The 55278-nt window shown below is 69.6% G+C and carries 56 protein-coding genes, 3 tRNA genes and 1 other RNA gene (2 of these 60 cut by a window edge); 33 read left to right on the top strand and 27 right to left on the bottom strand.

Annotation, left to right across the window (positions count from 1 at the left end; translation table 11 throughout):
* Positions 1 to 442 carry the 5' portion of an NADPH-dependent FMN reductase gene (locus ACTH43_RS00250; RefSeq protein ID WP_441442925.1) on the bottom strand. It extends 101 nt beyond the left edge of the window, so 442 of the gene's 543 nt are visible here — the first part of the coding sequence; the start codon lies at positions 440 to 442; its stop codon lies off the left edge, out of view.
* A gap of 77 nt (positions 443 to 519) precedes the next feature.
* On the opposite strand from ACTH43_RS00250, the gene ACTH43_RS00255 reads away from it, so the two are divergent.
* The 6 genes from ACTH43_RS00255 to leuA all read left to right on the top strand — a co-directional run bounded on the left by ACTH43_RS00255 (position 520) and on the right by leuA (position 6798).
* Entirely contained in the window at positions 520 to 894 is a 375-nt protein-coding gene (locus tag ACTH43_RS00255) for a histidine triad nucleotide-binding protein (RefSeq protein ID WP_441442926.1), read from the top strand.
* Positions 891 to 1937 (top strand): PhoH family protein, encoded by a 1047-nt coding sequence (locus tag ACTH43_RS00260; protein WP_441442927.1) that lies wholly within the window; start codon positions 891 to 893, stop codon positions 1935 to 1937. Before ACTH43_RS00255 ends, ACTH43_RS00260 begins: the two co-directional genes overlap by 4 nt.
* Positions 1938 to 1939: 2 nt before the next feature.
* Positions 1940 to 2401: an rRNA maturation RNase YbeY gene (gene ybeY, locus ACTH43_RS00265; protein ID WP_441442928.1), complete on the top strand. Its 462-nt coding sequence runs from the start codon at positions 1940 to 1942 to the stop codon at positions 2399 to 2401.
* A 46-nt stretch (positions 2402 to 2447) separates the two neighbouring features.
* A complete protein-coding gene (locus ACTH43_RS00270; protein ID WP_441442929.1) occupies positions 2448 to 3782 on the top strand; it encodes a hemolysin family protein in 1335 nt (444 codons plus the stop codon).
* Complete coding sequence (era, locus tag ACTH43_RS00275; RefSeq protein WP_441442930.1) at positions 3772 to 4758, top strand: GTPase Era; 987 nt, start codon at positions 3772 to 3774, stop codon at positions 4756 to 4758. The genes ACTH43_RS00270 and era overlap by 11 nt, the downstream gene beginning before the upstream one ends.
* Before the next feature lie 330 nt (positions 4759 to 5088).
* Positions 5089 to 6798 carry a 2-isopropylmalate synthase gene (leuA, locus tag ACTH43_RS00280; protein ID WP_441443054.1) on the top strand — a complete coding sequence of 570 codons (1710 nt, stop codon included), beginning with the start codon at positions 5089 to 5091 and terminating at the stop codon, positions 6796 to 6798.
* A gap of 94 nt (positions 6799 to 6892) precedes the next feature.
* On the opposite strand, the gene ACTH43_RS00285 is transcribed toward leuA, so the two are convergent.
* Positions 6893 to 8008, bottom strand: a complete 1116-nt coding sequence (locus ACTH43_RS00285; protein ID WP_441442931.1) for an EamA family transporter — start codon at positions 8006 to 8008, stop codon at positions 6893 to 6895.
* Between the two features lie 91 nt (positions 8009 to 8099).
* On the opposite strand from ACTH43_RS00285, the gene ACTH43_RS00290 reads away from it, so the two are divergent.
* Positions 8100 to 9026, top strand: coding sequence for a LysR family transcriptional regulator (locus ACTH43_RS00290; protein WP_299304017.1), 927 nt, complete (start codon positions 8100 to 8102; stop codon positions 9024 to 9026).
* A 75-nt stretch (positions 9027 to 9101) separates the two neighbouring features.
* On the top strand, positions 9102 to 11399 hold the full coding sequence (locus ACTH43_RS00295; RefSeq protein ID WP_441442932.1) for a M28 family peptidase: 2298 nt from the start codon (positions 9102 to 9104) through the stop codon (positions 11397 to 11399).
* Positions 11400 to 11466: 67 nt separating this feature from the next.
* On the opposite strand, the gene thpR is transcribed toward ACTH43_RS00295, so the two are convergent.
* Both thpR and ACTH43_RS00305 read right to left on the bottom strand, forming a co-directional pair.
* Complete coding sequence (gene thpR, locus ACTH43_RS00300) at positions 11467 to 12054, bottom strand: RNA 2',3'-cyclic phosphodiesterase (RefSeq protein WP_441442933.1); 588 nt, start codon at positions 12052 to 12054, stop codon at positions 11467 to 11469.
* Entirely contained in the window at positions 12054 to 12770 is a 717-nt protein-coding gene (locus tag ACTH43_RS00305) for an EcsC family protein (protein ID WP_441442934.1), read from the bottom strand. The genes thpR and ACTH43_RS00305 overlap by 1 nt, the downstream gene beginning before the upstream one ends.
* Before the next feature lie 227 nt (positions 12771 to 12997).
* Here ACTH43_RS00305 and recO point away from each other — a divergent pair, with 227 nt between their 5' ends.
* Together recO and ACTH43_RS00315 are read left to right on the top strand one after the other, a co-directional pair.
* Positions 12998 to 13732: a DNA repair protein RecO gene (gene recO, locus ACTH43_RS00310; protein ID WP_441442935.1), complete on the top strand. Its 735-nt coding sequence runs from the start codon at positions 12998 to 13000 to the stop codon at positions 13730 to 13732.
* Between the two features lie 47 nt (positions 13733 to 13779).
* Positions 13780 to 14586, top strand: a complete 807-nt coding sequence (locus tag ACTH43_RS00315) for an isoprenyl transferase (RefSeq protein ID WP_441442936.1) — start codon at positions 13780 to 13782, stop codon at positions 14584 to 14586.
* A gap of 26 nt (positions 14587 to 14612) precedes the next feature.
* Here the strand turns inward: ACTH43_RS00315 and ACTH43_RS00320 are convergent, their stop codons facing one another.
* From ACTH43_RS00320 to ACTH43_RS00340, 5 genes are read right to left on the bottom strand one after another with little or no spacing between them, the layout of a single operon-like run.
* The gene (locus ACTH43_RS00320) at positions 14613 to 15221 is read right to left on the bottom strand and encodes a DedA family protein (RefSeq protein ID WP_441442937.1); all 609 of its coding nucleotides are present in this window, start codon (positions 15219 to 15221) and stop codon (positions 14613 to 14615) included.
* Positions 15218 to 15688: a Fur family transcriptional regulator gene (locus ACTH43_RS00325; RefSeq protein ID WP_441442938.1), complete on the bottom strand. Its 471-nt coding sequence runs from the start codon at positions 15686 to 15688 to the stop codon at positions 15218 to 15220. The genes ACTH43_RS00320 and ACTH43_RS00325 overlap by 4 nt, the downstream gene beginning before the upstream one ends.
* A gap of 35 nt (positions 15689 to 15723) precedes the next feature.
* Positions 15724 to 16647, bottom strand: coding sequence for a metal ABC transporter permease (locus tag ACTH43_RS00330; RefSeq protein ID WP_441442939.1), 924 nt, complete (start codon positions 16645 to 16647; stop codon positions 15724 to 15726).
* Positions 16644 to 17486 carry a metal ABC transporter ATP-binding protein gene (locus ACTH43_RS00335; protein WP_441442940.1) on the bottom strand — a complete coding sequence of 281 codons (843 nt, stop codon included), beginning with the start codon at positions 17484 to 17486 and terminating at the stop codon, positions 16644 to 16646. Before ACTH43_RS00335 ends, ACTH43_RS00330 begins: the two co-directional genes overlap by 4 nt.
* A complete protein-coding gene (locus ACTH43_RS00340; protein WP_441442941.1) occupies positions 17483 to 18487 on the bottom strand; it encodes a metal ABC transporter substrate-binding protein in 1005 nt (334 codons plus the stop codon). Before ACTH43_RS00340 ends, ACTH43_RS00335 begins: the two co-directional genes overlap by 4 nt.
* A 137-nt stretch (positions 18488 to 18624) precedes the next feature.
* Between ACTH43_RS00340 and ACTH43_RS00345 the strand changes: the two genes are divergently transcribed.
* Entirely contained in the window at positions 18625 to 20016 is a 1392-nt protein-coding gene (locus ACTH43_RS00345; protein ID WP_441442942.1) for a glycine--tRNA ligase, read from the top strand.
* 83 nt (positions 20017 to 20099) lie between these two features.
* Here the strand turns inward: ACTH43_RS00345 and ACTH43_RS00350 are convergent, their stop codons facing one another.
* Positions 20100 to 21203 (bottom strand): LLM class flavin-dependent oxidoreductase, encoded by a 1104-nt coding sequence (locus ACTH43_RS00350; RefSeq protein ID WP_441442943.1) that lies wholly within the window; start codon positions 21201 to 21203, stop codon positions 20100 to 20102.
* 193 nt (positions 21204 to 21396) lie between these two features.
* Here ACTH43_RS00350 and dusB point away from each other — a divergent pair, with 193 nt between their 5' ends.
* Genes dusB through dnaG form a run of 3 tightly spaced genes read left to right on the top strand, consistent with a single transcriptional unit; the run spans position 21397 to position 25919 of the window.
* On the top strand, positions 21397 to 22629 hold the full coding sequence (gene dusB, locus ACTH43_RS00355) for a tRNA dihydrouridine synthase DusB (RefSeq protein ID WP_441442944.1): 1233 nt from the start codon (positions 21397 to 21399) through the stop codon (positions 22627 to 22629).
* A gap of 4 nt (positions 22630 to 22633) precedes the next feature.
* A complete protein-coding gene (locus ACTH43_RS00360) occupies positions 22634 to 23938 on the top strand; it encodes a deoxyguanosinetriphosphate triphosphohydrolase (protein WP_441442945.1) in 1305 nt (434 codons plus the stop codon).
* Between the two features lie 4 nt (positions 23939 to 23942).
* Positions 23943 to 25919 (top strand): DNA primase, encoded by a 1977-nt coding sequence (gene dnaG / locus ACTH43_RS00365; RefSeq protein WP_441442946.1) that lies wholly within the window; start codon positions 23943 to 23945, stop codon positions 25917 to 25919.
* A 30-nt stretch (positions 25920 to 25949) separates the two neighbouring features.
* Here the strand turns inward: dnaG and ACTH43_RS00370 are convergent, their stop codons facing one another.
* From ACTH43_RS00370 to ACTH43_RS00385, 4 genes are all read right to left on the bottom strand, one after another.
* On the bottom strand, positions 25950 to 26768 hold the full coding sequence (locus ACTH43_RS00370; protein WP_441442947.1) for a CHAD domain-containing protein: 819 nt from the start codon (positions 26766 to 26768) through the stop codon (positions 25950 to 25952).
* A 186-nt stretch (positions 26769 to 26954) separates the two neighbouring features.
* Entirely contained in the window at positions 26955 to 27680 is a 726-nt protein-coding gene (locus ACTH43_RS00375; protein WP_441442948.1) for a GOLPH3/VPS74 family protein, read from the bottom strand.
* Between the two features lie 70 nt (positions 27681 to 27750).
* Positions 27751 to 28473, bottom strand: coding sequence for an ABC transporter permease (locus tag ACTH43_RS00380; RefSeq protein ID WP_441442949.1), 723 nt, complete (start codon positions 28471 to 28473; stop codon positions 27751 to 27753).
* A 34-nt stretch (positions 28474 to 28507) separates the two neighbouring features.
* Positions 28508 to 29395 (bottom strand): ABC transporter ATP-binding protein, encoded by an 888-nt coding sequence (locus ACTH43_RS00385; RefSeq protein ID WP_441442950.1) that lies wholly within the window; start codon positions 29393 to 29395, stop codon positions 28508 to 28510.
* Between the two features lie 149 nt (positions 29396 to 29544).
* Here ACTH43_RS00385 and ACTH43_RS00390 point away from each other — a divergent pair, with 149 nt between their 5' ends.
* Both ACTH43_RS00390 and ACTH43_RS00395 read left to right on the top strand, forming a co-directional pair.
* Positions 29545 to 30693, top strand: a complete 1149-nt coding sequence (locus ACTH43_RS00390) for a sensor histidine kinase (RefSeq protein ID WP_441442951.1) — start codon at positions 29545 to 29547, stop codon at positions 30691 to 30693.
* Positions 30690 to 31292, top strand: coding sequence for a response regulator (locus tag ACTH43_RS00395; RefSeq protein ID WP_441442952.1), 603 nt, complete (start codon positions 30690 to 30692; stop codon positions 31290 to 31292). The genes ACTH43_RS00390 and ACTH43_RS00395 overlap by 4 nt, the downstream gene beginning before the upstream one ends.
* Positions 31293 to 31370: 78 nt before the next feature.
* Here the strand turns inward: ACTH43_RS00395 and ACTH43_RS00400 are convergent, their stop codons facing one another.
* Positions 31371 to 31703 carry a cupin domain-containing protein gene (locus tag ACTH43_RS00400; RefSeq protein WP_441442953.1) on the bottom strand — a complete coding sequence of 111 codons (333 nt, stop codon included), beginning with the start codon at positions 31701 to 31703 and terminating at the stop codon, positions 31371 to 31373.
* 724 nt (positions 31704 to 32427) lie between these two features.
* Here ACTH43_RS00400 and ACTH43_RS00405 point away from each other — a divergent pair.
* Positions 32428 to 33243 carry a suppressor of fused domain protein gene (locus tag ACTH43_RS00405; RefSeq protein WP_441442954.1) on the top strand — a complete coding sequence of 272 codons (816 nt, stop codon included), beginning with the start codon at positions 32428 to 32430 and terminating at the stop codon, positions 33241 to 33243.
* A 138-nt stretch (positions 33244 to 33381) separates the two neighbouring features.
* Here ACTH43_RS00405 and ACTH43_RS00410 read toward each other — a convergent pair whose 3' ends face one another.
* Entirely contained in the window at positions 33382 to 33537 is a 156-nt protein-coding gene (locus tag ACTH43_RS00410) for a hypothetical protein (RefSeq protein WP_441442955.1), read from the bottom strand.
* A gap of 319 nt (positions 33538 to 33856) precedes the next feature.
* On the opposite strand from ACTH43_RS00410, the gene ACTH43_RS00415 reads away from it, so the two are divergent.
* On the top strand, positions 33857 to 34414 hold the full coding sequence (locus tag ACTH43_RS00415) for an OsmC family protein (RefSeq protein WP_441442956.1): 558 nt from the start codon (positions 33857 to 33859) through the stop codon (positions 34412 to 34414).
* A gap of 215 nt (positions 34415 to 34629) precedes the next feature.
* Here ACTH43_RS00415 and ACTH43_RS00420 read toward each other — a convergent pair.
* A tRNA-Ile gene (locus ACTH43_RS00420) sits at positions 34630 to 34703 on the bottom strand.
* Between the two features lie 173 nt (positions 34704 to 34876).
* Between ACTH43_RS00420 and ACTH43_RS00425 the strand changes: the two genes are divergently transcribed.
* The 4 genes from ACTH43_RS00425 (at position 34877) to ACTH43_RS00440 (ending at position 36561) form a co-directional block, all read left to right on the top strand.
* Positions 34877 to 34948: transfer RNA gene (locus tag ACTH43_RS00425), tRNA-Asn, on the top strand.
* A gap of 77 nt (positions 34949 to 35025) precedes the next feature.
* Positions 35026 to 35493: an OsmC family protein gene (locus tag ACTH43_RS00430; RefSeq protein ID WP_441442957.1), complete on the top strand. Its 468-nt coding sequence runs from the start codon at positions 35026 to 35028 to the stop codon at positions 35491 to 35493.
* On the top strand, positions 35490 to 35981 hold the full coding sequence (locus ACTH43_RS00435; RefSeq protein ID WP_441442958.1) for a peptide deformylase: 492 nt from the start codon (positions 35490 to 35492) through the stop codon (positions 35979 to 35981). Before ACTH43_RS00430 ends, ACTH43_RS00435 begins: the two co-directional genes overlap by 4 nt.
* A gap of 88 nt (positions 35982 to 36069) precedes the next feature.
* Positions 36070 to 36561, top strand: a complete 492-nt coding sequence (locus tag ACTH43_RS00440; RefSeq protein WP_441442959.1) for a DUF3145 domain-containing protein — start codon at positions 36070 to 36072, stop codon at positions 36559 to 36561.
* A 171-nt stretch (positions 36562 to 36732) separates the two neighbouring features.
* Here ACTH43_RS00440 and ACTH43_RS00445 read toward each other — a convergent pair whose 3' ends face one another.
* The 5 genes from ACTH43_RS00445 to aceE form a co-directional block, all read right to left on the bottom strand.
* Positions 36733 to 37974, bottom strand: coding sequence for a beta-ketoacyl-[acyl-carrier-protein] synthase family protein (locus ACTH43_RS00445; protein ID WP_441442960.1), 1242 nt, complete (start codon positions 37972 to 37974; stop codon positions 36733 to 36735).
* 74 nt (positions 37975 to 38048) lie between these two features.
* Entirely contained in the window at positions 38049 to 38297 is a 249-nt protein-coding gene (locus tag ACTH43_RS00450; RefSeq protein WP_010551652.1) for an acyl carrier protein, read from the bottom strand.
* 126 nt (positions 38298 to 38423) lie between these two features.
* The gene (locus ACTH43_RS00455; protein ID WP_441442961.1) at positions 38424 to 39425 is read right to left on the bottom strand and encodes a beta-ketoacyl-ACP synthase III; all 1002 of its coding nucleotides are present in this window, start codon (positions 39423 to 39425) and stop codon (positions 38424 to 38426) included.
* A gap of 1 nt (position 39426) precedes the next feature.
* Entirely contained in the window at positions 39427 to 40374 is a 948-nt protein-coding gene (locus ACTH43_RS00460) for an ACP S-malonyltransferase (RefSeq protein ID WP_441443055.1), read from the bottom strand.
* A gap of 111 nt (positions 40375 to 40485) precedes the next feature.
* Positions 40486 to 43233 carry a pyruvate dehydrogenase (acetyl-transferring), homodimeric type gene (aceE, locus tag ACTH43_RS00465; protein ID WP_441442962.1) on the bottom strand — a complete coding sequence of 916 codons (2748 nt, stop codon included), beginning with the start codon at positions 43231 to 43233 and terminating at the stop codon, positions 40486 to 40488.
* A gap of 306 nt (positions 43234 to 43539) precedes the next feature.
* Between aceE and ACTH43_RS00470 the strand changes: the two genes are divergently transcribed.
* On the top strand, positions 43540 to 43959 hold the full coding sequence (locus tag ACTH43_RS00470; protein ID WP_441442963.1) for a DUF3052 domain-containing protein: 420 nt from the start codon (positions 43540 to 43542) through the stop codon (positions 43957 to 43959).
* A gap of 79 nt (positions 43960 to 44038) precedes the next feature.
* Positions 44039 to 44112, top strand: a tRNA-Val gene (locus ACTH43_RS00475).
* A 37-nt stretch (positions 44113 to 44149) separates the two neighbouring features.
* Here the strand turns inward: ACTH43_RS00475 and ACTH43_RS00480 are convergent.
* Positions 44150 to 44368, bottom strand: coding sequence for a hypothetical protein (locus ACTH43_RS00480; RefSeq protein ID WP_441442964.1), 219 nt, complete (start codon positions 44366 to 44368; stop codon positions 44150 to 44152).
* 188 nt (positions 44369 to 44556) lie between these two features.
* Here ACTH43_RS00480 and ACTH43_RS00485 point away from each other — a divergent pair, with 188 nt between their 5' ends.
* From ACTH43_RS00485 to ACTH43_RS00495, 3 genes are read left to right on the top strand one after another with little or no spacing between them, the layout of a single operon-like run.
* Positions 44557 to 45834, top strand: a complete 1278-nt coding sequence (locus ACTH43_RS00485) for an aminotransferase class V-fold PLP-dependent enzyme (RefSeq protein ID WP_441442965.1) — start codon at positions 44557 to 44559, stop codon at positions 45832 to 45834.
* A complete protein-coding gene (gene sufU / locus ACTH43_RS00490) occupies positions 45831 to 46286 on the top strand; it encodes a Fe-S cluster assembly sulfur transfer protein SufU (RefSeq protein WP_441442966.1) in 456 nt (151 codons plus the stop codon). Before ACTH43_RS00485 ends, sufU begins: the two co-directional genes overlap by 4 nt.
* On the top strand, positions 46283 to 47155 hold the full coding sequence (locus tag ACTH43_RS00495; protein WP_441442967.1) for a Nif3-like dinuclear metal center hexameric protein: 873 nt from the start codon (positions 46283 to 46285) through the stop codon (positions 47153 to 47155). Before sufU ends, ACTH43_RS00495 begins: the two co-directional genes overlap by 4 nt.
* Positions 47156 to 47157: 2 nt before the next feature.
* On the opposite strand, the gene ACTH43_RS00500 is transcribed toward ACTH43_RS00495, so the two are convergent.
* Positions 47158 to 47934, bottom strand: coding sequence for a YaaA family protein (locus ACTH43_RS00500; RefSeq protein WP_441442968.1), 777 nt, complete (start codon positions 47932 to 47934; stop codon positions 47158 to 47160).
* A gap of 204 nt (positions 47935 to 48138) precedes the next feature.
* Between ACTH43_RS00500 and rnpB the strand changes: the two genes are divergently transcribed.
* An RNA gene (gene rnpB, locus ACTH43_RS00505) (RNase P RNA component class A) lies at positions 48139 to 48501 on the top strand.
* 74 nt (positions 48502 to 48575) lie between these two features.
* On the opposite strand, the gene ppgK is transcribed toward rnpB, so the two are convergent.
* Together ppgK and map are read right to left on the bottom strand one after the other, a co-directional pair.
* Positions 48576 to 49475 carry a polyphosphate--glucose phosphotransferase gene (ppgK, locus tag ACTH43_RS00510; RefSeq protein WP_441442969.1) on the bottom strand — a complete coding sequence of 300 codons (900 nt, stop codon included), beginning with the start codon at positions 49473 to 49475 and terminating at the stop codon, positions 48576 to 48578.
* Positions 49476 to 49603: 128 nt separating this feature from the next.
* Complete coding sequence (map, locus tag ACTH43_RS00515) at positions 49604 to 50491, bottom strand: type I methionyl aminopeptidase (protein WP_441442970.1); 888 nt, start codon at positions 50489 to 50491, stop codon at positions 49604 to 49606.
* Between the two features lie 37 nt (positions 50492 to 50528).
* On the opposite strand from map, the gene ACTH43_RS00520 reads away from it, so the two are divergent.
* Positions 50529 to 50747, top strand: coding sequence for an SPOR domain-containing protein (locus ACTH43_RS00520; RefSeq protein ID WP_441442971.1), 219 nt, complete (start codon positions 50529 to 50531; stop codon positions 50745 to 50747).
* Between the two features lie 10 nt (positions 50748 to 50757).
* On the opposite strand, the gene panB is transcribed toward ACTH43_RS00520, so the two are convergent.
* A complete protein-coding gene (panB, locus tag ACTH43_RS00525; protein WP_441442972.1) occupies positions 50758 to 51576 on the bottom strand; it encodes a 3-methyl-2-oxobutanoate hydroxymethyltransferase in 819 nt (272 codons plus the stop codon).
* Positions 51577 to 51744: 168 nt separating this feature from the next.
* Between panB and ACTH43_RS00530 the strand changes: the two genes are divergently transcribed.
* From ACTH43_RS00530 to ACTH43_RS00545, 4 genes are all read left to right on the top strand, one after another.
* Complete coding sequence (locus ACTH43_RS00530) at positions 51745 to 52305, top strand: hypothetical protein (protein WP_441442973.1); 561 nt, start codon at positions 51745 to 51747, stop codon at positions 52303 to 52305.
* A gap of 123 nt (positions 52306 to 52428) precedes the next feature.
* Positions 52429 to 53079: a hypothetical protein gene (locus ACTH43_RS00535; RefSeq protein WP_441442974.1), complete on the top strand. Its 651-nt coding sequence runs from the start codon at positions 52429 to 52431 to the stop codon at positions 53077 to 53079.
* Positions 53080 to 53175: 96 nt separating this feature from the next.
* A complete protein-coding gene (locus ACTH43_RS00540; protein ID WP_441442975.1) occupies positions 53176 to 54513 on the top strand; it encodes a glutamine synthetase family protein in 1338 nt (445 codons plus the stop codon).
* 88 nt (positions 54514 to 54601) lie between these two features.
* On the top strand, positions 54602 to 55278 hold the 5' end (the start) of the coding sequence (locus ACTH43_RS00545) for a bifunctional [glutamine synthetase] adenylyltransferase/[glutamine synthetase]-adenylyl-L-tyrosine phosphorylase (RefSeq protein WP_441442976.1). 2434 nt of this gene lie beyond the right edge of the window; only the first 677 of its 3111 coding nucleotides appear in the window; it begins with the start codon at positions 54602 to 54604; its stop codon lies off the right edge, out of view.

The following is a 55278-nucleotide window of genomic DNA, read 5'->3' on the forward strand; positions in this document are numbered from 1 at the left end:
GGTCCTCGCGGAAGCCCAGGCCGATCGAGCCGACGACGTCCGCGCCCAGGCGGGTCATCAGGGTCTCCAGCACCGGCAGCACCTCGCTGGCCGAGGCCCAGCCGTAGCCGACCAGGAGGGTGGGAAGGTCGCTCCACTCCTCATAGAGGAAGTCGATCGCGTTCTTCAGGGCCCCGGGGTAGGAGCCGTTGTACTGCGGGGTGAGGATCACCAGGGCGTCGAGGGCGTCGATCCGCTCGCCCCAGGAGCGGGAGTGGTCCGTCTCCTTGGGCAGGCCGGCCTTGGGGCTGCTCGTGCCGTCGAAGGCAGGCAGCGCGACCTCGCGCAGGTCGATCAGGTCCACGACGACCCCGGCGGGAGCGGCGTCGCGGACCCAGCGGGCGACGTGGTCCCCCACACGGTTCGGGCGAGCACTGGCGACGATGATTCCAAGTTTTGTCATAGTGATTAAAACTTCTCATAGATCTGAGGCGTTCCTCAAACAGAGGTGGCCTTCCTCGCTCCCGTAGACTCCGGGGCATGGGAAACAGCCTCACCGAGCACGTCACGCAGCGTCATGATCCGGACTGCATCTTCTGCAGGATCGTCGCCGGCGAGATCCCCTCCGAGCGGGTCCATGAGGACGATCAGGTGATCGCCTTCAAGGATCTGCATCCGCAGGCCCCGGTGCATGTGCTGGTGGTGCCGCGGGAGCATCGTCGCGATGTGACCGAGCTCGTCGAGGATCCGGCGCTGCTCGCCCACACCGCGCAGGTTGCTGCGCAGGTGGCCGCGGAGCAGGGCGATGGCGACTTCCGACTCATCTTCAACACCGGTGCGAGCGCCGGCCAGACCGTCTTCCACGTGCATGCGCACGTCCTGGCGGGCGGGAAGCTCGCAGAAGGAGAACTGTGACAGACGCCCTCGACCCGGCCCCCGGACGCCCTCCCGAGGTGCGTGAGCGGAAGCTGGCGATCCCCGATCACCTGAGCCCCTTCCAGGTGCTCGGGGAGAACGATCAGGCATTGGCGGCCCTCGAGGACGCGATCCCCGACACCGATGTGCACGTGCGCGGGCACCAGGTGACGCTGCGCGGCACGGAAGAGGCGCTGCGTCGGGGCGAGCAGATCATGCGCTCGATCATCGACCTGGCCGGCACCGGGCAGGCGGTCACCGCCGAGGCGGTGCAGCGCGCCGCGAACCTCTACGGCGATGAGCGCGCCAGCGGGAAGAAGCTCGAGCAGGTCCTCTCCCGCACGATCCTCTCCTCACGCGGCCGCACCATCCGGCCCAAGACGATGGGCCAGAAGACCTACATCGAGGCGATCGAATCCTCGACCATCACCTTCGGGATCGGTCCTGCCGGCACCGGCAAGACCTACCTCGCCGTCGCGATGGCGGTGCAGAAGCTGCTCAGCAAGCAGGTGGACCGCATCATCCTCACCCGGCCCGCCGTCGAGGCGGGGGAGCGGCTGGGCTTCCTGCCCGGGAGCCTGAACGAGAAGATCGACCCGTACCTGCGCCCGCTGTACGACGCTCTGCACGACATGCTGGACCCGGAATCGATCCCGCGCCTGATGAGCGCCGGCACCATCGAGGTCGCACCGCTTGCCTATATGCGCGGCCGCACTCTGAACGATGCCTTCATCATCCTCGACGAGGCCCAGAACACCACGCCTGAGCAGATGAAGATGTTCCTGACCAGGCTCGGCTTCAACTCCACCATGGTCATCACCGGCGATGTCACCCAGGGCGACCTTCCGGGCGGCCAGAAGAGCGGGCTGAAGGTCGTCGAGCAGGTGCTCTCGGGCATCGAGGACATCTCCTTCTGCCGCCTGTCCTCCCGGGACGTCGTGCGCCACAGTCTGGTCAGCGAGATCGTCGAAGCCTACGGGCGCTGGGAGATCCAACCCGGGGGCACCCGAGACCCCCGCCACCGAACCCACAAGGGGAACTGAGCATGACCATCGAGATCCGCAACGAGACCACGGCGGTCGTGGATGAGCGCGAGTTCGTCGACCTCTCCCGCTTCGTGTTCGAGGCGATGCACCTGCATCCGGCCACCGAGATGTCGATCCTGTTCGTCGACGAGGACGCGATGGAGAAGCTCCACGTGCAGTGGCTGGATCTGCCCGGCCCCACCGACGTGATGAGCTTCCCGATGGACGAGCTCATCCCCGGCAGCCCCGAGCACCCGGCGCCCGAGGGGCTGCTGGGAGACGTGGTGCTATGCCCGTCGGTCGCCACCAAGCAGGCTGCCGAGGCCGGCCACAGCGCTGTCGAGGAGATGCTGCTGCTGACCGTGCACTCGATCCTGCACCTGCTGGGCTACGACCACATGGAGGAGGATGAGCGCACCGTGATGTTCGACCTCCAGCGCAAGCTCCTGCTCACCTTCCTCGCCTCACGGCCCGCGCGCTGACCGCCCGGCCCATGACTCTGCCGAAACCTAGGCCCGGGTCCGTCCTATGCTGACCCTCGCCCTGTTCGTCCTGATCCCGCTGATCGTCGCCTCCGGGGTGGTGGCCGCCATGCTCACGGCGGTCGATGCGGCCCAGCTGTCCGTCTCCCGCGGCGTGCTGGAGAAGGCGCTGTCCTCCCGTCCCGAGTCCGTGCGTGCGCGGGTGCTCGCCCACCGGGAGGACGCCGCTCGTACCCTGGCCTCGGTGTCGCTGGGCCGGATGCTCGCCGAGACGGTGATGGTCGCCTCCGTGGCCGGGGTGACCGTGGCCGTCCGCGACCACCTGGGCCACCCGGGCCTGTTGCTGCCCGGGATCGCGACCGTGGTCGTCGCCGGACTGCTGGTGCTGATCGTGCTCGCGATCTCACCGCGGACCATCGGTCGCAGCCGCCCTGAGTCCGTGCTGATCTCCAACCGCTGGCTGGTCACCCTGGTGCGGGGGCTGCTATGGGTCCCCTCCGGGGCGCTGACGAGCGTCGGCGCCTCACTCGCGGCCCGTTCGGGCGGAGCGGAGACGCCCGAGGACGGCGTCGAGAAGGCGCGCAAGAACGTCGATCGTGCGCTCGAGGACGAGCACGTGCGCGACGGCGAGCGGGACATGATCCAGGGCGTCTTCGACCTGCGCGAGACCATGGTGCGCGAGCTGATGGTGCCGCGGCCCGACATGGTCACGCTCAGCGCGGACTCGAGCGCCGAGACGGCGATGCGGCTGTTCGTGCGCTCCGGCTACTCCCGCATCCCGGTGATCGGCGACAGCGTCGATGATCTCCGCGGAATGCTGTACGTCAAGGACGTGATGCGGGCGATCCACTCACCCTGGGACGCGAGCCCCGAGCGGCCGGTGCACGAGATCATGCGCGCGGCGCGCTTCGCCCCGGAGTTCGTCGCGGCCGACGAGGTGCTCGCGCAGATGCAGACCAGCCATGTGCACATCACGGTGCTGGTCGACGAGTACGGAGGCGTGGCAGGCATCGTGACCATCGAGGACATCCTCGAGGAGATCGTGGGCGAGATCGCCGATGAGCACGACCGTGCCGAGCCCGAGATCCAGGACCTCGGCGAGGGCCGCTACCGGGTCCCCGCCCGGGCCGGCCTCTCGGAGGTCGGGGATCTGTTCGACCTCGAGCTCGACGACGATGACATCGACAGCGTGGGCGGCCTGCTGGCCAAGGCGACCGGGCGGGTGCCGATCCCCGGCTCCCAGGCCATCGCGCTCGGGCTCGAGCTGGAGGGGGAGAGAACCGCGGGCCGCCGCAAGCGGCTCTCCACCGTGCTGGTGCGCAGAGCTCCGCAGGACGAGGACCACGAAGACACCGACCAGGAGGACGACTATGACCGCTGACCAGGACCCCAACCCCGACACCACCGAGGATTCCGTCGCGGAGCCCGTGCACCGCTCCGGTTTCGTCGCCCTGGTGGGCCGGCCCAACGTCGGGAAGTCCACGCTGACCAATGCGCTGGTGGGCGAGAAGGTCGCGATCACCTCGAGCAAGCCGCAGACGACCCGCCGCGCGATCCGCGGCATCGTCACCCGCGACGACGCCCAGATCATCCTGGTGGACACCCCCGGTGTGCACCGCCCTCGCACCCTGCTGGGCGAGCGGCTGAACGACCTGGTCCGTGAGACCCTCAGCGAGGTGGATGTGGTGGGCTTCTGCCTGCCCGCAGATCAGAAGATCGGCCCTGGTGACCGCTTCATCTGCGAGGATCTGGTCGAGCTCCGCACTGGTCGGCGCGGCCCGCGGGTCGTCGCCGTCGTCACCAAGACGGACCTGGTGACCCGGGACCGTCTGGCCGAGCACCTCATGGCCGTGGACCAGATGATGGATTTCGACGAGATCGTGCCGATCTCCGCCGTCAAGGGAGACCAGATCGACGTGCTGCTCGAGGTGATCACCCGCCAGCTCCCCGAGGGGCCGCAGCTCTACCCGGATGACCAGCTCACCGAGGAGTCCCGCGATGATCGCATCTCCGAGCTGATCCGCGAGGCCGCCCTCGAGGGTGTCCGCGACGAGCTCCCGCACTCGATCGCGGTGGTCATCGAAGAGGTCGTCGAGGTGGATCCCGACGGCGATGCCTTCACCCCGGTCGAACCCGGCACCGGACGTCTCGTGGTCCGAGCGTCCCTGTTCGTCGAGCGTGACAGCCAGAAGGGGATCATCATCGGCAAGGGTGGCTCCCGCCTGAAGGAGGTCGGCTCCCAGGCCCGCGCCGAGATCAACCACCTGATCGGCCGCAAGGTGCACCTGGACCTCCGGGTCAAGGTCGCCAAGGAGTGGCAGCGCGACCCCAAGCAGCTGGGCCGCCTCGGGTTCTGACGCCAGCTGGAACCGGGACCGTCATCGCTGCCCGGTGTTCGCATGGTGAGAGGTCCCGAACCGCCGGTCAGACGGTGCTAACGTGAGGCTCATGCGTGGATCGCTGCTTCTGCTTCGCCGCCGCGACGGGTCCTGAACCGCCGGGAACCCGCCGCGGCTGACGTGCTGTCCGGCGACCGGTACCCCAGCGAGAAGGACCTCCAGATGACTGACTCCACGATCACCTCCACCCCCGCCGCACGCGGCACCGTCGCTCCCGTCGCGGCAGAGGGCGACCCGTCGGCCCCCGTCGTCGGCCCCACCGGCGACGCACCCCAGCAGCCGTCGGGCATGCCGACCCACAAGTACCTGCCCTTCCATGAGCAGATCCAGGTCGAGCTGCCGGACCGCACCTGGCCCGCCCGTCGCATCTCGCGCGCGCCTCGCTGGTGCGCGGTGGACCTGCGCGACGGCAACCAGGCCCTCATCGACCCGATGAACGCCGAGCGCAAGCTGCGGATGTTCGAGCTGCTGGTCCAGATGGGCTACAAGGAGATCGAGGTCGGCTTCCCCTCTGCCTCGAAGACCGACTTCGACTTCGTGCGCAGCCTCATCGAGGAGGACCGCATCCCCGAGGACGTCTCGATCCAGGTCCTCACCCAGTCCCGCGAGCACCTCATCGAGCGCACCTACCAGGCGATCGCCGGGGCGAAGCGCGCGGTGGTTCACCTTTACAACTCCACCTCCGTGGTCCAGCGCGACGTGGTCTTCCGCGCCGACGAGGACGCTGTCCTCGACATCGCCGTGCAGGGTGCGCTGCTGTGCAAGAAGTACGAGGAGACCATCCCGGACACCCAGGTCACCTACCAGTACTCCCCGGAGTCCTACACCGGCACCGAGCTCGAGTACGCGCTGCGCGTATGTAACGCCGTGATCGAGGTCTTCCAGCCCACGCCCCAGGACAAGATGATCGTCAACCTGCCGGCGACGGTGGAGATGGCCACCCCGAACGTCTACGCAGACTCGATCGAGTGGATGCACCGGAACCTGGACCGCCGCGACTCGCTCGTGCTCTCCCTGCACCCCCACAACGACCGCGGCACCGGTGTCGCCGCCGCAGAGCTCGGCTACCTGGCCGGCGCGGACCGCATCGAGGGCTGCCTCTTCGGCAATGGTGAGCGCACCGGCAACGTGGACCTGGTGACCCTGGGCCTGAACCTGTTCAGCCAGGGCATCGATCCGCAGATCGACTTCTCCGACCTCGGCGAGGTGCGCCGCACCGTCGAGCACTGCAACCAGATGCCGGTGCCCGAGCGCAGCCCCTACGGCGGCGACCTCGTGTTCACCGCCTTCTCCGGCTCCCACCAGGACGCCATCAAGAAGGGCCTGGAGCGCATGGAGGTCGACGCCGAGAAGGCCGGCAAGGATGTCGATGATCTGGTGTGGCGGGTCCCGTACCTGCCGATCGACCCGATGGACGTGGGCCGCTCCTATGAAGCGGTGATCCGCGTGAACTCGCAGTCCGGCAAGGGCGGGATGGCCTATCTGCTGCGCACCGAGCACGGCCTGGACCTGCCGCGCCGTCTGCAGATCGAATTCTCCGGCATCGTCCAGGAGCGCACCGACTCCGACGGCGGCGAGGTCAGCCCCGAGCAGCTCTGGGATGCCTTCACCGACGAGTACCTGCCCTCCCGCGACGAGTCGCGCCAGTGGGGCCACTACGGCTTCCGCGACGTGCACCAGGAGTCCACCGGCGAGGGCTCGGACCGCATCACCGCCACGCTCGTGGTCGACGGCGAGGAGCACCAGGTCACCGGCATCGGCAACGGCCCGCTGGACGGCTTCGTCAAGGCCCTCGCCGAGCGGAAGATCGACGTGCGCATCCTCGACTATGCCGAGCACGCACTCACTGAAGGTGACGACTCGCTGGCCGCCTCCTACATCGAGTGCGAGATCGGCGACCGGATCTTCTGGGGCGTCGGCATCGACGGCTCGATCACCCGCGCCTCCCTCGAGGCGATCACCTCGGCGCTGAACCGGGCGCACCGCGCCCGCGCCTGAGAGTGCGGTCCGCGACCGCGCCGCGGCCCGCCATGCCGTGAGAGGTGCCAGCTGACCGGCGCCCTTCACGACCTGGCGGGCATCACCGGGCAGATCAGCTGCGTGGGCCTGGCTCCTCCCGGCCCGACTCGTCGACCGCGTCGGACCAGGGGAGATCCCGCGGCTCGTACTGCCGCAGCTCCTCCTCGGTGAGCATCGGCATCTCGCCGGTGACCGTCGCATGGGTGGGCGTGGGCAGATCCCAGCCGGGCGACTCATCGGCGGGCTGCGGCTGATCCGGCGAGGTGCTGCGTGCGGTGAGCGTGACTCCGGCGCTCGCGGCGACCACCAGCACGGCGGCGGTCATCCGCAGCGGCGTCGCGTCCTGACCGATCAGCAGCACGCCGGCGAGCAGCGCGACCACCGGCTCGAGGCTCAGCATGATCCCGAAGACGTGCCGGGGCAGGCGCCGCAGCGCCCCGAGCTCGAGGGTGTACGGCAGCACGGAGGCGAGCAGCGCGGTGCCCGCTGCGAGGCCGAGCAGGCGCAGGTCCATCACACCCGTGACAGCGCCCTCGGCGCCGAGCGGCAGGATGGCGAGGGCACCGACAGCCATCGCGACGGCGAGGCCGTCCTGCCCGGGGACCAGCTGCCCCACCTTCGCGCTGGAGAGCACGTACAGGCCCCAGAACACGGCGGCGACGAGGGCGAAGAGCACGCCGAGGAGGTCCAGGGACGCCGCGCCGGTGAAGGACTCCACGCCGAACAGGCCCACTCCGCCGAGGGCCAGCAGCACCCACAGCAGGTCGGTGCGGCGCGTGGAGAGCACCGCGGCGACGGTCAGCGGTCCGAGGAACTCGATCGCGACCGCTGTACCCAGCGGGATCCGCTCGATCGAGGCGTAGAAGGCGCCGTTCATCGCACCGATCACCACACCGAAGATGATCACCGCGATCCACTGCTGGCGGGTGAAGCGGTGGACCTTCGGGCGGACGATCACCAGCAGGACGATCGCTGCGATGCCCAGGCGCAGCGCGGTGGTGCCCCAGGAGCCGATCGCGGGGAACAGCTGAGTCGCGAGCGCCGCCCCGAACTGCAGCGAGAAGCAGGAGCCGAGGATGAACAGCACCGGCGTCAGGGGCACCCCGCGGGAGGGGGCCGACGGGGTCGGCGCGGCGGTGGCCCGGGGGACAGGAGCGGGAGCGGGAGCGGGAGCGGACGAGGTTCTCACGCCTCCACTGTGCCCACCGTGGTCCCGCCAGGTCCAGCGAATGTTTCCGACCTGTACCGTGAAGCGGAACTTCACGATCGGAGGAGTGTCCGTGCTGAACCTGCACCGACTGTTCCTGCTGCACGAACTGCGCAGGCTGGAGACGATGACGGCGGTCGCCGGAGCCCATTCGATGTCCCCGTCGGCCGTCTCCCAGCAGCTCTCCCACCTTGAACGGGAGACGAAGACCACCCTCTTCCAGCAGGTCGGCCGACGGGTCGTGCTCACCGACGCCGGGGTGCGACTGGCCCGCCGGGCGGAGGAGATGCTGGGATTGCTGGAGACGGCGGAAGCCGAGCTCGCATGGGCCCAGGGAGAGGCCGGCGGACTGCTGCGGGTGGCGTCCTTCCAGACCCCGATGATCGCGCTCGCCCCGGCAGCTGTGAGCGTCCTCGCGCAGCAGCACCCCGACCTCCATCTGGAGATGGCGCAGCAGGAGGTGGAGTCGGCCTATGAGGGGCTGCTCGCGCATCGCTTCGACGTGATCCTCGGCGAGGACTATCCCGGGGGTCAGCGGGTGGTGCGGCGCGGCACCGATCGAGAGGCGCTGCTGCGCGATCCGCTCCTGCTGGTGCTTCCGGACTCCGGTTCCTGGGCCGACGCCCGCACCCTCGCGGACCTGGTCGACGCACCGTGGGCGCTGGACCCCTCGGGCAGCCGCACCGGGCTCTGGGCGCGGACGTATCTGCGCCAGGCCGGGCTCGAGCCTCGCATCAGCTTCACCACCCCCGACCCGCTGCTCCAGGTGCACCTCGTGCGCACGGGGCATGCGGTGGCCTTCGTCCCCGGGATCATCGCCTCCGAGCATCTCGGGGGCACACGGGTGGTGCGGCTGCCGGGGGATCCCCATCGTTCCCTGTACACCGCGGCCCGGGCGGGGGCGGCCGCGCACCCCTCGCTGCTCGCCTTCCGTGCAGCGCTGCTCGAGGCGGCTGGATCCCTCTCCGGCCTCGAGGGGCTGGAGACGTTCCCGTCCTGAACCCGGCGCGACACGATCGTGCATCTCCTCCGTCCGGGGGCAGCGGCGGGGTCCGGGACAGGGTAGAACCGTCCCATGACGACTGCTCCGGATCACGCCATCATTGCTGGGTCTGCCCCTCGCTGGCATGCCGCGGTGCTGCTGCTGGTGCTGCTGGCCGTGGTGGTCGCGGGCTTCGCCTTCCGCGGTGTGACGGCGCCACGTGATGCTGCGGCGCCCGAGGACGTCTTCAGCGCCGAACGCGCCGCGGCCTCCGTCGCTCCTGTGGTCGCGGTGCCGCGGCCGATGGGCTCGGTCGAGAACGACAGCGCCCATGAGGAGCTCGCCGCGCAGCTGAGCGCACTCGGCTTCGAGATCGAGACCCAGGAGGGGATCGGCACGCGCGTCCTCGACGGCGAGGCCTCGGTGGGGTACGTCCGCAATCTCGTCGCCACCCGGCCCGGCACCGACCCCACCGGCACCGTGGTGCTCGCCTCCCACATCGACTCGGTCCCCGGCGCGCCCGGCGTGGCCGACGCCGGGGTGGGCCTCGCCGTGATCCTCGGGACGGCCCGGGCGCTGGGCCCGGAGACCCTGCGCAATGACCTGGTGATCCTGCTGGTCGATGGCGAGGAGCGGGGCCTGCTGGGATCCGATGCGTACCTGGCCGGCCCGGGCCAGGAGCTCACCGCGCCGGTGGTGGTGCTGAACCATGAGGCGCGCGGCATCTCCGGCCGGCCGCTGGTGACCCGGGCGAGCGGGCCGATGCACGCCGTGATCGGCTCGTCACCGAGCCCCGAGTTCGAATCCTTCACCGACGCCCTGTTCGGGATCATCCCCAACTACACCGACTTCAGCTCCTACCGGGACGCCGGCTGGTGGGGGATGGACATGGCGATTATCGACGAGGCCTGGGCCTATCACTCCGCCCAGGACGATGCCGCGCATCTGGATGACGGCACCCTCCAGCACTACGGCGAGCTGACCCTGGCCCTGACCCGAGATCTCGGCGACCGGGATCTCGGCGCCCTCCAGGACCGTGCGGACGAGCATCCGGTGCAGACCACCGCGCCCTGGGGAGTGGTGCAGGTGCCGCCGCTGGTGATGACGGTGCTCGGCCTGCTGGCACCGCTGGCCGTGCTCGCCGCGATGCTCGTGCGACGCCGCCGCATGGAGGTCACGCTCCCCGGTGCTGTCGTGGGGGCGGTGGTGGGGCTGCTGGTTCTCGTCGGCGGGGTGCTCGCCGCGTTCCAGCTCTGGTCGGCCACCGCTGCGGCGACTCCCGAGATGCTCTCCCAGAGCATGGGTGAACCTGTGCGGGCCGAGCTCTTCCTCCTCGCGGAGATGCTCGCCGCGGCCGCGGTGGTGACGGCCGGCTGGGTGGTGGCCCGGCTGCTGATCTCGCGCGCCGCCGTTCTGCTCGGAGCTGCGCTCTTGGTCACGACGCTGCTGGCGGTGCTCGGGGTCTACTCGCCCACGCTCGGCAGCTCGATGATCCTGCCCGCCACGATCGCTGCTCTCGGCACTCTGCTCGCCGCGCTGCTGCCGCCGGTGCCGGGCCTGGTGGTGCGTGTGCTCGCCGTGCTTCCGACGGGCTGGATGCTGGGCACCCAGCTCTCGGCGCTGGCCGAGTTCGGCATCGCCTCGGCAGCCGGGGGACTGGCCGGGACCGCCCTGATCGGGCTCGGCGCCGCGGGCCCGCTGCTGCTCGGCAGCTTTCACGGTCGTTCCGGTGACCTGCCCGCCGGTCGGGCTGATGGCCGGCTTTCCGGCAGCGCCGCCGACCACCGTGGCCGTGCGCACTCCGCGCCTGGTGCCCGCCCGGCCCGTCGGCCCCATCGACTCCTGCTCCCGGTGCTGCCTGCGGTGCTCGCGCTCGGGCTCGCGATCGGTGGAACTGCGTGGACCCTGGCGTCGCCGGAACCGACCCAGGAGCGCCTCGTCGCGCATGTCGATGGCGGCACCGGAGAGACCACCTGGGAGGTCTCGGGCAGCACCGACTGGGGGCGGGCACTCGATGGGGCGTCGGCGACCTCTGACCTCGCCGTGCCGGCTGTGAGCGTGCAGGGCTCCGCCGAGGGGCCGCAGGAGATCTCGATCGAGGCCCCGAGGGACGCGTCCGCGCTCACTCTCGAAGCGAGCGGCGGTCTGCTCACCGCCGTCGCCGTGGACGGCGTGGCGGTGGAGTCCGCGGAGGGGCTCGAGCGGGTCACGGTCCATGGCGTCCGTGCCGGTCAGGCCGTGCGCATGACCGTGACCGTGCCTGCTGGGGCGGAGCTGATGCTGCGCGAGACGAGCTTCGATCCGACGCTCGCCACGGGCTGGGTCGCCCCCGGCGACGACGTCTCGCTCGTGCAGCCGCGCATGGAGGTGAGCATCGCCGTCCCGCGTTGAGCGGGGCCATGACGACCTTGCGCTCTCCTCGCCTCGCAGTAGCTGCGTCGACCGCGGGCACGTGACGTCAGCCCAGCGGCAGCGTGGCCAGCACCTCGTGGCGGGGGCCTCCGGACCGACCCTGCCCCAGCTGCGACTCGAGCAGCTCGAGCTCCGTCACCTCCCAGGTCGGCCCGCGATAGACCGACAGCGCTCGGACCGTCTCTGCGAGCAGCAGCTGCGTCGGATCCGGCGGCGGTTCCTCGCCCCGGCGACGGCGGCGCGGCCGAGGAGCGCGGGCCGAGACCCGGGCGACCGTCAGGTGAGCTCTGCGCCGTTCGCGGCTCTCGCCCTCGAGCAGCTCCTCGCCCAGCAGTGCGCCCAAGGCCTCCGTCGCGCCGCCCACGCCGATCCACAGCGTGCGGGCGCTGAACATCCCCGCACCGCTCAGCTGGAGCGGCATCGGCCGGTGCCGAGCTGCGATCCGGCCGAGCTCCCGGGTCGTGTCCTCGAGCGCCCCACCGGGCAGATCTGCCCGGAAGGCGAGAGTCAGATGCCACTGGGAGGGATCACCCCAGCGCAGCGCACGGCCCGCGCCCGCCCGCACCTCCTCGAGCGCCGAGTCCAGATGCTCGAGCGCCGTGGGGGAGGGACGGAGGGCGACGAAGACCCGCATCAGGCCACCGGCGGGAAGCTCTTCTTCGCGGCAGCCGCGATCTTGTTCAGCTGCGAGCGGTCGGCGAGCGCGCCGAGCACGGCACCCAGCCCCGGGATCGCCTTGCCGAACAGGCGTGCGGAGCGCAGCCCGAAGCGGCGCAGCAGGCGGCCGCCGATGGCACCGGCGAGCTCCGACTGCGGAGTCGTCGGCAGGCGCTTGGCGAGGCCGCGCGTGGCGACCCCGGCGATCGGCCCGAGGCCGACGTTCTTCAGCACGTCCCCGGACTCCTCGCCGAGCAGCGCCGCGAGCACCCGCACCCGGACCTCCTCATCCTCGAGGTCATAGCCGCGCACCGCCGCGATCGCCCCCACCATGCGGGTGGCCTGGACGTAGAACTCGACCACGTTCGTGGGCAGCAGGATCGGGAGGGTCACGAAGCCGCCGAGACCGGTGACGAAACCGCCCGCGGTCACGCCCCAGCGATGGCGGCGCACGAGACGGCGCACCGCGACCTGCGGGCGGCGCTTCCCCCGCCCGCGCTGGGCGTGACGGGCGATGTCCGCGGCCGAGGAATAGGCGAGCTTCCCGTCCAGGCCCACGTCGCGGATCAGCGTCACCACCCGCTCGAGGGCCCCATCCTGCGGTGACCGGTCACCGCGCCGGGCCTCCTTCATCGCCTCGCGCGCGGTGCTCCTGGCCGACTTGTCATGGCGCAGCATCGAGAAGATCCCCATGGCGCCTCCTTCCTCGTCGTGCACCGCGCAAGCGGCAGTGCGGCGGTCGATGGTGCCCATCATGCCGTGCGACCGGGCGCGGACACATGCACCTGACCGCTCGGTGGGGCGCGAATCAGCGGCGCGGGAGCCTGCGACGCGGAAGCCAGCGGGGTGAGCGACCTCCCGCTCGACACCGTGCCCGCCTGCGGTGCCGGGAGTCCCCGTGGTCGTAGGCTCCAAGGACCATGCAGCAGAAGCTCTACCGTGACGATGCGATCGTCCTGCGCACCCACCCCCTGGGTGAGGCCGATCGCATCATCACGCTGCTCACCCGGCGCCACGGCAAGGTGCGGGCGGTCGCCAAGGGCGTGCGCCGCACGGGCAGCCGCTTCGGTGCCCGGCTGGAGCCGTTCAACCTGGTCGACGTGCAGCTGCACGCCGGCAAGAGCCTGCACACGGTCACCCAGGTGGTCACGATCGACGCCTTCGCCGTGGGCATCAGCGCTGATTACGGGCGCTTCACCGCTGCCAGCGCGATGCTCGAGACCACGGACCGGCTCACCGACGAGATGGTCGATCCCCACCAGCGGGGCTTCCTGATGCTGGTCGGGGCCCTGCGGGCGATGGGCGAGGGCCGGCTCGCACCGCCGCTGGTGCTGGACTCCTTCCTGCTGCGCACCCTCGCCGTCTCGGGCTGGGCGCCGGAGCTGAGGGTCTGCGCCTCGTGCGGTGCGGAGGGACCCCACCACGCCTACGACATCCGCGCCGGCGGTCTGGTCTGCACACCCTGCCGGAAACCGGGAGCGATCGCGGTGCGCCAGTCCACGATCGAGCAGCTGATCTTCCTGCTCGCCGGAGACTGGGAGAATGTGCTCCAGAGCGAGGAGTCCGTCATGCAGGAGGCGGGCCGTCTTATCACCGACACGGTGACCTGGCACCTCGAACGCTCCGTGCGCTCCCTGCACTACGTAGAGCGCTGAGCACGCGCTCGATCCCCGCAGCCCTGCGACCGATCCAGGAGGACCTCATGCCCGGTGCCGCCCGTCACGGGTACCAGGAGCCGTTCGAGCACCCCAGCGGTGCACGGCCCCCGCAGCTGCCCGCCCCCACCATCCCCGCCCATGTCGCGGTGGTCATGGATGGCAACGGGCGCTGGGCGAACCAGCAGGGCCTGCCCCGCACCGCAGGGCACGAGGCGGGGGAGGCCGCACTGCTGGACGTGGTCGCCGGGGCCCTGCAGATCGGCGTGACCCATCTGAGCGCCTACGCCTTCTCCACGGAGAACTGGAAGCGCTCCCCGGAGGAGGTGCGCTTCCTGATGGGCTTCTCCCGCTCCGTGCTGCGCCGCCAGCGCGACACCCTGAACTCCTGGGGGGTGCGGATCGTATGGATCGGTCGCGAGCAGCGACTGTGGGGGAGCGTGATCAAGGAGCTGCGCGAGGCCGAGCAGCTCACCCGCGAGAACACCCGCATGACGCTCTACATGTGTGTGAACTACGGCGGGCGGGCCGAGATCATCGACGCGGTCCGGGAGATCGCGGAGGAGGCCCGCGCCGGCCGCCTCAGCGCCAGGGGCATCACGGCCAAGAGCTTCGCACGCCACCTGGACGATCCCGATATGCCGGACGTCGACCTGTTCCTGCGCACCAGCGGAGAGCAGCGCACCTCGAACTTCCTGCTCTGGCAGGCTGCCTACGCCGAGCTGGTCTTCGTGCCCGAGCTGTGGCCGGATGTCGACCGTCGGGTGCTCTGGCGGGCGATCACTGACTACGCGCGGCGGGACCGCCGCTACGGGGGCGCGATCGACGCTCCGGATCAGCCCCCGACGGACTGACTCGACGGACTGACTCGACGGACCGATCAGCCCTCGACGGGATGGTCTTCGCGCTCGGTGCTGCGAGCGTGCGCCGAGGCGCCGTGCTCTGTGGCGCCGTGCTGAGAGGCGCCGAGCGCCGATCCGGCATCCTCTGCGCTCTCCGCGGTGCCCGGGGCCGGTGCCATCACGCCGCCGGTGCGACGCCGATGCCGCAGCAGGACCCAGACCAGCAGCACGAGGATCCCCAGCGCCGCGACGGCGGCCCAGGGGGAGAGCAGGAACAGTTCGAACCAGGCCATGAACGCCACCAGGCCCACGGTCGCGTAGATGACGGCCCAGGCGAGCCCTCCGATCGCGAGAGCGGGCAGATACCGCTTGGCCGGCATGCCGGTGAGTCCGGCGGCCGCGTTGGCGGCGGTCTGGAACCCGATCGTGAGGAAGCTGAGCGCCACCACCGGCGCTCCCCACCGGTTGATCAGCTCGGTGGCGCGCCGCACGCTCGGAGAGTTGAGGAACGCGGCGATGCGCCCCCGGTCTGCGGCTCTGCGGGCGCCGCGCCCCAGCAGATAGGTGGCGCCGGCGCGGCACCAGATCACGACGTACAGGAATGCCACTGCAGGCAGCAGCGGCAGGTTCCCGACCCACTCCATCATCGTGCGGCGTCCTCTGCTTCGTCTCCGTCGTCGACGTCGTCCTCGTCTGTGTCCTCGTCGAGGTCCTCGTCAGGCTCGGCGGCCTGCTCTGCATGGTCCCCGCAGAGGCCGAACACCTCGAGCGTGTGGTCCACATCGGTGAAGCCGTGCTCGTGGGCGATCGCGGTCATCGCATTCTCGAGCTTCGGGGCCAGGAACTCGACGGTGCGGCCGCACTCCCGGCACACCAGGTGATGGTGGTGCCCGGTGTCCTCGCACTGGCGGTACAGCGATTCGCCGTCGCCGGCCACCAGCACGTCGAGCCGACCGGAGCGGGAGAGGACCTGGAGATTCCGGTACACGGTGGCCAGGCCCACGGTCTCCCCGTCGGCCCTCATCTGCTCATGGATCTGCTGGGCGCTGCGGAAGTCGTCCTGCCGCGAGAGCGTCTCGAGGATCGCGGTCCGCTGGCGGGTGTTCCGTTGCATACCGACATTCTCCTCCACGGCGACCAGGACTTCTATCAGTCGTGGGGCGTTGCACGTGCGGCGAGGGGCAGGGCATCAGCCCGCCCCGGGCCGGGACCGCCGAGCGCAGAGATCGGCCGTACGGGCCGCAGCGCCCGGAACAGCAGGCCGAGGATGTAGGCGGCGATGGTCAGCAGCACGATCACGCCGCCCGGCGGCAGATCCACGTACACGGTGATCAGCAGTCCGCCCAAAGAGCAGAGCACGGCGATCACCATCGCGGTGCGCATGGTCCGGGCGAAGCCGACCACCAGATGCTGGGCGGCGGCGACGGGGACGATCATCAGCGCGGAGACCATCAGAGCGCCGACGATCCGCATCGAGAGGGTGACGGTCAGCGCGGCCATCACCGCGATCAGCACGTTCACCACGCGCACCGGCAGTCCGGAGGCACGCGCGAATTCCTCATCCGCCGTGACCGCGGCGAGCAGCCCGGAGAGCCCCACCCCGATCGCCAGCACCAGCACCGCGAGCACCAGCGCGATCACGGTGTCCGGTGCGGTGACGGTGGACAGGGAGCCGAAGAGATAGCCCATCAGGTTCTGGGAGGTGCCTCCGGCGAGCTGGATGATCACCACGCCACCGGCGATGCCGCCGTAGAACAGGATCGCCAGCGCCACGTCGCGGCTGGTGTGGCTGACCTCCCGGACGTATTCGATCAGCACGGCGCCGATCACCGAGGCCGCCAGGGCGCCGGGGATCGCCAGCAGGTCCGCGGGGGAGGCGGTGAGCCAGGCACCCACCAGCCAGCCGACGGCCACGCCGGTGAGGGCGACGTGACCGAGCCCGTCGCCGAGCAGGGACAGCCGCTTCTGGACCAGGTAGGTGCCGACCACGGGGGCGGTGAGCCCAATGAGCACCGCGATGATCAGCGGGTAGCGCAGCAGGTCGGAGGTGAGGATGTCGAGGGGCGAGATCACAGGGGGTTCATCTCCTGGCCGAGGCACTGATCGATCGGGGCGGCATCCTCGGGATGGCCGTGCCCGGGATGGAGGCGCGGGCGGTCCTCGACGGGTCCGTCGTGCACCACATGGCCGTGGTCGAGCACGACGGCGCGATGGATGTCTCCGGTCAGCGGACCGGTCTCGTGAAGGACCACCAGGATCGAGGTGCCGGTGGCGGACAGCTCGCGGAAGAGCTGGGAGATGAGGTCCTGGGTGGGCAGGTCGACCCCGGAGAACGGCTCGTCGAGCACCAGCAGGTCAGGGTCGCGCACCAGGGCGCGGGCGATCATCACGCGACGCCGCTGCCCGCCGGACATCCGGGTGATGGGACGAGCGGCAAGATCCGACATCCCGACCTGCTCGAGGGCCTTCAGGACCCGGGGGTCACGGCGGCTGGGCCACCACGACCGAGCACCCAGCAGGCCGCTGGCGACAGTCTCCTGAGCGGTCGCGGGGATGGACCCCGCCTCTGCGGAGTCCTGCGGCACGTAGCCGAGACGGTCGTGGGCGAGGCTGCGATGGACCGGCTCTCCGAATAGCCGCGCGCTGCCGGAATCGAGCGGCAGGATCCCCACCGCCGCGCGCAGGAGAGTCGACTTGCCGGAGCCGTTGGCGCCCAGCAGGGCCACCAGCTCACCGGGGACGATGCGGAGGTCTACGTCGTGGAGCACGCGCTGCCCACCTCGGCTGACGGAGGCCGCAGTGACCTCGACGACGGGCACGGTGTCGATAGAAGCGTCGCTGACTGCGTCAATGGCCCGGCCGGCGGCGGGGCGGGCGACGGGACCGGCGGCAGAGGTGATGTCGCCGCTCACGTCCAGCTCGCGACCAGGGCAGTGCAGTTGTCTCGCATGACCTGAGGATAATCCGCGTCCTCCGACTGCTGGGTCTCGAGATTGTCGAGCTCGGCGCTCTCGATGCCCAAGTTCTTCGCGAGGGTCTGGGCGACCTTGGGGGAGGCGGAGGATTCGAAGAAGATCGTGCTCACGCCTTCGTCCTCGACGACTCCCTCGAGCGCGAGCAGGCGCTGCGGGGACGGCTCGGTCTCGGGATCGACACCAGAGATGCCGATCTGGTGCAGCGCATAGCGCTCGGCAAGGTAGGCATACGCGGCATGGCTGGTGATGAAGGGCCTCTCGCCGCTCACTGCACCGAAGGACTCCACGAGCTCGGCGTCGAGCTCCTCGAGCTCGGTCCGGAGGGTGCTTGCCGCGTCGGTGAAGGACTGCGTGCTCTCCGGGGAGTGCTCACCCAGGCGAGCGGCGATGGCGTCTGCGAGATCGGCCATGCGCAGCGGGTCGTGCCAGAAGTGGGGATCGTTCGGGCCATGGTCATGACCGTCGTGGGAGCCGCCGCCATCGGAGGCGTGCTCGGCGTGCTCCTCCTCGGTCTCGCCCTCGTGGTCCGCCTCGGCGTGCTCCTCATGGGAGCCTTCGGCGCCGACGGGCAGCAGGCTGATGGCGGTGGAGACGTCGAGCACGTTGCCCTCGCCATGGGAGGCGATGGCGTCGTCCACCGCATTCTGGAAGCCGGGGATCTGGAGCACCAGGTCGGCCTTCTCGATGGCCATGACCTGCTTGACCGAGAGCTCCAGGCCGTGCGCGTCAGCTCCCGGCGAGGAGAGGTCCTCCAGCGCGACGTGCTCCCCGCCGATCCTGGAGACCAGGTATGCCAGGGGATACGCCGAGGTCACCACCGACAGCTTCCCGTCGGCCGCACCGCTCTCGCCCCCGCACGCCGCGAGGAGGGCGGTGCCGACGGTGAGGCCGGCAGCGGTGAACAGGGAGCGCCGGGTGGGGCGGGACGGAAGCGACATGACAATCATTCTCACCACCGTTCCGGCGGTGTGCAAGTGGATCGGCCGCTCAGGTCCCCTCGCGTGGGGACCGTCACAGTGCGGGAGGTGACTATGCTGGGGCGGTTCCGACCCACACCGTCACCAGGAGTATCCCCGTGGCCAAGGCCCCCGCCAGCACGCTGGACAACGTCATCGCACTCGCCAAGAAGCGCGGCTTCGTGTTCCCGGCCGGTGAGATCTACGGCGGAACCCGCTCCGCCTGGGACTACGGACCCCTGGGCGTGGAGCTCAAGGAGAACATCAAGCGGCAGTGGTGGCGCACCTTCGTCCAGTCCCGCGGCGACATGGTGGGTCTGGACTCCTCGATCATCCTGCCCAGGCAGGTCTGGGAGGCCTCCGGCCACGTCGAGACCTTCACCGACCCGCTGGTGGAGTGCAAGAGCTGCCACAACCGGTTCCGTGAGGACCACCTCCTGGAGGCCTTCGAGGAGAAGAAGGGCCGCGCCCCGGAGGGCGGCATGGCGGAGATCGCCTGCCCCAACTGCGGCACCCGCGGCGAGTTCACCGAGCCGCAGCAGTTCTCAGGCCTGGTGAAGACCTTCCTCGGCGCCGTCGACAACGAGGCGGGCCTGTTCTACCTGCGCCCCGAGACTGCGCAGGGAATCTTCGTGAACTTCCTCAACGTGGTCACGGCCACCCGACAGAAGCCGCCCTTCGGCATCGGTCAGGTCGGCAAGGCGTTCCGCAACGAGATCACCCCCGGCAACTTCATCTTCCGCACCCGCGAGTTCGAGCAGATGGAGATCGAGTACTTCACCCCGCCGGCGGAGGCCGATCAGCAGTTCAAGGACTGGGTCGAGGCCTGCTGGGACTGGTTCATCGATCTGGGCATCGACTCAGAGAATCTGCGCCGCTTCGACGTGCCCGAGGATGAGCGTGCCCACTACAGCGCCGGCACCATCGATCTCGAGTACCGCTTCGGCTTCCAGGGCAGCGAGTGGGGCGAGCTGATGGGCATCGCCAACCGCACCGACTTCGACCTCGGCGCCCACACCGACGGCTCCGGCACGAAGATGCAGTACTTCGATCAGGCGGCGAACGAGCGCTACACGCCGTACGTCATCGAGCCCTCCTTCGGCCTCACCCGCGCCATGATGGCCTTCCTGGTGGACGCCTACAGCGAGGACGAGGCACCCAACGCCAAGGGCGGCGTCGACAAGCGCACCGTGCTCAAGCTCGACCCGCGCCTGGCCCCGGTCAAGGTCGCGGTGCTCCCGCTGTCCAAGAGCGAGGACCTGGTCCCGCGGGCCACGCAGCTCGCCGACCAGCTGCGCAAGCACTGGAATGTCGAGATGGACGTCACCCAGGCCATCGGTCGTCGCTACCGCCGTCAGGACGAGATCGGCACCCCGTTCTGCATCACGGTGGACTTCGAGACCGCCGAGGACCAGTCCGTCACCATCCGCGAGCGCGACACGATGGCACAGGAGCGGGTGGCCCTGGACCAGGTCGAGGCCTACCTCGCCACGCGCCTGCTCGGCGTCTGAGAACAGCCGCCGACGAGTCGCCTGCGCTCCGGAATCCCGGGGCGCAGGCGCGGGCCCGTGCAGGTCAGGCAGTCCGGCCGGGGTCAGAGCTGATCGGGTCCCGCGCCGCGGCGGCCCAGCACCAGCTGCAGCTGCGGGACCACCATGCGGGCGAAGGTCCTCAGCAGCGCCTGCTGATCGGCCAGCGGTGCATTCGGGGGCAGCACGAGTGCGAGCTCGTCGGCCGTCTGCACCACCGGGTCCTCCCACAGCTTCCTGGCCACCTCCGCCGGTTCGTCCAGCACCACTTCGCTGAACACTGCGTCGTGCCCGCCGATCTCCTGGCCGTGGTGCTCGCCGACGATCCGCGGATCCGCGGTGCGCTCCCGGGGGAGGAGGGTGACGTAGCGCTCCAGCTCCGCGTCGCTGCGCACCGGCACCATCTGGCGGCTGACCATCACCGTGCCCTCCCCGAAGCCGGCCTCCTGCGAGGCCTCCCGATAGGCGGTCAGCACCTCCAGCTGCAGCTCCTCGAAGGAGCGTCCGGATCCGTCGTCCGGAACCATCGTCGCCAGCTGCAGCTCGAGTCCCAGCCGCCCCGCCATCGCCGCCCGCTGCGGACCCGCCGCACCATAGGCGAGCCGGGAGCGCAGGGACGGGGCCCGGGGCTGCATCCGCAGCGGTGCACCGGGATCGATCCCCTCGATGTGAGAGTCGGCGCCGGCCACGATCTCGCCGTCGAGCAGCGAGAGCAGATCGTGCAGGATCCGGTCCACATGATCGGCGCGCTCATCGCGGAGAGCCCCGAAGGCGCGTGCGTACATCGCGTCATTCGCCGAGTAGCCGGAGCTGACCCCGGGGCGGAGCCGGCCTCCGGTGAGCAGATCGGCGGAGGCGAGGTCTTCGGCCAGCCTTCCCGCGTTCTCGAAGCGCAGCGGGATCACCGCGGTGCCGAGCTGGATTCGGCGGGTGCGCTGGCCCAGTGCGGCGAGGAAGAGCAGCGGCGAGGACAGGGAGTCCTGCAGGTGGCGCACCCGCACATAGCCGACCTCGTAGCCGAGCTCCTCGGCGGTGAGGAACAGCTCGATGCCCTCGTCGATCCCCGTGCTGGTCACCGCAGTGCCGGTGGTGCGGATCCCGGTGTGGTCGACCTGGGTCACGAAGCCCATGCGGGGCACTCGGTGGGTTGATGATGCGGATGTGGACATCTCACGCCTCCTGCGACGAGGGCCGGGACGGCGCGGAGGGAGAAGGGCGATGCGCCGCTGCCTCCATGGTCTCGCACCGGAGCGGGGTCGCGCAGGGACCAAGCTCCTGGACGTCTCCTCCCCATCGGGCGTCGATGCACATCACCCCCGTCATGACTCCCGCCTGACCGGGTGAGATGGGACAATCGAGGGGATGACCACCGTTGAGACCTCGCCCCTGCTGAGCGACCCTGCCGCGCCCGCCACCTCGGCCGCCGTGACGGGTCCGCGTCGCACCCTCACCATCGGCCCGCACACGATCGACACCCCTGTCGTGCTCGCGCCGATGGCAGGGATCACCAATATGGCGTTCCGCCTGCTGTGCCGTGAGTTCGGCGCGCTGCACAGCCAGGACGACGGCGGTCTGTTCGTCGGCGAGATGGTCACCACGCGCGCGCTCGTGGAGGGGCACAAGGAGTCCTGGCGCCTGGTGACGATGGGGGAGCGGGAGACCCCGCGCTCGGTGCAGCTGTACGGCGTGGACCCCGCCACGGTGCGCCGCGCGGTCGAGATGATCCGAGAGCGCGATCTCGCCGACCACATCGACCTGAACTTCGGCTGCCCGGTCCCCAAGGTCACCCGCCGCGGCGGCGGCGGCGTGCTGCCCTGGAAGACGGAGCTCTTCACCCGCATCGTCACCGCCGCGGTCGAGGCCGCCGGTCCTGAGGTGCCCGTCACCGTCAAGACCCGCATCGGCATCGACGACGAGCACCAGACCTTCCGCGACGCCGGGCTGATCGCCCAGGAGGTCGGCGCGGCGGCGATCGCCCTCCACGGCCGCACCGTCGTCCAGCACTATTCCGGCGAGGCCCGCTGGGGCGCGATCACCGAGCTCAAGGAGCTGATCACCGACATCCCCGTGCTCGGCAACGGTGACATCTGGTCCGCCGAGGACGCGCTCGAGATGATGGACCAGACCGGCTGCGACGGCGTCGTCGTCGGCCGCGGCTGCCAGGGACGCCCCTGGCTGTTCGCCGACCTCGCCGCCGGATTCGCCGGCAAGCCCGACCGGATCCAGCCCTCCCTGGGCGAGGTCGCGCAGATCCTGCGCCGCCACGCCGAGCTGCTGATCGAGTTCTTCGAGGACGAAGGCCGGGCCCTGCGTGATCTGCGCAAGCATGTGGCCTGGTACTTCAAGGGATACCCCGTCGGCGGCGAGATGCGCCACCGGCTGGCGACCATGGAGTCCCTCGCCGACCTCGATGCCAAGCTCGCCGAGCTCGACCTCGAGAGCCCCTATCCCGGTGCTGCGGTCGAGGGACCGCGCGGCCGGGCCGGCACGCCGAAGAAGGCCCACGTCCCCGATGGCTGGATGTCCTCCCGTGAGCTCAGCACCGAGCACGCCGCCCGCCTCCACGAGGCCGAGCTCGACACCTCGGGAGGATGACCGCATGACCACCCCGTCTCCGGCCGGCTATTCGGCGCCCGACCTCGAACGGTGGGTTCCCGAGCCCCCGAAGTCGCAGGCTCGTACACCCTTCCAGCGGGACCGCGCGCGCGTGCTGCACTCCTCCGCGCTGCGCCGGCTCGGCGCCAAGACCCAGGTGCTCGGCGCAGGGTCGAACGACTTCGTGCGCACCCGCCTCACCCACTCCCTCGAGGTCGCCCAGGTGGGCCGCGACATCGGTGCCGAGCTCGGCTGCGACCCCGACATCGTCGATGCCGCCTGCCTGTCCCACGACCTCGGACACCCGCCGTTCGGGCACAACGGCGAGAAGGTCCTCGACGAGCTCGCCGCGGACTTCGGAGGCTTCGAGGGCAATGCCCAGACCCTCCGCCTGCTCACCCGGCTCGAGCCGAAGGTCGTGGGGGAGGACCGTCCCTACGGCCTGAACCTCACCCGGGCCAGCGTCGACGCGGCGATCAAGTACCCGTGGACGCGCGGCCAGGGCCCCGATCCGACCTCGGTGAAGTTCGGCGCCTATGCCGACGACCTCGACGTCTACACCTGGGCCCGAGAGGGAGCGATCCCCGGCAGGCAGTGCTTCGAGGCGCAGGTGATGGACCTCGCCGATGACGTCGCCTACTCGGTGCACGACATCGAGGACGCCATTACCGGCCTGACCCTGGACCTCAAGCGGCTGCAGGATCCGATGGAGCGAGCCGCGGCGCTGTACGTGGTCCAGGACTGGTACATGCCCGGCGAATCCATCGATGCGCTCGACGAGGCGCTCACGCGGCTCGAGGCCGAGCCCTACTGGATGCCGACCTTCGACGGAACGATGCGCTCGGCCGCCGCGCTGAAGGACATGACCAGCCAGCTGATCGGCCGCTTCACCCACTCCGCGATCTCCGCCACCCGTGCCGCCCACGGCCAGGACGCCATGTCCAGATACGCGGGAACGGTGGAGGTGCCCGATCACACCCACCTCGAGATCGCCGTGCTCAAGGGCCTGGCCGCCGCCTATGTGATGTCCTCCGCGTCGCAGCAGCCGGTGTACGAGGCCCAGGAGGAGATCATCCGCGACCTCTACTCGCGGCTCTGGAACACCGGCACCCAGTACCTCAGCCCGCTCTTCGCCGAGCTCTGGCAGAGCGCCACGGACGACGACGTGCGGCGCCGGGTGGTCGTGGACCAGATCGCGTCCTACACCGACGTCACCGCCCGCAGGCTGCACGAGGTCCTCTTCGACCGGGACCTCACGCACATCACCGCCGCGGACACCCCCCTGCCCGGCCTCGGATCGGAGCTCTGAGCCGGTGGCCCAGGGACTGATCCGTCGCGCTGACGTGGAACTGGTGCGGGAGCGCTCCCGCCTGGACGAGGTCGTCGCCGAGCACGTCACGCTGCGCACCGGCGGAATCGGCTCGATGAAGGGGCTGTGCCCCTTCCATGACGAGAAGACCCCCTCGTTCAACATCCGCCCGCAGCTGGGCCACTGGCACTGCTTCGGCTGCGGCGAGGGCGGGGACGTCATCTCCTTCGTGCAGAAGATCAGCCACCTCAGCTTCGTCGAGGCGGTCGAGATGCTGGCCGGCCGCTACGGGGTCCAGCTGCACTACGAGGACAGCGGCGGCGGCAGCGCGGATCGGCCCGACTTCGGGACCCGGCGCCGGCTGCTGGATGCCCACTCCATCGCCGAGGAGTACTTCCGCGAACAGCTCAGCACCCCCTCGGCGGAAGTGGGCCGCAGGTTCCTCACCGAACGCGGCTTCGACCAGGAGGCCGCCGCGCACTTCGGCGTGGGCTTCGCCCCGGAGGGCTGGGACTCACTGACCGGAGTGCTGCGCTCCCGCGGCTTCACCGAGGCTGAGCTGACCGCGAGCGGCCTCGTCTCCCAGGGGCAGCGCGGGGTCTACGACCGCTTCCGCGGGAGGCTCGTCTGGCCGATCCGCGACATCACCGGCAACACCATCGGCTTCGGCGCCCGCCGCCTGCTGGAGTCCGACCAGGGCCCCAAGTACCTCAACACCCCCGAGACCGCGATCTACCACAAGTCCAGCGTGCTCTACGGCCTGGACATCGCCCGCAAGGAGATCTCCTCCCAGCACCAGGTGGTGGTGGTCGAGGGCTACACCGACGTGATGGCCGCCCACCTCGCCGGGGTCACCACTGCGGTCGCTTCCTGCGGCACCGCCTTCGGCCCTGATCACGTGAAGATCGTGCGCCGGGTGATGGGGGACTCCAACGCCTCGGCCGGGCTGCGCCTGAACACTGATGGCCGCGGGCTGGCCGGCGAGGTCATCTTCACCTTCGACGGCGACGCCGCCGGACAGAAGGCGGCGCTGCGCGCCTTCGAGGAGGACCAGCGGTTCGTGGCCCAGACCTATGTCGCGGTCGAGGCCGGCGGCATGGACCCCTGCGAGCTGCGGATCACCCAGGGCGACCAGGCGGTGCGGGACCTCATCGCCAACCGTCGGCCCCTGTTCGAGTTCGCGATCCGCTCGGCGATCGCCCAGGTGGACCTCGACACCGTCGAGGGTCAGGTCACCGCCCTGCGGATGGCCGCGCCGGTGGTGGCACAGATCCGCGACCGTGCGATGCGCCCCGAGTATGCGCGTCGGCTCTCCGGCTGGCTGGGGATGGAGGAGCGCACCGTGCTGCGCGCCGTGCATGACGCGGCCCGCAGCGAAGGCCGCGGCGGCCACCGGGCCGACGAGCCGGCACCGACGACCGAGCGGCCCGGCGAGCGGGGATCCGGGGCCGACGGCGCGCCGCAGAGCCTGCCGCTCGCGCGCCTGGCCGATGCGGTCAACCCCCGTGACCCCGTGGGGCAGGTCGAGACGCAGTCGCTCGCAGTCATGCTCCAGGCGCCGCAGCTGCTGGACCCCGAGAAGGTGGCCTCGCTCCCGGACGACTCCTTCCACGTGCCCACGCTGCAGGGGGTGTGGGACGTGATGCTCGCGGCCGGCACCCTGCTCGACGCCGTCGCGGGGGAGCTGCATGCCGCCCGCTACCTCGAGCAGGTCCTCGAGATCGCCGGCGAGACCATCAGGCCGATGATCGTCGAGATCGCGAACCTCGACCTGCCGGCCCGGGACGAGGAGGATCTGCGCAAGCTCGCTGACTCGCTGCTGAACCGCCTCACCGAGCTGTCGATCACCCGTGAGTACTCAGTGCTCAAGCAGCGCCTGCAGCGCACGGATCCCGGGGATGCGGAACGACATCAGGAGATCATGACGCGCCTCGCGCAGGTGCAGGTCAAGCGCCGCGCGCTGCGCGCCGGGGACGACTGAGGGACCCTCCCACCAGGGAGGCGACGACGGTCAGAGCAACGACGCGGCGCGGGCCACCAACTGGGCCCGGGAGACGCTCAGCGCGTCCCGCAGGCGCCCTACGAGGGTGGTGCTGCTGGCCCTTCCGGGGCTCTGCAGCCCGTCCAGGAACTCGGTGCCGATCACGGTGTCCTGCAACTCCCCGAGCACGTCCTGCACCTGCTGCGCCTCCTCCAGATGCGCCTGAGCGGCAGGCTCCACCGGAGCCAGCAGCTCGGCGGCATAGCGCCAGCGCTTGGCGGCTTTGCGCGCGGAATGGAGGGCATCCGGCTGCCCGCCCGCGGCGGAGAGTCGGTGCCTGACCGTGTCGCGGGCTCGTCGCAGCGTGTCCTCTGTCGCGGGCATCGCGAGCGACGGCGGCGCTGCGCTCCACTGCTCGAGCTGGCCGACGGCCCGCGCCCAGCGTGCGTCCTCGGCATGCGCGCGGAGGTCCGTGAGCGCCCGCTCGCGGGCGGAGGTCAGGGCCGCGGCGAGCGCGTGCTGCTCGCTGGACGGTGCGCCAGCGGAACGCGCGTCGGCGTCGGTGGCGCTGAGTGACTCCGCCAGGGGCAGCAGCAGCTCGGCGAGCACGTCGGCGTCCCGGACGGCGCCGAACCCGAGAGCGACCCACTGCAGGTCCGCGTCATCGGCGACCAGATCTGGGAAGGACTGCGGGAACGTGCGCACGGTCGCACGGAGCCGGCGCAACGAGGTGCGGGTGTCATGGACCATCTCGACCGTCGGTGCGGCGTCGAGATGCCGCACGCCCTCGATCGCCCGCGTCGTGTGCAGGGAGAGGTATGCGGTCAGGGGGTCACGGTCACTGCCCATCGTCGGCCTCCTCGAAGTGAACCGTCGCGGTCATACCCCCATCGAGACTACGGGGCCAGCGCGCTCCTGACGGCGGGCTCCTCACGGTGCCCTTCAACGACCGCTTCACCGCCGACTGGCCCCACCTGGTCAGCAGGTGGGGCCAGCCGCTGCCAATGAACGGTGAACCGCTGAAGGGACGTGGCGCTAGCTGCTCCGTGCGGCGGAGGAGGCGGCCGATGCCGCCAGCGCGCTGATGACCAGGAACGTCGACTGGGTGACGCTGAGGCCTGCTGCCTGGGCGCCCGCGCTGCCGGCCTCGTACTCACGTGCCCGCTGGATGACTGCAGAGGTCCAGGGGATGTCCGGGTCCAGCTGGTGGAGCTGTGCACTCGCGGACAGCAGCGCGATCAGGGCTCCGGTCCGCGCACTGGCGCGTGCGCCATCCACCAGCACTGCCCGGATCTGGGAGAGCAGCTCCTCCCGCCGGGAGCTACCCAGTTCGATCCGCTCCCGGGGGATGAAGCCCAGAAGGGTCGTACGGCGCCGGCGCAGATGCCCCTTCGCGAGCAGCTTCTCGATGACCCGGCTGCGAAGGTCCGGCCCGACAGCTGAGATCACGGTCTGGGGGTAGCGGGACTTCCTGGCCAGGTAGTCCCATGCCGGGCGGAGCAGGTCCTCGTGAGGGGAGGAGCTCATGCGCGAGGTGATCCGGTCCGTCCCATCACCCGTCGCCTGCACCAGGTCGCGCAGCGCGAGTTCGGTGAGGGCCGCGCCTCCTAGGATGTAGAACAGGGTGTTCTCCCCGGCGATGCTTCCCGAGGTGGGCTGGAAGAGCAGGAGCAGCGTGTCCTCGGCGAGCGTCGTGTCGACGCTGTGCTCGGGGTGGGGTGACGGTGATCGATGGGCCGGCTGGTCGTGGTGCGTGGTCATGGGACCTCCTTCGTTGGGTGCATGTATGTGCGTCGCGTATCCGGTGCGTTGCTCATCCGGCGCAGCGGTCTCAGCGGCGGGGCTCCCACCGGAAGAACCGCTGGGCGAGCGCGACGCCGACGGCCACCCAGGCGATGGTCGGCGGCAGCAGGAGCAGGTTGTCGACCAGGCCGGTGCCCCCGTTCCAGGCGTTGATGGTGAGCTCGGTCGCCGCTCCGCCGGGCAGCAGACGCTTGAGCATGCCGAGCTCCTCGGTACCGGTCAGTCCGATCCAGAAGGCCACCGCTGAGGTGCCCATGGTGATCGGGAGGGTGGTGATCTGGGCGTGCTCCGGGGACGTGGTGATCCCGGCCGTGGCTAGGGCCAGACCCACCATCATCGCCACCAGGGACAGGGCGGAGACGATCAGCAGCGGGATGCTCGCAGGGATCTCCGTGAGGACTGCCAGTACGACGAGCACGGCGGTGACCTGGAGAAGGCCGATCATGGCCGGCGGGCCGAGGATCCCGGCGAGGGCGGCCGCATCGCTGACCGCGGTGGAGCGCAGACGCTTGAGGAACAGGGTCTGGCGACGAGCGGCCAAGGTGGAGACCGCCGTGGTGTACAGGCCCATGCTGATCAGGATCATCATGAAGACCCCGGCGAGGAGGCCTATACCGGCGGGCACCTGGCCGAAGAGATCCCGCTGGGTGATGAGCAGCAGGCTCATGCCCACCGGGATCACGGTGGCGCTGAAGAAGACGAGTCGGTTGCGCAGGATCTGTTGGAATTCGCTGCGGGCGATGGTGAACATCGATCTGTCCTTAGGGTGTGGGGTGAGCGGTGGGTCAGTGACGGGAGACGGCACGGAAGACGTCATCCAGGCGCGTGGGTCCGGCGTCGAGGTCGCGCAGCACGGTGTTGCTCGCGTGCGCCCAGGTGAGCAGGGCGTGGAGATCCTGCTGGAGATCCTCGGTGCGGATCAGCTGCCTGTCGTGGTCCGTGGGTGAGCTCTGCAGCGGCAGGTGGGGGACCAGCTCCTCCTCGAGGGCGAAGCTGATGGTGCCGGGCAGAGTGCGGGTCAGCTCGCTGACGGTTCCCTGCCTCCGCAGGGTGCCCTCATGCATGAGGCCGATCCTGTCGGCCCGCTGCTGCGCCTCTTCCAGATAGTGGGTGGTGAGCACGATGGTCGCGCCGTCCTCACGGAGCCGGTCCACCGACTCCCAGAGGTCGTCGCGGGACTGGACATCGAGCCCGGTGGTGGGCTCGTCGAGGAAGATCAGTTCGGGCGAGCCGTAGACGGCGGTCGCGAAGTCCAGCCGACGCTTCTCACCCCCGGAGAGGGAAGCGACCCTGACGTCGGCCTTCGAGGTAAGCCCGACCACGTCGAGCACCCGGCTGGGCTGGTCCTGGCGACCGGAGAGTCCACCGATCAGGGCCAGGGTCTCCCTCACGCTGAGGTCGGCGGCGAAGCCGCTCTCCTGGAGCATGATGCCGGTGCGATGGCGCACGGCCCGGCGGTCCATGGGGTCCTCTCCGAGGATCCTGACCCTCCCGGAGGTCGCGGGGCGGTGGCCCTCGATGACCTCCAGGGTGGACGTCTTGCCCGCACCGTTGGTGCCGAGCAAGGCGTACAGCTCGCCACGTCGGACCGAGAACGTGAGGTCCTTGACCGCGTGGAAATCGCCGTAGCTGATGTGGAGTTGTTCGATGTCGATGACTGTCGGTGAGTTCATGCCGCTATTTCACGCTCGTGGGCGCCACCACGGCAGTCGCGCTGCGTCACCAGCGGGCATGACGTTCTGTCACTTCCGGTGGTGCGGGGGATCCGAGATGATGAGTGGAGCAGAGCGCCCGTCGGACCCCTGGAGCGGAGGCAGAGCAGATGACCTCGACCTCCATCACCGCACGACGGCGCCTGCACCGGGCCACGGTGATCACCACCGTGGTGGCCATCGCCCCGGTCACGCTCGCGATCGTCGCCATCACCTCCGGCAGCTGGCAGGAGGCTCTCGTGTTCAGCCTGGGGGTGCTGGTCGCCTTCCTGGTGCTGCTGGAGTTCGAGCCCGCCCGGTATCCGCGATCCACGGCGCTCGCCGTCGCCTTCTCCTACGCGATCTGGATCCTCAGCGCCGCGCTGGCCATCAATCCGGTGGCCTTCTTCGGAGCCGCGATCCTCAGCGGGGTGCTGATTCCCCTGCGACGCGGGCGGCACCTGGTGTGGATCGGCGGCGTAGGGGCGCTGATCGCCGCGATCGGCGGCCTGTACTTCGTGAACGAGCCCGTCACCTGGGTCGACCTGGTGCGCTTCGTGGTGATGCCGGGAGGGCTGAGCGTGTTCGTGGGAGCAGTGATCCTCCTGATCCAGAGCTATTGGCGGATCATCGACGATCTGGAGGTCGCTCAGGAGGCGGAGGCGGAGCTGGGGATCATGCGTGAGCGGATGCGCTTCGCCAGCGAGCTCCATGACATCCAGGGCCACACGCTGCACGTGGTGAACCTGAAGGTCGCGCTCGCCGAGGAGCTCGTCCACCGCGACCCCGCCCGCGCGATCACCGAGCTCCGCGAGGTGTACGCGCAGGTGGAGGAGACCATCAAGGAGACCAAGAGCCTCGCCTACGCCCAGCGCAGGCTCAACCTCCGCGCCGAGCTGGAGAACGCCCGGAACCTCCTGGCCGCCGCCGGGGTCACGGTGCGGATCACCCGCGCCGGGGAGACCCGCTCCGGGATCGGGGAGCTGCTGAGCCAGGTGCTGCGCGAATCGACGACGAACATCCTGCGCCATGCCCAGGCCAGCCGCGTCTCGATCACGCTCACCGACGGCGGGATCGAGATCGTCAACGACGGCGCGGCCATCGGCCCGGCGCCGGCCCTGCGCGGCCTGGAGACCTTACGCGCCCGGGTCGCGAGCGAAGGCGGCATGCTCACCGCGACGCAGGCCGGGGGCGAGTTCCGCACCACGGCCCACTTCCCTGCCGCGGACCCTGCCCCTGCCCCCGCCTCGTCAGAGCGTGTCGAGAGGAGGTTCCCGTGATCCGGATCGTGCTCGCGGATGATGAGGCTCTGCTGCGCTCAGCACTGGCCTCCCTGCTGCCCCTGAAGGCGGACATCGAGGTCGTCGGTGAAGCGGCAGATGGCGCTGCCGCTGTCGATGCAGTCATGGAGCATCAACCTGATGTGCTGCTCATCGACCTCGAGATGCCGGGCACGGACGGTCTCGCGGCGGTGGAGATCATCCGGCGGCGCCGCCCCGAACAGGTGATCCTCATGCTCACCCGACACGCCCGGCCCGGGGTGCTCCGTCGCGCCTTGAAGCTGGGCGTGAGCGGATTCGTGAGCAAAGCGGCCCATCCGGCCCTGATCGCCGAGGTGATCGAGACCCTGCATGCAGGCAGGCGCTGGATCGACCCCGAGATCTCGGCGCAGGCCGTGCTGGATGATTCCCCGCTCACCGACCGGGAGCTCGATGTGCTGCGCGAAACCCTCGAGGGCTGCTCGGTCGCCGAGATCGCGGCGCGGCTCCACCTCGCCGAGGGCACCGTCCGCAACTACCTCTCCAATGCCATGCACAAGACGCAGACCCGCACCCGGCGCGAGGCCGCCCGTTATGCGCGGGCTCGGGAGTGGCTGTGAGCGATGGGCTTGGGTGCCGAGGAGGCGTTCTGGCTGGTCAGGGGTTCGAACCCGCGACCGACGGATCAGGTGGGCGCCTCAGAGCTGCTTGACCACGGTCAGGAGGATGACGGAGTCTTCGACGGCGTCGAGCGAATGCGGCCCGTCGGGGACGGTCAGAAGGTCGCCCGGGGAGCCGTTCCATGACACCTCCCCGAACTTGAGAAGGACGCGGCCATTGAGCACCTGCACTGTGGCCTCACCAGGGTTCTCATGTTCGGACAGGCTTTCGTCGGCGCGGAGAGCGACGACCGTCTGGCGCAGTTGATGCTCATGACCTCCGAAGACAGTCTTCGCGCTCCGGCCGCTCGAGGCCTCACGGGCCTGGCCCAGCTCGTGACGGGCAAGGGCGACGAGGGAAACTTTCTGCATGAGGAGTGCTCCGATGTGTAGGGGTTGACAGTCGGTATGGAGAGCGTCCTCGCTCCAGGCCTGCCCGTCCTGGTCCCACGATCATCGCTTGTGGCGCATGCTGGGCGTATCGGAACGTCGGACATGGCTTCAACGTAGCCTGCGATAGAGCGTCAACCGGTAGATCCGCTCCACCTCATGGATGCTTCGCCCGAGTACACCAGACCCCCATCGCCCGCTGCAGACCAGGGCGCGCACGGACGAGTGCGGACCAGCTTCCGCACCGAGCTGGTCACGAAGCGGGAGGACGTCGTCGATGCCTCCTGGGCCGGAGGGGTGGAGCCTCAGTACGGGGTCGCGCCCCACGTGCGGATCGGGAAGAGCAAATGGTTCAACCTCCTATGGCTGATCCCGATCGGATTCTTCCTTCTCATCGTCGGTGCTGCCGTGGCGAAGGGGATCCGGGAGCTCCCGCGGGTCCAGGAATTCATCGCGCAATACCCAGGCGAGTCCGACCTCCCTGACGGTGCCCCGGTCGGGTTGCCGGCGTGGCTCGGCTGGCAGCATTTCCTGAACCTGTTCCTGATGATCTTCATCATCCGTTCCGGGCTCACGATCATCGCGGACCATCCCCGGTTCTGCGGGCGCGTCAGTGCGCCTGCGCGACGCCGGACCCGTCGCGTTGTCGGAGTTCCGGTGTCGACGTCTCTCTGCCAGACTGACGTCTCTCTGCCAGACTCTCGTCATGGCAGCTCTCGACGCGTTCCCGAACCACGTCTTCGATGCCCTCGGCACGGAGCCCATCGTCCTGGAGGACCGGATCGGCGGCTCCGTGATGGTCGTCGAGAAGCGCCCCGAGAACGGACCGATTACCCTGATCACCGCCGGGGCCTCCCAGATCCCCACCGACTCGGGTGAACGGGTCGAGCTCGCGGTGGAGGTGGTCGACGGTCAGCAGGGCGCCGCCCTGGTGGCGATGAGGATCGTCTGCGACGACATCGCGAACAACCGGCGCGTGCCGCCGATGGGCACGCCGTGGCGCAACAGCGAGCCGTTCCTCTCGGGCACCGGGATCTCTGCGATCCTCGCGACGGGCTCCCGGTGGGGCGCCGCCTTCGACGAGGTGCGCTCCGAGGACGGCGAGGTCCTCGGCCGCGTGTGCACCCTGCGACTGCTCACCGATGCCGAGGCGAGTCACATCGCCTCGAGCGGCTGGGACTCGCTGCGCGACGAGGCAGGATCTGTGGATGCCCTGCTGGACGTGACCCGGGGAAGTGCGGTCGGCGCGGCCGGACTGCCCGGTGCGATGCCCGTGTTCCTCTCGAAGCTCCACGCCGAGCATCCTCCGCGGTGGGTGACGTTCACCGGCCGGGAGGTCCAGTCGGTCACGGGGCTCGAGTCGGAGGCCTATATGGACGATGCGAGCAACCACGAGGTCTGGTCCGTCGGGTCCTTCCGAGACCGCTTCCCCATGGTCGACGAATTCCTCCGCGTCGCAGTTCCAGGCCAGACGGCGCTGTTCGCTGACGAGTCCGGCACCTTCGCGATCGAAGACGACTGAGATGCCCGTGGCGGACCTTCCCAGGTGGGACCCCGCCGGCGGGGCGCTATGACCTCTCGCGAGGGGGCCGCGCGCCGGGTATCCGAGGAATCGGGCTCGTGGATGGATCGTCCGCAGCTCGCACCGTCCGCCCCGGGCTCACTCCTCGTCGACGCCCAGCGCCTCGATGCCCACGCCGGCGACCAGCACGATCTGCACCGACAGGTGGAGGTGCCGTTCGAGGCGACCCTCGCTGATCTGCTGGCCCTGGTGATCGAGCCGTTCCTGAGGGCCGCCCCCCGGAGCGACTGGCACTGCCGGGTGGGAGGAACAGGCCGATGGCAGGACTTTGCAGAGGCAACCTGGGACCCACCGCGCCAGCACCTGTCCGCACACCTCTTCGCCGAGGATCGACCAGCCCGGGAGCTCGCTGCCGAGGGACTGATCGAGATCGCCTGCCGGCCACGGTGACACGTGCCGGAGCGCAGTCGAGTCGATCCTCCGCGTCCTGTGCCAGGAGCAGCGGCAGAGAAGCTGGGCTGATCCAGAAGCGCTCATGGCTCCAGATGACACTCGATGACGGAAGGTTTCGCAGGTCTTGGTACCCACGGCAGGCCCTTCTATCGTCGCCGTCATGACCGCCACAGCAAGCATCCAGTCCGCCGTCCCCGACATCTCCGCCGAAGATCGCGCCGCTCGCCTCACGAACGCCGGCAGCGCATGGGCCGAGCGCATGGATGCCGATCGGTCGAAAGCCCATCTGACCTACGCGGTCGAAGGCGCCGGTGCCGGTTCAGTGGCAACGACTGTGCGCGCTGGCAAGCATTCCTTCGTCGTCGACGAGCCCGCAGCGCTAGCTGGCGATGACGCCGGGACCAGCCCCGTCGAATACGCGCTCGGCGCGCTGGTCGGATGCCAGGTCGTCGTCTATCGCCTCTACGCGCAGCAGCTCGGCATTCCGTTCGATGACATCGTCATCAGGGCCGAAGCCGATCTGGACGCGGCGCGTCTGTTCGGCGCCGACGAGTCCGTGCGTGCCGGGTTCTCCGAGGTGCGGCTTGATATCGAGCTCTCGGGACCGGAGACGAACGAGCGCTACGACGCGCTGCGCGAGGCCGTCGATGCCCATTGCCCGGTGCTCGACATCTTCCAGAATCCGACTCCGGTCAAGACCACCGTCACCCGCGCGTGATCACCGCCTTGCCGGTGTGGTCACGGCCGGGGCAGGACTCCCCGGCCCGCCGCGGGCCGGGGTCAGGATCTGTTGCCGCCCCTGCGGGGCCCCTTCCTGCGCTTCCTGGTGGGGACGAGCGCAGCCAACAGCTCTAGGAGAAGGTCAAGGACCAAGGCCATGCCGGATCCTCTCTGGGGGTGACGGGACTCTTCGTTGAAGTCCCAGCTACGTCGTAGCCCAGGCGGGGCTTGAACCCGCGACCGACGGATTATGAGTCCGCTGCTCTGACCGGCTGAGCTACTGGGCCGTGCGCTCCTGAGGAGCGCACCCGAATCTACCGCACACGGGACACCGGGACGCACCCGAATCGGCGCCGTTGGAACCTGGGCTGCGCGGCGTTACCTTCGTCATATCAGCCGGTGGGAGGGCAGAACGGAGATGCGAGCACCGGCCAGATCCTGCTACAGTCGTTCAGGTCGATCCCGCATAGCTCAACGGCAGAGCACTCGACTGTTAATCGAGCGGTTCTTGGTTCGAATCCAAGTGCGGGAGCCCAGTACAGGAGCACAGCCCCGGAGATCATCCGGGGCTGTCCCATTTCCTGATGGTTCTCGTGAAGGAGAAGGACGATGCCCACCGTCCCCGATGACCGTTTCGAGCTCCCGGAGCGCTTCGGTCCCGGCAGCGTCTGGGCGGACCGCTCCGGTGCCCGCACCCTGGTGGGTCGCAACCAGCGCGGGGTCGAGATCCCGATCGGCCATGGCGACGGGGAGATCAACCCCGGTGAGCTGCTGAAGCTCGCGCTGATCGGCTGCGCCGGGATGAGCAGCGATGTGAATCTCGCTCGCCGCCTGGGGGATGACTTCCCGATGCGCCTGTGGGCCCACGGGGCCTCCGACGCGGCCGAGAACCGCTACCTGAGCATCGCCGAAGAGGTGCAGCTCCCGTTTGAAGGACTCACCGAGAGCGAGATCGCCACCGTGGTGAAGGTGTTCGGCCGCGCGGTCGCCGCCGGCTGCACGGTCGAGCGGTCCGTCGTCCCCGGCATGGAGGTCACCCACCGCGTGCTCGGTGCTGAGCGGGAGGCGCAGGCATGACCATCCGCCCTATCAGGGTCGTCGGCGACCCTGTTCTGCGCACTGCCTGCGACCCGATCACGAAGATCACCGATGGCACCCGCACCCTGGTGCGTGACCTGCTGGACACCGTGGACGACGAGGGGCGGGCCGGTGTCGCCGCCAATCAGATCGGGGTGAACCTGCGTGCTTTCTCCTGGCACCTGGTGGAGAAGCAGGAGCTCGGATACATCTTGAACCCCGTCATCGTCGAGCTCTCCGAGGAGCTTCAGCACGACGACGAGGGCTGCCTGTCGGTGCCCGGGCTGTTCTTCCCGCGCACCCGCTCCGCCTACGCCCGGTGCATCGGCACGAACCTCGAGGGTGAGGAGATCGAGTTCGCGGGGGAGGGGCTCATCGCACGGCTCATCCAGCACGAGGTCGGTCATCTCGACGGTGCGCTGTACATCGACGGCCTCGAACGCTCGGTCAAGAAGCGGGCGTTGCGCCAGATCAGGGAGACCCTCTAAGCTCTACACCGACAGCCACCTCTGTCATCAGATCCATCCGCGGTACCGATTCGTTGGGGAAGACGCATCGGAGACCGGAAGGAACGAGATGACTCAGGGCGTTCTGTATATTCACTCCGCTCCGCGGGCCCTCACGCCGCATATCGAATGGGCCGCCAGCGGAGTTCTCGGCGTGCCCGCACGCATCCGCTGGGAAGACCAGCCGGTGAGCCGTGGGCTGCAGCGTGCCGAGATGACCTGGCGCGGGCGCGAGGACACCGGGGCCCAGCTGGTGAGTGCGCTGCGCGGCATGAACGAGGTGCGCTTCGAGGTCACCCAGGAGGCCACCGCCGCAGTGGACGGTGCCCGCTGGAGCTGCACCCCCGAGCTCGGCATCCATCATGCCGCCACCGATCATGCAGGGAACATCGTCCTCACCGAGGACCATGTGCGCGGCTGCATGGAACGGGCAGGGAACGACCCGCACGCCCTCCGCCATGAGCTCGACATCGCCCTCGGTGCCCCCTGGGACGACGATCTCGAGATCTACCGTCATGCTGGTGAGGGCGTGCCGATGCGGTGGCTGCACCGCGTGAGCTGAGCGCAGCTGCACTCATCCCTGGAGGCCCGGTCCGTGGAAGCCAAGCCCATGGAAGACCGGAACGGCGCCCGGAACACTCTCCGGTAAGGGAAGTGCTCCGAACGCCGTTCAGCGGACTGCGCGGTGGGCAGGGTGCTGCGCGGCGCGAGAACGCGCCGCGTGGCACGTCGATCAGGCGCTGGTGAAGACCACCGCAATGTCGTGGCCGCCGAAGCCGAACGCGTTGTTCAGCACGGCGATGTCGCCGCCCGGCAGCTCGGCCGGCGCGTTCTGTGCGATCCGCATCGGGGTCTCCGGGTCGAGGTTCTCGATGTTGATCGTCGGCGGGGCGAGGCGGTGGTGCGAGGCGAGGACCGAGAAGACGGACTCGAGTGCGCCGGCGCCGCCCAGCAGGTGGCCGGTCATCGACTTGGTCGAGGAGACCACGATCTGGTCCGTGACGCCGCCCAGCGCGGTGGAGACGGAGTTGAGCTCGCCGATGTCGCCCAGCGGGGTGGAGGTGCCGTGGGCGTTGAGGTGCACGATGTCCTGCGCGGCGACGTCCGCATCCTCGACGGCCTCGCGCACTGCGCTGGCCTGACCCTCGGGGGAGGGGGCGGAGATGTGGTGCGCGTCGGAGGCCATGCCGCGCCCGGAGGCGTAGGCGTACACGCGGGCACCGCGGGCGGCGGCGTGCTCCTCGCTCTCGAGCACCAGGATGGCCGCGCCCTCGCCGAGGACGAAGCCGTCGCGGTCCACGTCGTAGGGGCGCGAGGCGTGCTCGGGATCATCGACCCGGGTCGAGAGGGCGCGGATGTTCGCGAAGGCGGCGATGGTCATCGGGTGGATCGATGCCTCGGTGCCGCCGACGACGACCACGTCGGCCCGGCCGTCACGGATCATCCCCATGCCCAGAGCGACCGCTTCGGCGCCGGAGGCGCAGGCGGAGACGGGGGTGTGGGCACCGGCGCGGGCGCCGAGCTCCATCGAGATGTTGGCGGCCGAGGAGTTCGCCATCAGCATCGGGACGGTGAACGGGTTGACCCGCCGGGCGCCGCGCTCGCGCACCACGTCCCACTGGTCCAGGGTGGTCCAGATGCCACCGATGCCGGTGCCGACCACGACGCCGAGCCGTTCGGGGGCGATCTCGGGGGCACCGGCATCGGCCCAGGCCTCGCGTGCGGCGACCATGGAGTACTGCCCGGAGGGGTCCAGCTTCTTGGACTCGGGCCGGGTGAGGGAATCGAGAGCGCCGGGAACGATCTGGCAGGCGAAGTCCACGGACAGCCCGTAGCGCTCCTTCCAGTCGTTGTCGAAGGTGCGCGCGGTGGAGGTCCCGGCCAGAGCGGCCTCCCAGGTGGAGGTCACGTCACCGCCGAGCGGGTTGACGGTGCCGAGGCCGGTCACGGCGACACGAGAACGGGGAGCGGGCATACGGACCTCCGGGTCGGGGCGGCAGACGAAACGGCGACGCCCGGGACGGGATCGTCCCGGGCGTCAGGCGGGGCTCAGTTCTGGGCGCCCGCGATGTACTTGACGGCGTCGCCGACGGTCGCGAGGTTCTTGACCTCTTCGTCGGGGATGCGGACGTCGAACTTCTCTTCGGCGTTGACGACGATGGTCATCATCGAGATGGAGTCGATGTCGAGGTCGTCGGTGAATGACTTCTCGAGCTTGACGTCCTCGGTGGCGACACCGGTCTCCTCGTTGACGATCTCGGCGAGGCCCTCGAGGATCTCGTTCTCCGTGTGTGCCATGGGTGCTCCTTCAGGTGTGCGGATGTGTGGCGGTCACAGACTACCCGTGCTACCGCGCGGTAATCGGCCAGCGGGGATCGTGTCCCCCGTGAGGCGTGATGCGGGCGACAGTGCGCCCGCGACGGATCACGGCAGGATCAGGACCTGGCCCGCGTAGGCGAGGCCGGCACCGAAGCCGAACTGCACGAGCACGTCGCCGCTCTTGGCGGCGCCCTCCTCGATCAGACGGTGCGTGGCCAGCGGGATCGAGGCGGCAGAGGTGTTCCCGGTCTCGGCGATATCCCGGCCGATCACCACGGAATCAGGCAGCTTCAGCTGCTTGGCGAGCTCGTCGATGATCCGCATGTTGGCCTGGTGGGGCACGAACACGTCGATGTCCTCGATGCCGATCCCGGACTTCTCGAGCATCTCGCGGATCTTCTCGGCGGTGTGCCAGACGGCCCAGCGGAACACCGTGCGGCCGTCCTGCTCGAGGGTGGGCCACGGGCCGTTGCCGTCGCGGAAGTTCACCAGCGAGTTCGTCATCCGGATGGTGTTCCAGTTGTCGCCGTCGCTGCCCCACACGGTGGGGCCGATCTTGGGAGCGTCGCTCGGTCCGACGATCGCGGCTCCCGCGCCATCACCCAGCAGGAAGGAGATCGAGCGATCGGTGGGATCGACGAAATCGGAGAGCTTCTCCGCGCCGATCACCAGCACATGACGGGCGGCACCGGAGCGGATCAGCGAATCCGCCTGACCGATCCCGTAGGCGAAGCCGGCGCAGGCGGCGGAGATGTCATAGGCGATGACGTCGGGCCGACCCAGCTCTCCGGCCAGCAGCGTGGCCAGGGACGGGGTCGGGTAGGGGAACGAGACGGTGGAGACGATGATCGCGTCGAGCGTCTCCAGATCGATACCGGAACGCTCGATCGCCTCCTTGGCCGCTGTGAGCGAGAGGTCCTTGACGCCGACGTCCTTGCTGGCCCGCATGCGGGTGATGATGCCGGTGCGCTGCCGGATCCACTCATCGGAGGAGTCGATCGGACCGACCAGGTCGTCGTTGGGTACGACGACATCGCCGCGGGCCGCGCCATAGGCGAGGACCTGCGAGCCGGGGACGGTCTTCTGAGAGGTGAGGGCGACGGTCATGTCAGTTCTCCTGATCCGTGGGGGCGACGCCAGCATGTTCGCGCACCAGGGCACGGGCCGACTCGAGATCGTCAGGGGTGTTGAGGTTCGCCAGCGCGATCCCCTTCAGCTCGCGCTTGGCGAGCCCGGTGAGGGTCCCTGCGGGGGCGACCTCGATCAGCGCGGTCACGCCGCGCTCGCGCAGCGCCGCCATGCAGGCCTCCCAGTCCACGGGGGAGGCGACCTGGTTCACGATCAGCTCGAGGTAGCGGGCACCGGAGGTGATGACCTCGCCACCGGCGTTGGAGATTAGCGGCACCGACGGGTCCGAGGGGTGCAGGCCGGGCGCGAACGCTGCCAGCTCCTCGCGGGCCCCGGCCATGTACGGGGTGTGGAAGGCGCCGGCGACCTGGAGGGGGATCACGCGAGCCTTCGCGGGACCGTCCTCGACCAGGGCGGCGATCTTCTCACCCGTCCCGGCTGCGACCACCTGGGCGGCGGAGTTGATGTTCGCCGGGTGCAGGCCGTGGCGCCGGATCGTCGCGATGACGTCCTCGCGGGTACCGCCGACGACGGCCGCCATCGAAGTGGGCTCCGCCGCCGCGGCCTTCGCCATCGCCTGGGAGCGGACGGCGACCAGACGCATCGCGTCCTCGTTGCTCAGCACCCCGCCTAGTGCAGCGGCCGTGAGCTCTCCGACGCTGTGGCCGGCGAAGGCGTCAGCGGCGGGCAGGCCCTGCTCCTGGTACAGGGACGAAGCGGCGATGATGCCCGCGGCGACCAGCAGCGGCTGGGCCACGGCGGTGTCGCGGATGGTGTCCGCATCGGACTCGGTGCCGTGACGGAGCAGGTCGACGCCTGCCGGTTCGGACAGGGCTGAGAGCGCTTCCTCGACGCCGGGCAGTTCACGCCACGGGCTCAGGAATCCGGGCTTCTGCGCCCCTTGTCCGGGACAGACGATCGCGAGCACTGGTACCTCCAGGGAGAGACGGGGCACGGCCCGCTCGGAGGACGAGACGGGCCGGCTGGGGGAGAGACCGTCGGGCCTCCCGTCACGAGGATGGGCGGCCCGACGGGGCGATCAGGACTCGCCGCCGAAGGAGCCGGACTGGCCGGCGTTCACATTCGTCAGGTCGTACTTGTCGATGGCCTGGCGCACCACCGAGGGGTCCACCTTGCCCTCCTTGGCGAGCAGCTGGAGGGCCTTGACGACCATCGAGTGCGCATCGATCTTCAGGTGACGGCGAGCTGCCGGACGGGTGTCCGAGAAGCCCCAGCCGTCGGCTCCGAGAACGCCGTAGCGACCCGGGATCCACTCGCGGATCATGTCCGGGACCATGAAGTCGTAGTCGGAGGTCGCGACGAACGGACCCTCGACGCCTTCGAGTCGCTGGGAGATCCACGGGGTGCGCTGATTCTCAGGATGCAGGAGGTTGTGCTTCTCGACCTCCTGGGCCTCCTTGCGCATCTCGGTCCACGAGGTGACCGACCAGACGTTCGCCTTCACGCCCCAGTCCTCGGCCAGCAGCTCGCGGGCGTGCAGCGCCCACGGGACACCGACGCCGGAGGCGAGTAGCTGAGCTTCGGGGCCATCGCCGTCAGGCTTGGCCTCGAGCAGGTACATGCCCTTGAGCAGCCCCTCGACGTCCAGGCCTTCGGGCTCCTTGGGCTGCACCATCGGCTCGTTGTAGACCGTGATGTAGTAGAAGACCTCTGCGACGCGGTCGTCCTCGCCGTACATGCGCTGGAGACCGTCGCGGATGATGTGGCCGAGCTCATACCCATAGGTGGGGTCGTAGATCACGGCCCCGGGGTTGGTCGACGCGAGGATCGGCGAGTGGCCGTCCATGTGCTGCAGGCCCTCGCCCGCGAGCGTCGTCTTGCCGGCGGTCGCGCCGATCACGAAGCCCTTGGCCATCTGGTCGCCGGCGGCCCAGAAGAAGTCACCGGTGCGCTGGAACCCGAACATCGAGTAGAAGATGTAGAACGGGATCATCGGGAAGTCGTGCGTGGCGTACGAGGTGCCTGCCGCGGTGAAGGCTGCGGTGGAGCTGATCTCGTTGATGCCCATGTGCTTGATCTGGCCGGAGGTGGACTCCTTGTAGGCCAGGAGCAGATCGCGGTCGACGGAGAGGTAGTTCTGACCGTCGGGGTTGTAGATCTTCGCCGTCGGGAACAGCGAGTCCATGCCGAAGGTGCGGGCCTCGTCGGGGACGATCGGGACCCAGCGCTTGCCGGTCTCCTTGTCGCGCATGAGGTCCTTCAGCAGCCGCACGAGCGCCATCGTGGAGGCGATCTCCTGCTTGCCGGAACCGCGCTTGACGACCTCGTAGGCCTTGTCGCCGGGGAGGTTCAGCGGCTTGTGCTCGGTGCGGCGTGAGGGGACCGGACCGCCGAGGGCGGCGCGGTGCTCCTTGAGGTACTTCATCACCGGTGCATCGTCGTCCGGCAGGTAGAACGGTGCGTCGTAGACGCTGCCGGCGGATTCGAGCTGCTCGTCGCTGATCGGGATGCGCAGCGTGTCGCGGAGGGCCTTGAGGTCCTCGGGGGTGAACTTCTTCATCTGGTGGGTCGCATTGCGGCCCGCGAAGTTCTTGCCCAGGCGGTAGCCCTTGACGGTGTGGGCCAGGATCACGGTCGGCTTGCCGTTGCTCTCGGTGGCCTGCTTGAACGCTGCGTAGATCTTCTTCGCGTCGTGACCGCCGCGGTTCAGCTTCCACCAGATGTCCTCATCGGACATGTCCTCGACGAGTGCCTTGGTGCGGGGGTCGCGGCCGAAGAAGTTGTCGCGGATGAACCCGCCGGACTCGGCGCGGTAGGTCTGGTAGTCGCCATCCGGGGTGGCGTTCATCAGGTCGATGAGCGCGCCGTCGGTGGACTCTTCGAGCAGCGGATCCCAGCCCGCGCCCCAGATCACCTTGATGACGTTCCAGCCGGCCCCGCGGAACTGGCTCTCCAGCTCCTGGATGATCTTGCCGTTGCCGCGCACCGGGCCGTCGAGGCGCTGCAGGTTGCAGTTCACGACGAAGGTGAGGTTGTCCAGGTGCTCCTTGGCGGCGATGTGCAGGGCGCCGCGGGATTCCACCTCGTCCATCTCGCCGTCGCCGAGGAATGCCCAGGTGTGCTGCTCGCTGGTGTCCTTCAGGCCACGGTTCTGGAGGTACTTGTCGAAGGAGGCCTGCTCGATCGCGGCGACCGGGCCGATGCCCATCGAGACGGTCGGGAACTCCCAGAAGTCCTGCATCGCCCGCGGGTGCGGGTAGGAGGGCATCCCGTGCTCGCTGGAGACCTCCTGGCGGAAGCCGTCGAGGTCGTCCTGGGAGAGGCGGCCCATCATGTAGGCGCGCGAGTAGATGCCGGGGGAGGCATGGCCCTGGAAGAAGACGTGGTCGCCGCCGCCGGGATGGTTGCGTCCGCGGAAGAAGTGGTTGAAGCCGACCTCGTACATGGTCGCGATCGAGGCGTAGCTCGAGAGGTGCCCGCCGACGCCGATCCCGGGAGCCTGCGCCCGGTGCACCACCATCGCCGCGTTCCAGCGGTTGATGTTGCGCAGCTCCTTCTCGAGCTCGAGGTCACCGGGGTACTCCGGCTGCTGCTCGACCGAGATGGTGTTCACGTAGTCCGTGGTGAGCGACTCCGGGAGGTGGATGTCCTCTTCCCGGGCGTGCTGGATGACGCTCTGGACGATCTCGGAGGCGCGCTCGGCACCGCGGTGCTCGACGAGACCGTCGAACGAGTCCAACCATTCCCGGGTCTCTTCCGGATCCGGATCCTGGGCATGGCTCGGCAGGTTGATGCCGATGGGACGAGGGGTCTCGTGCGAAGTCACACTGTCCTTCTCTCTACGGGAGGGGGCGGACCGGCCGGGGGAGCGGGAATCGCCGGTGGGCCCTGCTCCGTCGGCCTCGGTGCGTGCAAGCCTACCGTTGCCAGGAGGGCGCGGGACCTCCACGCACCGTCCGCATCTGTGACACGTCGGACATCGAATTCTCCGGTGCTGGTACCAGGACTCTCGTCCCGGAATGCATGTGAGGTGCGCGTGACATAGAATCAGGCCCGCGCAGCACGGCCTCGGGCCCTGCAGGCCCCCGTCGCTGCCGAGTTCGTCATACCCCCGCTCTGAAGGAGTCCTTTCTTGTCACCGTCGGCAGACGCCACTTCGTCCAGCTCCCTCGCCGAGGTGCTGAGCTTCACCACGGGCCAGATCGTGCAGGAGATCGGCTACGACGATGATGTCGATCTTGACCTGCGCGATGCGATCGAGGATCTCATCGGCGACGAGCTCGAGGATGAGGACACCCAGGAGATCGTGGACGCCGTGGTGCTGTGGTGGCGCGATGGCGACGGTGACCTCACCGACGCCATGGTGGACACCCTGCGGAACATCGAGCCCGGTGCGCCGGTGTGGATGCTGGTCCCCAAGGCAGGCCGCCCCGGTCACGTGATGCCGGGAGACATCCAGGAGAGTGCGAGCATCGCCGGGCTGCGGGTGATGAGCTCGGTGAGCCTCGCCGCGGACTGGAACGGCACCCGCCTGGCCAGCCGCCCCAGCTGAGCCGAGACGGAGAGATGCTCCCAGTGAGGAGCGTCATGTCGCCCGAGGAGTCGGGTGTCACGGGGGTCCGCCCCCGCCCGGGTCGTTAGCTCAGTTGGTCAGAGCGCCTGGTTTACACCCAGGAGGTCGGGGGTTCGAGCCCCTCACGACCCACCGGAACTTCCCTGGCTGCTTGTCGCCGCTGCAGCGCTCAGCGGGTGATCGTGTACAGCAGCACCAGCACCACGGGCACGGCGACGACCAGGCAGCCCCAGGTGATCGCGGTCTGTCGGTCCCGCATCTTCTCCTCATGGGTGCGCTCGGGGGCCTCTGGCCGTCCGGACTTCTCCCACTCTTCGCGGGCGCGCTGGCGCCGCACCAGGAGCTGTCCGACCAGGACGACCACCGAGACCAGAATTGCCACGGCCATGGCGAGCAGGATGAGATTCGTGATGGCGGTGCCTCCGGAAGGTCGCAGGGGTCAGGGACTGTGCACAGGGTCTCACGGCCCGGCCCGTCCACCTGGACGCTTCCTATACTGGCAGGGCAGCCATGACCGGCGTGCTCCGCAGCTCGCGGGGCCTCGGCCGGAGCCCCGTTGAAGGAGGAGCCGCGCAGGTGAGTGCACCCAGCAGAGAGTTCGACGTCGAGACGATTCGCGCAGACTTCCCGATCCTCACCCGGATGCTCGATCCGGACACCCCCCTGATCTACCTCGACGGCGGTGCCACCTCGCAGCGCCCCCAGCAGGTGATCGATGCCGAGGTCGCCTACCTCCTCAGCGACAACGCCGCGGTCAAGCGCGGCGCCCATCGGATGGCGGGCTTCGCAACCGACGCCTACGAGAATGCCCGCGAACGCATCGCGGACTTCCTCGGCGCCCCTTCTCCGGACGAGGTGGTGTTCACCAAGAACGCCACCGAGGCGCTGAACCTGGTCGCATACTCACTCGGCAACGGCGACGAGTCCACCCCGGCCCGGCTGCGGGTGCGCGAGGGGGACGAGATCCTGGTGACGGAGATGGAGCACCACGCGAACCTGGTGCCCTGGCAGGAGCTCGCCCGGCGCACCGGCGCGGCTCTGCGCTGGATCCCGGTGACTGACGAGTTCACCCTCGACCTCACCGATCTCGACTCGCTGGTCACCGAGCGCACCAAGGTCATCGCCTTCACCCATCAGTCCAATGTGCTGGGCACCGTGAACCCGGTCGGCACGCTGGTCGAGGCCGCGCGCGCCGTCGGCGCCCTCACTGTGCTGGATGCCGCGCAGTCCGCGCCGCACATGCCCTTCGACATCGCTGAGCTCGGGGTGGATTTCGTCGCCGCGTCCGGGCACAAGATGCTGGGCCCCACCGGGATCGGTGTGCTGTGGGGACGCTACGAGCTGCTCGCCGAGATGCCGCCCTTCCTCACCGGCGGTTCGATGATCGAGCTGGTCGATATGGAGCGCTCCACCTTCGCCGAGCCGCCCGCCCGTTTCGAGGCCGGCACCCCGCCGATCTCGCAGGCCGTGGGGCTCGCAGCGGCCTGCGACTATCTCGATGCTCTCGGGATGGAGCGGATCGCCGCCCATGAGCAGGCGCTCACCCAGCAGGCGCTGACCGGCCTCGCCGCGATCGACGGGGTGCGGATCATCGGCCCTGCGGCGTCCCCGTCACGCACGGGCGCGGTGGCCTTCGACGTCGCCGGCCGGCATCCCCATGACGTCGGCCAGGTGCTCGACTCGCTGGGCATCGAGGTGCGTGTGGGGCACCACTGCGCATGGCCCCTGCATCGCCGCTACGGCGTGCACGGCACCACTCGTGCCAGTTTCTCCGTCCACACCACCGCCGCCGAGGTCGACGCCTTCATCGCCGGCGTCGCCCACACCATCGACTTCTTCGGATCCCTCTCATGAGCAGCCAGCTGTCCGCCCTATACACCGAGCTCGTGATCGAGCACGACAAGCGCCCCCTGCATGCCGGGCTGCGCGAGCCGTTCTCCACCGAGGTCCATCACGTGAACCCCACCTGCGGGGACGAGATCACCCTTCGTCTGCAGCTCGCCGACGGGGGTGAGCGGATCGAGGACATCTCCTATGACGCCGTCGGCTGCGCGATGAGCCGCGCCGCCGCCTCGATGATGGCGGACCTGCTGATCGGTCGCACCATCGAGGAGGTCGCCCCCGCGCAGGACCACTTCGAGGCGGCCATGCGCTCCCGGGGGCGGCTCGAGGGCGACGAGGACCTCATCGGCGACAGCATCGCGCTGCTCGGCGCGGCGAAGTTCCCTGCCCGCGTGAAGTGTGTGCTGATGCCCTGGAAGGCCTACCAGGCGGCACTGGTCGAAGCACAGATGCTGGGAGCGTGAGCGTCGTGGAGAGCCACCGGGTTGCCGGCAACATGACCGTCGGTTCCGTGATCGGCGCCCTCGAGGACGCCTACCCGCTCGCGTGGGCGGAGTCCTGGGACCGGGTGGGCCTGGTGCTGGGGGAGCGGGGTGCCGCCGTGCAGCGCGTGCTGCTGGCGGTGGATCCGACGGTCGCGGTGGCGCGCGAGGCGGTGGACCGAGGCGCAGAGCTCCTGGTCACCCACCATCCTCTGCTGCTGCGCGGCGCGAGCTTCCTCCCGGCCGACGACGGCAAGGGCGCCGTGGTCACCCACCTGCTGCGGCACGGCACCGCCCTGTGGTGCGGGCACACGAACGTGGACCGCTCCACCCGCGGCACCGTCGGAGCATGGATCTCGCAGCTCGGCCTGCAGGACGCCTCCGCGCTGATCCCGGGGGAGGTGCCCGCGGAGGCGGCGCACGGCTCCCACCGCTTCGGACTCGGCGCCGTGGGCACCCTCCCCGCGCCCACCACGGTGGGGGAGCTGACCTCCGCGATCGCAGGCCTCGTCCCCGCGACCGCCCGCGGAATCCTTCACACCGGTGACGCCGACCGTCCGGTGCGCCGCGTCGCCGTCTGCCCGGGGGCCGGGGACTCCTTCCTCGACGCCGCCGCCGGCGCCGAGGTCGATGTGTACATCACCTCGGACCTGCGCCACCATCCGGCGCTCGAGCATCTCGAATCGGCCGCTGATCCCGCGGTGGTGCCGGCCCTGATCGATGTGCCCCATGCCGCGAGCGAGGCGCTCTGGCTTCCGCTCGCGAAGGAGCTGCTCGAGACCGCGGTGCCAGGCCTCGAGGTGCTCCTCAGCGAGCACACCACCGACCCCTGGGGCGGCCGCGCCGGCTGAGCTCAGGCCGCGCGATCCACCAGGACGAGGGTGTCGCCGTCGAGCTCGACCTGCAGGCCGGGCAACCCGGAGCTGACCGCGTCGACGGCCTCATCCGGCGTGGCCGGTGCGCGCTCCAGATCCATCAGCACCTGCGTGACCAGTCCGCGATATCGCTTCGCGTCGTGGGAGATCACCTTGCGCACACCAGCGCGCTCCTGCACGGGTGCCACGTCGAGCACCCGCACCCCGTCTCCGCTGCGCATCGGCATCATCGACCGGTACGAGCCCGAGCGGCAGTCGATCACCAGGGGAGAGCCGCTCTCGGCCTGCTCGGCTCGCAGCTGCGCGGCGAGAGGCCGCAGCTGCCGGGCCCACCACGTGCCCGCCTTGCCCAGCCGGGAGAGCGAGGACCCGGCGGAGAGCCGGTAGGCGGGGATGCGGTCATGAGCGGCGTCGACCAGCCCGAACAGGGCGCTCTGCACGAGCACCTGACGGTCCGCAGCAGGGGAGAGGCCCTCTGAGAGCTGGTCGTAGAGCACCCCTGAGTAGACCGTGAGCGGCCGGTCGACGGGTTCCTGCTCGAGATGGAGCATGCGCCCCACCAGCTCCGGTGCGGAGGCCGGGACGCCGAGGCGGAGCGCGGCATCAGCTCCCGCAGCCGTGCGCTGGGCAGCCCGCAGCATCGTCTGCCGCGCCTCGAACAGGGCCGGGCGCGAGAGCTCCTCGAGATCCAGCCGACCCGCGGTGATCTCCGGGGGGCGGGTCTTCGTCTCCGAGGGCGGCAGCAGGATCAGCATCCGACCATTCTGGTCCCGCCGCGCGCGCCCGCTGGTCAGGGCTCGGGGAGAGGTTCCGCACGTCGGCCCTGTCCAACCCGTGCTCCAGCCCGTGCTCCAGCTCGCGGTCGGTGCGGGTCTGTGCGGGTGAGAGCGGCGAGTGCGCGCGGTCAGTGCCCCTGCGAGTGCAGTCGAGACCGCTGCTGCCCGTAGACTGCAGCCGGACCAGTCGGCCGGGCAGCCGCGTCCTCGAGGCTCCGGCCTCGGGGCCGAGGAAAGTCCGGGCTCCATCCGGCACGGTGGTGGGTAACGCCCACCCGGAGTGATCCGCGGGACAGTGCCACAGAAAGCAGACCGCCGCCGCACCCCTCGGGGAGCGGCGGTAAGGGTGAAAGGGTGGTGTAAGAGACCACCGCGGCCTCGGTGACGAGGTCGGCACGGTAAACCCCACCGGGAGCAAGGTCAGACAGGGGATGTTCGAGGGCGCCGGCCCGAGTCCCTGGGTAGACCGCTGGAGGTCGTCGGCAACGGCGATCGTAGAGGGATGGCTGCCGATTACAGAACCCGGCTTATAGGCCGGCTGGTCCGCCCTTCGGGGCCCAGGCGCCGCGACCCTGAAGGGGCGCGGCGCGAGCCGTGTGCAGGGGGCAGAAGGCAGCGGCCTACTTCGCTGCCTCGCGCTTGACCTTCTCCTTCTCCCCCGCCTGCTGCTCGGACTTTTCCGCGGCCTTCTTCGCAGCCTTCTTGGCGGACTTCTCGTCTGACTTTCCGTCGGACGTCTTCCCAGCCTTCTTCGCGGCCTTCTTCAGTGACTTCTGCTCGTGGCGGGCGAGGGCTGCGGCGCCGACGATCCCGGCCTCGTTGCGCAGCTCCGCCGGCACGATCTCGGTCTTGAGATCCAGCAGCGGCAGGAACTTCTGATGCTTCTTGGACACACCGCCGCCGACGATGATCCGGGTGGGGCTGAAGAGGAACTCGACGTGCGAGAAGTACTCCTGGAGCCGGCCGGCCCAGGTCTCCCAGTCGAGGTCCTCCTTCTCACGGATGGAGCTGGCCATGTACTTCTCGGCGGAGTCCCCGTGCAGCAGCAGGTGGCCGAGCTCGGTGTTGGGCACGAGCCGCCCGTCCACGAAGGTCGCGCTGCCCACGCCGGTGCCCAGCGTGACCACCAGCACCACCCCCGAGGTGCCCTGGCCGGCGCCGAACGTCATCTCGGCGATCCCGGCGGCGTCGGCGTCGTTGACCACGAACACGTCGTGGCCGGTGCGTTCGGTGAGCAGCGCGTCCACGTCGGTCCCGATCCAGGACTTGTCCACGTTCGCGGCGGTCTGGGCCACCCCGGCCTGGATCACGGCAGGGAAGGTGACACCCACCGGCATATCGTCGTCGATGTCGAAGGAGGCGATCAGCTCTGCGACCGTGTCGGCGACGGCGTCGGGGGTGGAAGGCTGCGGGGTGGCGATCCGCACCCGCTCCGCGAGGAGCTCACCGGTGGCCAGATCCACCGGGGCGCCCTTGATGCCGCTGCCGCCGATGTCGATCCCGAAGGCCTTCTTGCTCATCGTGTCTCCTGGTTGCCGTGGGCGGGGCGCGAAGAGGCCCCGCGGATCTGTGCACCGGACGTGGCGGTGCTCACAACGGTTCAGAATACCCGGCGCAGCGGTGGCGGCGGCGCGCGGTCCGCGCCGCCTCAGACGACGGTCAGCAGCTCGGGCCCCTCGGCGGTGATCACCATCGTGTGCTCGAACTGCGCGGTGAAGGAGCGGTCCTTGGTCACGACGGTCCAGCCGTCGTCCCACTGCTCCCAGTCCTGCGAACCGATCGTCACCATCGGCTCGATCGTGAAGGTCATGCCCTCCTCGATGACGTCGTCGAACATCGGAGCGGAGTCGTAGTGGGGGATGATCAGCCCGTTGTGGAAGCCCTCGGCGACGCCGTGGCCGGTGTAGTCCTGCACGGACTCGTAGCCGTGGCGGGCCACGTACTTCTCGATCACGCGACCGATCACGTTCACCTCACGGCCGGGCTTGGCGACCTTGATGCCGCGCATCATCGTCTCGTGCGCGACGGTGATCAGATCCTGCGCGCGGGGGTGGATCTCGCCCACCGCGAACGTGGCGTTGCAGTCCCCATGCACTCCATGGATGAAGGCGGTGACGTCCACGTTGAGGATGTCCCCGGACTCCATCACGGTCGAGTCCGGGATGCCGTGGCAGATGACCTCGTTCAGGCTCGTGCAGCAGGACTTCTCGAAGCCCAGGTAGCCCAGCGTCGAGGGGTAGGCGCCGTGCTCGATCAGCACCTGGTGGACGACCTCGTCGATCCGGTCCGTGGTCACCCCCGGCTGAGCCGCCTCGCCAGCGGCCTGCAGGGCGAGAGCGGCGATGCGTGAGGCCTCGCGCACCCGCTCGATCACCTCAGGGGTCTGCACGCGGGGACCGCTGTCCGAGACCGCTTCGTCCTTGTCGACGTACTCGGGGCGCTCGATGCGCGCCGGCACGCTGCGACGGGGGCCGATGGTGCCGGGCACCAGCAGCGCGCGGCCTTCTGGACGGGTCCATTCCTGCTCTACAGTCATGTCCACCAGTCTCTCACCGACTTAGAAGGAGCCAGACGTGAGCGAGGGCACGCAGTTCTATTACAACCTCAGCACCGGGAACGTGGAGGAGGGGCAGCAGTCCCCCGGCACGGACCTGATGGGGCCGTACGCGACCCGACAGGAGGCGGAGCGGGCACTGCAGACCGCTGCCGCCCGCAATGAGAAGTGGGAGGAGGCCGACGAGAAGTGGGAGGACTACGGCACCCCGCCGGCGAAGCCCGACGGCGCGCGCTGAGCCTCCCGGCTCACTCGAAGGAGTGCTCAGGACCCGGGTAGCTGCGCTCCCGGACCTCGGCGCGGTACTGCTGCGCGGCCTGCTGGAGATCTCCGCGCAGATCCGCGAACGCCTTCACGAACTTGCCCTGGAAGCCGGAGAGCCCGGCCATGTCCTGCCAGACCAGCACCTGGCCGTCGCAGCTCGGCCCGGCGCCGATCCCGATGGTGGGAACGGAGACCGCCTCGGTCACGCGTGCGGCGAGCGCGGCGGGGACCAGCTCGAGCACGATGGCGGAGGCTCCTGCCTCCTCGAGGGCGAGGGCATCGGCGAGGAGCTTCTCGGCGCCGGCCTCGTCACGGCCCTGGACCCGGTGGCCCGAGAGCGAGTTCACCGACTGCGGGGTGAAGCCGAGATGGCCACACACCGGGATCCCGGCATCGACCAGCGCCCGGACCTGCGCGGTGACCTCCACCCCACCTTCTAGCTTGACCACCTCGGCGCCCGCGCGGATCAGCTCGACGCCATGGCGCAGCGCATCCGTCGGCCCGCTCTCATAGGTCCCGAAGGCGAGGTCCGCCATCACCAGCGGTCGGTGCACGCTGCGGGCCACCGCAGCGGTGAAGGTGAGCATGTCCTGATGGGTGGTCGCGGTGGTGGAGGAGTGGCCCAGCACCGTGCTGCCCACGGAATCCCCGATCAGCAGCACCTCGATGCCTGCCGCCTCGAAGATCTGAGCGGCGAACTGGTCATAGGCGGTGAGCATCGCGAAAGGCTGTCCCTGCGATTTGGCCAGCTGCAGATGACGCAGGCGGATCTTCGCCGGAGAGGCGGGGGACTCAGTGCTCACAAGGCGCTCCTGGGCAGTGAACGGGTGGGGAACTGCGCTCCAGCCTATCGCCGTCGGGGCCACCCCACAGCGCCTTCGCCCGGTCGCCGGTCTCCTGCCGCAGGAGGTCCCGGAGTGTGCCACTCTGGTGCCGACCCACTCATCGGTCGGCCAGGAGGAGAAGGCGACGTGAGATCGAGGAAGCAAGGCATCGGCCGCCGCATCGCCGCGGGCGCCGGGATGCTGGCGCTCGCGCTGGGCGCCGCGGCCTGCACCGGCGGTGAGGACGAACCGCCCGAGTCACCGCGGGCCAGCACCTCGCCGCAGGATGCACCCGGACCTGCGACCGCTGAGGAGAGCACCCCCGCTGCGAGCGACGGCGGGGGGCAGGTCGCCGGCAGCCCGTTCAGCGACGAGCAGCTCGAGGCCGCCTCGCAGCGATTCGTCGAGGGTCTGCAGCTGCTGGATGACCAGGACTGGGACGCGGCATGCGCCCTGGTGCTGGATCCCACCACCCGTACTGCCCCCGAGGGAGAGCGGCTCCAGGAATGCGCCGACGGGGTGGAACCCGCCCTCGCCTCCTACTCCGAGCTGCTGGTGCCGGGCCGGTTCGACGTGATCGACACCTCGATGGTGGAGGCTGTCGACAACGGTGACGGCACCGTCTCGCTGAGCCTGCTCGGGGAGCCGCTGGACATCCCGATGGTGCAGGGCGACGACCAGGAATGGTATTTCTCCCTCCCCTTCTGAGCCTGGTACGACGCCTCGAGAAGGTGCGCCATGGGGAGTTCTCCCCAACGACAGCGCGGCCGCTGCTGTGCCACGCTCAGCGGTGTCGGCATCCGCGTCGGCATCCAGAGGGAGGACAGCATCATGACGTCGATCATGCGCAGGACAGTTCGTGGGACCGCTGCAGGGCTGGGGGCCCTTGCCATCATCGTCGGGGCCGCTGCCTGCGGTGGCGGGGATGCCGAGACCACGGACCCCGCGGTCTCGGAGGAGGAGCCCGCCGAGGAGGAGGGCGAGCCCGCCGAGGAGGCCGACCCTGCCGAGACCGAGGAGGACGGCGGCGAAGCGAGCACCGACGAGGGCACGGACTCCGAGGGCGACGAGGCAGCTGCTGGCGAGGGTGACGACGCAGCTGCTGGCGAGGGCGACGACGCCACAGCCGGCGAGGCCCTCAGCGAAGAGGACCTCACCGCAGTGGGTGACCGCTATTTCGAGTTCCTGCAGGCCGCCGCCCAGAGCGATGGCACTGCGGCGTGCGCGTTGATCCTCAACCCGCTGACCGACGAACCGTTGGAGGGCACCGTGCTCGAGCAGTGCGCCATCGGCTTCGAGGGCGAGGCCGGGGCAGAAGGCGTCGATCCCTCCATGTTCGATGCGCTCGATCGCTCGATGTTCGAGGGCGTCGACAACGGAGACGGCACCGCCGGGGTCAGCGTGATGGGTCAGGATGGCGGGATGACATTCCTCAAGGCTGATGACGGCCAGTGGTACATCGACGGCAGCGACTACATCTGAGCGTCCCTCCCGTGAGATCGACGCCCCGGCATCCAGCATCCGGATGCCGGGGCGCTCTGTCATCTCCGGGTGGGGGGCCTGAGGCACACTGGTCGCATGGGACATCTCCACGATGACGTCATCCGCACCGTCTCCGATCAGGACGTGCGCTTCATCCGGCTGTGGTTCTGCGATATCGCGGGGACGCTGAAGTCCATCGCGATCTCCCCCTCGGATCTCGAGACCGCCTTCACCGAGGGCATCGGCATCGACGGCTCCACCATCGAGGGTCTGACCCGCAGCTTCGAGTCCGACATGCTCCTGCGCCCCGACCCCGGCACCTTCGAGCTGCTGTCCTGGCGGGGGGAGACCAACGCGACCGGTCGCATGATGTGCGACGTGCTCACCCCCGACGGGGAGCCGGCCGCCTCGGACCCGCGGCGGGTGCTGCGCCAGGCCCTGGGCCGTGCGGAGGAGAAGGGGCTGGAGTTCTTCACCCACCCCGAGATCGAGTTCTACCTCTTCGAGGAGCCCTATGCACAGGGAGAGGCGCTGCGCCCGATCGACAACGCCGGCTATTTCGACCATGTCCATCGAGGGCAGGGCCAGGATTTCCGGCGCACCGCGATCCAGCACCTGGAGGCGATGAACATCCAGGTCGAGTTCTCCCACCACGAGAACGGACCCGGTCAGAACGAGATCGATCTGCGCTACGCCGACGCGCTCACCACGGCGGACAACATCGTCACCCTCCGCACCGTGGTCAAGGAGGTCGCGCTGTCGATGGGCCAGGTCGCCACCTTCATGCCCAAGCCGATGATCGACCAGCCCGGCTCCGGCATGCACACCCACCTCTCGCTCTTCCAGGGCGGCAAGAACGCCTTCCACGAGCCGGGTGCCGAATACGGGCTCTCACGCACCGGTCGTCAGTTCATCGCCGGGCTGCTTCGCCACGCACCGGAGTACAGCGCGGTGACGAATCAATGGGTGAACTCCTACAAGCGCCTGTGGGGTGCGCAGGAGGCGCCGAGCTATGTGTGCTGGGGGCACAACAACCGCTCCGCCCTGGTGCGGGTGCCCTTCCACAAGCCCACCAAGGGCACCAGCTCCCGCGTGGAGTTCCGGGGACTGGACTCCTCGGCCAACCCCTATCTCGCCTTCTCGGTGCTGCTGGCCGCCGGGATGGCGGGCATCGAGGGGGAGTACGAGCTGCCCGAGGGGGCGGAGGACGCGGTCTGGGATCTCTCCGAGCGGGAACGGCGGGCCATGGGCATCGACCCCCTGCCCTCCGACCTCTTCCGTGCCCTGGAGGTGTTCGAGAGCTCCGAGCTGATGGCCAGCACGCTCGGCGAGCAGGTCTTCGAGTTCTTCCTGCGGGACAAGCGCCAGGAATGGCAGCGCTACCGCGAGCAGGTGACCGACTACGAGCTGCGGTCGACCTTCAGCCGGGTCTGAGGACACCGGCGCTGAAAACGCCGCGTCATTGGAAGTCGCGTGAGTGAGAGCCGCGTGAGTGTAGGCCGCGTCAGTGAAAGAAGAGCACGTGAGCAGCGAACCGTCGACCACCACCGGGGCCCTCGCGCGCCTCGGCTTCAGCAGCACCGACCGAGTGCGCCGCTTCCTCGCCGAACCGGCCCTGGCCGGACTCGGCGGCGACGCCGCCCGGGCCCTGGGCCGCACCGCCGACGGCGACGACGCGGTGCTGGGCCTGCTGCGACTGGCCGAAGCCGCGCAGGAGGCGGGGCAGCAGCCGCTGATGGAGGGGTTCCTCGGCGGCATCGGGACGGCGGGCACACCCGGGCATCGCCTCATCACCCTGCTGGGCACCTCTGTTGCTCTCGGAGACTTCCTGGCGCGCCATCCCGAGCATCTGAGCCTGCTGCGCGAGGGCGACGACGAGCTCACGATGACCGCGACCGAGATCCGGCGCACCCTGCTCGAGGCCGTCGGGGCAGATCCCGCGGCGGACGTCCCCGTCGCCGGTGACGGCGGCCGCGAGATGCGAGATGCCCTGCGCATCGCCTATCACGGCCGGCTCGCGCAGATCGCTGCCGCGGACGTCGGCGCGACGGACCCGACAGCGCTCCAACCCCGCGTCTCCGCCGCGATCAGCGACCTTGCCGATGCGGCGCTCGAGGCCGGCGCGGCGATCGCGCGGGCGACCATCGAAGGCCACGAGAAGGTGCGCTGGGCGGTGATCGCGCTCGGCAAGACCGGTGC

This window comes from Brachybacterium sp. (assembly GCF_052095815.1).
In the GTDB taxonomy this organism is placed as follows: domain Bacteria; phylum Actinomycetota; class Actinomycetes; order Actinomycetales; family Dermabacteraceae; genus Brachybacterium.

Coding starts and splice junctions, on each gene's coding strand:
- ACTH43_RS00255 (WP_441442926.1), top strand. CDS start 520: ATGGGAAACAGCCTCACCGAGCACGTCACGCAGCGTCATGATCCGGAC.
- ybeY (WP_441442928.1), top strand. CDS start 1,940: ATGACCATCGAGATCCGCAACGAGACCACGGCGGTCGTGGATGAGCGC.
- ACTH43_RS00270 (WP_441442929.1), top strand. CDS start 2,448: ATGCTGACCCTCGCCCTGTTCGTCCTGATCCCGCTGATCGTCGCCTCC.
- era (WP_441442930.1), top strand. CDS start 3,772: ATGACCGCTGACCAGGACCCCAACCCCGACACCACCGAGGATTCCGTC.
- leuA (WP_441443054.1), top strand. CDS start 5,089: ATGCCGACCCACAAGTACCTGCCCTTCCATGAGCAGATCCAGGTCGAG.
- ACTH43_RS00295 (WP_441442932.1), top strand. CDS start 9,102: ATGACGACTGCTCCGGATCACGCCATCATTGCTGGGTCTGCCCCTCGC.
- thpR (WP_441442933.1), bottom strand. CDS start 12,054: ATGCGGGTCTTCGTCGCCCTCCGTCCCTCCCCCACGGCGCTCGAGCAT.
- ACTH43_RS00305 (WP_441442934.1), bottom strand. CDS start 12,770: ATGGGGATCTTCTCGATGCTGCGCCATGACAAGTCGGCCAGGAGCACC.
- recO (WP_441442935.1), top strand. CDS start 12,998: ATGCAGCAGAAGCTCTACCGTGACGATGCGATCGTCCTGCGCACCCAC.
- ACTH43_RS00315 (WP_441442936.1), top strand. CDS start 13,780: ATGCCCGGTGCCGCCCGTCACGGGTACCAGGAGCCGTTCGAGCACCCC.
- ACTH43_RS00320 (WP_441442937.1), bottom strand. CDS start 15,221: ATGATGGAGTGGGTCGGGAACCTGCCGCTGCTGCCTGCAGTGGCATTC.
- ACTH43_RS00325 (WP_441442938.1), bottom strand. CDS start 15,688: ATGCAACGGAACACCCGCCAGCGGACCGCGATCCTCGAGACGCTCTCG.
- ACTH43_RS00340 (WP_441442941.1), bottom strand. CDS start 18,487: ATGTCGCTTCCGTCCCGCCCCACCCGGCGCTCCCTGTTCACCGCTGCC.
- ACTH43_RS00350 (WP_441442943.1), bottom strand. CDS start 21,203: ATGTCCACATCCGCATCATCAACCCACCGAGTGCCCCGCATGGGCTTC.
- dusB (WP_441442944.1), top strand. CDS start 21,397: ATGACCACCGTTGAGACCTCGCCCCTGCTGAGCGACCCTGCCGCGCCC.
- ACTH43_RS00360 (WP_441442945.1), top strand. CDS start 22,634: ATGACCACCCCGTCTCCGGCCGGCTATTCGGCGCCCGACCTCGAACGG.
- ACTH43_RS00370 (WP_441442947.1), bottom strand. CDS start 26,768: ATGGGCAGTGACCGTGACCCCCTGACCGCATACCTCTCCCTGCACACG.
- ACTH43_RS00375 (WP_441442948.1), bottom strand. CDS start 27,680: ATGACCACGCACCACGACCAGCCGGCCCATCGATCACCGTCACCCCAC.
- ACTH43_RS00380 (WP_441442949.1), bottom strand. CDS start 28,473: ATGTTCACCATCGCCCGCAGCGAATTCCAACAGATCCTGCGCAACCGA.
- ACTH43_RS00385 (WP_441442950.1), bottom strand. CDS start 29,395: ATGAACTCACCGACAGTCATCGACATCGAACAACTCCACATCAGCTAC.
- ACTH43_RS00390 (WP_441442951.1), top strand. CDS start 29,545: ATGACCTCGACCTCCATCACCGCACGACGGCGCCTGCACCGGGCCACG.
- ACTH43_RS00400 (WP_441442953.1), bottom strand. CDS start 31,703: ATGCAGAAAGTTTCCCTCGTCGCCCTTGCCCGTCACGAGCTGGGCCAG.
- ACTH43_RS00405 (WP_441442954.1), top strand. CDS start 32,428: ATGGCAGCTCTCGACGCGTTCCCGAACCACGTCTTCGATGCCCTCGGC.
- ACTH43_RS00415 (WP_441442956.1), top strand. CDS start 33,857: ATGACCGCCACAGCAAGCATCCAGTCCGCCGTCCCCGACATCTCCGCC.
- ACTH43_RS00430 (WP_441442957.1), top strand. CDS start 35,026: ATGCCCACCGTCCCCGATGACCGTTTCGAGCTCCCGGAGCGCTTCGGT.
- ACTH43_RS00435 (WP_441442958.1), top strand. CDS start 35,490: ATGACCATCCGCCCTATCAGGGTCGTCGGCGACCCTGTTCTGCGCACT.
- ACTH43_RS00440 (WP_441442959.1), top strand. CDS start 36,070: ATGACTCAGGGCGTTCTGTATATTCACTCCGCTCCGCGGGCCCTCACG.
- ACTH43_RS00445 (WP_441442960.1), bottom strand. CDS start 37,974: ATGCCCGCTCCCCGTTCTCGTGTCGCCGTGACCGGCCTCGGCACCGTC.
- ACTH43_RS00450 (WP_010551652.1), bottom strand. CDS start 38,297: ATGGCACACACGGAGAACGAGATCCTCGAGGGCCTCGCCGAGATCGTC.
- ACTH43_RS00455 (WP_441442961.1), bottom strand. CDS start 39,425: ATGACCGTCGCCCTCACCTCTCAGAAGACCGTCCCCGGCTCGCAGGTC.
- ACTH43_RS00480 (WP_441442964.1), bottom strand. CDS start 44,368: ATGGCCGTGGCAATTCTGGTCTCGGTGGTCGTCCTGGTCGGACAGCTC.
- sufU (WP_441442966.1), top strand. CDS start 45,831: ATGAGCAGCCAGCTGTCCGCCCTATACACCGAGCTCGTGATCGAGCAC.
- ACTH43_RS00500 (WP_441442968.1), bottom strand. CDS start 47,934: ATGCTGATCCTGCTGCCGCCCTCGGAGACGAAGACCCGCCCCCCGGAG.
- ppgK (WP_441442969.1), bottom strand. CDS start 49,475: ATGAGCAAGAAGGCCTTCGGGATCGACATCGGCGGCAGCGGCATCAAG.
- map (WP_441442970.1), bottom strand. CDS start 50,491: ATGACTGTAGAGCAGGAATGGACCCGTCCAGAAGGCCGCGCGCTGCTG.
- ACTH43_RS00535 (WP_441442974.1), top strand. CDS start 52,429: ATGACGTCGATCATGCGCAGGACAGTTCGTGGGACCGCTGCAGGGCTG.
- ACTH43_RS00540 (WP_441442975.1), top strand. CDS start 53,176: ATGGGACATCTCCACGATGACGTCATCCGCACCGTCTCCGATCAGGAC.